This is a genomic window from Agarivorans litoreus (genome assembly GCF_019649015.1).
Classification (GTDB): domain Bacteria; phylum Pseudomonadota; class Gammaproteobacteria; order Enterobacterales; family Celerinatantimonadaceae; genus Agarivorans; species Agarivorans litoreus.
Genome location: NZ_BLPI01000001.1, coordinates 1,440,539 through 1,498,209, shown reverse-complemented (window position 1 = coordinate 1,498,209; position 57,671 = coordinate 1,440,539). Strand labels below are relative to the sequence as shown.

The window sequence follows — 57,671 nt, the reverse complement described above, 5'->3', positions numbered from 1 at the left end:
AATTCCCCATGGAGGATAAGACTATTCAAGCTCGTCGACAAAACCCTTTAGCGGCAGATGTAACACCGCTAGGTAGAAGGCCTTTACCTATTAAGGAAAAAACAGCACCTTTGGCCTTCTTTTTCCTTTGCCTATACAGCATTGCGGTGCTGATTCGGCCGCATGAATTTTCGCTATCAACTGCTAATTTCATCATCATCAAGGTGTTTGCCATTCTTTCCTTTGGGCTTACTTTGATTACCTTAAGACCAATAAAGTTGCAGCCTCAACACTATTTATTATTGGGCTTAGTGCCATTGATTATGATGTCGGCATTTTTAAATGGTTGGGGCACTGGGGGGATTTTTCAGGCGCAACGGCTATTTGTAAGCTCCATTATTCCTTTTTTCCTTTACAGTGCGTTAATCGCTACCCCGGGTAGGCAGCGCTTACTCATGTATATATGCATCGCGGCAGCCTTGGTGATGGTATACAACGGGCATATTCAACAAGCCTCATTTAACGGAAAGTATGGCATTGGTATTGGCGACAGTATTACTGTTGGCCGTGAAGAGATGCGCATCACTTACCTTGGATTTTTTAGTGATCCTAACGATTTAGGTATGTTTTTAGTAATGAATATGCCTTTTGTCGCTTACTTTTTTGGTCGAGGTGGTGCTGTTGTAAAAATAGCAATGCTGGCTATTTTAGTGGCGTTTGGTTACGGCGTATATATGACTGGGTCTCGGGGCACATTGCTAGGCTCTGTTGCAGTGATAGGTTTGTATTTTCTCATTAGTAATGCTGGTGCGCGGCTTATTTTATTTGCATGTTTAAGCGCGCCAATTGCTGCTACTTTATTGGCATCGTTTGGTGGCTTGTCTTCGACTGAGTCCTCTGCTGCTGGGCGCTTAGACGCTTGGTATGATGGCATTCAAATGCTTATCCATAACCCCGTTTTTGGGGTAGGTATGGGTAACTTTATGGATCATCACGGCAAAGTGGCACATAACTCTTATGTGCATGTGGCTGCGGAATTAGGTGTGCCCGGCTATAGCCTGTGGGGCGGAGCGCTAATTCTTAATATGCTGGTGGGCTACGCTATCTTGAAGCGATTCAATCGTTATCCCAACGAAGATGATACGAAAGACTTAGAAGTGAGTGAAGAGAAATCAGAACAGTACAAAGAAGAAGCTAACCTGAATAAAGCGTTATTTTATTCGATGATTGGTTTTATGGTGACAGCCTTTTTCTTAAGTCGTCAGTTCACTCTGCTGATGTTTATTTTTATGGGGATGCAAACCGCTAGTCATTTACGCTTGATGAAGTTGCGCCCAGATTTGGAAGAAATGTTTTCAGCCAAAATGGTTTGGCGATGTATGGGTTATAGCTGGGCGGTAATCGTTGCTGTTTACATGACCTTAAAGGTTGGTTTATAGCCACCACCAATTGAATAACTCGGCTGAACGCGGCCGAAGGCAAAGGATTAACTAGGTTAAAAATGCAATTATTTTACTACAAGGATGAAGTGGGCAATTTTGGTGATGACCTTAACCCATGGTTATGGCCCAAGTTGCTTCCTGAGTTTTTTAATGAGGATTCATCAGAGTTGCTGGTGGGCATTGGTACCTTGTTAAACCACCGGCTACCCAATGGCAAAACCTTACACATTGTTGGCTCCGGTGTGGGCTATGGTCAACTGCCAGCGGTTACCGATAAATGGAAGGTTCACGCTGTTCGTGGGCCTTACAGTGCTAAAGCCTTAAATCTTGACCCTAGTACCGTTGTGACAGACTCAGCCTTATTACTGCGTAATGTGATGGAACCGACTCATAAAGAAAACGGTGATATTGGCTTTATGCCGCATTACTTGAGTTGTCGTAGTGCCGACTGGGAGAATGTTGCCGAAGCTTGTGGCTTTAGGTTTATTTCTCCTGAGTGGTCAGTAGACAAAGTGTTTGCAGAGATGGCGCAATGCCGATTGATGCTAACAGAAGCGATGCACGGAGCTATTGTTGCTGATGCGCTACGCCTTCCTTGGAAGGCGGTTATTTTAGGTGACCATGTCAATCAGGTTAAATGGCAGGATTGGCTATCAACAGTGGATATGCAGTATCAACCTGAAAGTGTGCCTAACTACTTTTATAGCGCAGGTACAAGCCCGGTTAATGCCATTAAAGATGAAGTGAAGCGGCAACTGCAAAGCGCTGGCTTTGGCAAAAGTTGGTATAAACCCAAGCCGCGCAACTCGAGCGCTAAGGTTCGTTCAGAAGTTTGTTCTCAACTGAGTGCAATTGCTAATAGCGCCCAAGGGGAGTTAAGTGGTGAGGCTATCCAGAACCAGTTGATTCTTAGACTTAATCAAAGCTTAGACGCTTTACAGGCGTAGATAACCAAGAGGGTATAAGCGATGACAGTTGCAGTCAGCATTATCATTCCTGCCTATAACTCGGCGGCTTTTATCGACAAAGCCATCGAGTCTATCTTGGCGCAAAGCTTTGATGATTATGAGATCATTGTTGTAGATGACGGATCTAAAGATGATACCGTTGCGAGCTTGGAAAGTTATCGGTCAAAGATACAGTTAATCAGCCAGCAAAATGGTGGTGCGTCTAAGGCTAGGAATACCGGTATTCAAGCGGCAACTGGGGAGTTTGTTGCCTTTCTCGATTCTGATGACTTGTGGCGTCCGCAGAAATTGATGGATCAAGTTAACGCTATGCGTGCCCAGCCCGACTGGGTAGCCTGTTATACCGAGACATCCTACAAGGCCGATGAAGAAACCCTTAAGCCACAAAGTGAGCAGGCTCCGGTGTTAGTCTCTAAGGACTTACAGCAAGTCTTTTTACATCCTTATTTGGTGACATCTTCATTTATGGTGCGCCGAGAAGTGCTTAACAAGGTGGGGTTGTTTGATGAAAGCTTAAAAACCGCTGAGGATATAGACCTGTACCTGCGGATTGCTGAGCAAGGGCTAATTGGTTTATTGCAAAAAAGCTTAGTGTGGAAAGCCGATATAGAGGGCAGCTTAGGCAGTTTGTTATCGTCTTATCAAGACAATCTTGATGTTGTAGATGCGTTCTTAGCTCGGCAAGGTAGTAACAGCGCTAGTTGGGGAGATCTGGTTGGTAAAGTGAAGGCCAAGATTTACCTAGATTGGGGGAAAGACTTGTTATGGAATGAGCAATGCTTTGCTGCCTTTAAAGCATTATCACAGTCTTTAAGCCTGAAGTTTTCTCGTGTTACTGTTTGGCTAATGATAAAAACGCTTATTAAAGCAGCGCTGAGCCCGCTAAGAAGCTCGAAATAACATACCCTATGCTGGTCTGTTGTACTTTAACCGTAGCAGTGCAACAGACTTTAGCCGTTACGTTTGAGCATGCTAAGTACTTCTTTAATCGAAGCCCTATCTAATAGCAGCATCAAGCCCAAGTAAGTTATCCCACCCAAAGTGATTTGCAGCAGCAACGCCACTACGATATCTGCTTCAATCAATGATTTAGCACCATAAACCACCGCAAACATTGCTGCGCCCGACAACATTGGGGCTAACAGCAACTTAACAAATTGGCTGAATTGCGTATTTAAGGTTTGGCTATTTCGCCAAGCTACGATTAAGTAGGCAACCGGAAATCCACACAACCACGCTAAAGCTAAGCCGGTTGCACCATAGCGAGCTGCGATCATTATGCTTATAAACATGATCACCACCATAAAGCATAAGTTCACTAGCATGTGGTTCACTTTCTTTAAGCTTTTTAGAGCGGGGTTAAATAACTCTTCACTGAAGCGAAGTGGCATAATCATTAACATAATAGTGGTTGGAATTACTGCGCCTAACCATTTATCCCCCAGTAGCAGCGGAATCACCAAATCGGTGACTGAAGCTAAGCCCCAAAAAATGGGCAAGGTTAAGCTAACGCATAAACGTTGTGACTTCAGCACATAGTTGGCGATGAGCTTTGGTTGATCTTGTATTTGAGAAAATGCAGGAAAGGCCACTTGTCGAAGTAAGGGCATGATTTTTTTCTGCGGCATTAGCGCTACTTGCAAGCCAATGGCATACAGGCCCACTTCGGTTGGCGTCATTATCCGACCGGCAATCGCTACGTCCATATGCATGAATACATAAAACAATACCGATTGAATAGACAACATTCCGCCAAATTTAAGCATGGCGGTTATATCGTTTATCTTAAAGCTAGGTAGAAAATCAATCGGTTTGGCTGCAAAGGTCAGCGCTGCTCGCAAGCCAATAAAGATTATTTCGCCAATGACCAAAGACCAAAATCCATAGCCTAGATAAGCCATCACTAAGGTTGACACTGCCGCTACGATATTAGAGATAGCGGCAATAATCGATACTCGCTTAAACTCCATGTTCTTAGCTAGTAAGGCGGCAGGAATCACCTCTATAGCTAAGATAACAAAACACCATGCATTCACTTTTAAAATTTGGCTTACTATGTCTGATTTGTAGTAGCTGCCGGCCACATCTGCTAAGGAATACTGCAGCGCGAAAAAGCCAAGATGGCTAATAATAATAGCGCCAAATAACTGCTTTAAACTCTGCTTAGTTAAGTTCTTCTCTTGAATAATTGACGAAGCGAATAAGGAGCCTAGCAATAAGTTAAGAAAACCAAACAGTACGTCTGACATCGCAACCAGGCCATAGTCGTCTGGGCTTAATAAGCGAATGACCCAAAAAGTCATAGCCCAGCGCAATATTTGGGTAATGATTTTCCCCATGGCTACCCATTTTAAGGAAGATAGAACTTGATTTTTTAGCTTGGAATCTTTAGTCATGTTAAGGCTTTGGGCTCGCGAGGAACAAATTAGTGGTATTGCTTGGGGTGATATAAACCTACGCTAGACAATAGTTTCTTTAGCTGGTTTTTAAATAGCAAAAAGACTTTGGCCGGTGAACGTTTGAGGAACAACATAGTGGCCGAAAGGTAGTGATGAGCAGCAAAGGGATATCCCTGCTGTTTAGCCCAAACCACTATTTCTTTTAGCAGCGGGTCCCTGCTAATTAGAACTTCATTAATGAATGCTTGTTTGTGTTGCTGGTAAACCTCTAAATCAAAGCTGTCTTTATATAGCTCAAGTTTACCGGCCAAATCTAAGGTCAGCAGGGTCCGTAAACACTTATCGCAGTGTGAACAATTGCCGGCTCTATCACCTTTCACGCAAACATCTAATACTTTGTATGAATCTGGGTTGTTACTAATTCGCAGGGTTTTTTCTACGCGCGAGTGCTCGCTACCCACTGAGTGACATTGCAAGCTTTCACTAGCTAAAAGCGGCATGCTGAATGCGTCGCTATATGCCATGTCGTAGCTTTCGCCAACAAATAAGTCTTGATAGCTGTAGGCGGATGAATATAAAAAGTGACCAATGAATTGTTGGAACAACATCGGGATAGCGGCATTTCGCAGAGTGTGAGTTAACTGAAAATCCAAACTACGGCCATAAAAGTCATTCATATTTGAGTTAACGGTAATGAACGGAAGCCGCCAAGCATCAGCGGTTTCTTTTAATTGCTGGTAGCGTTCGCGAAATAGTCGTTCTTTACCCGGACCATGAGAACCTACATTGTTGTAGAGTAAATGAGAGATCTTTAATGCTACTGGAGTGCTATCTGAAAAGTAGTCAGTAATGGTGCAAAACGAATCTACACCAGCCGAGAAGCCAGTGATAACACCCGTAGCTGCCGAGCTTTTTGTATTGCAGCACTCGGCGGTAATGTTAACTCGCTGCAAATAAGGAATGGTTTGAGTCAGTATGGTTTGGTAGGGGCCATTTAAATTAAATAGTAAGCGCTCCGACACGCTGCCTTTAATATGAATGTTCTCATTGGCTAACATCGCCGGAAGCAATAAAGCAAGTAAAGCTGTGTCGTTAGTACTCGATAGTTCTTGTTGGGCAAGGTTGTCAACTTCAAACCAAAGTTGTTGATGACTTCCTTTTAGGTCGAAATCCACTTGATAAACAAGCGCACTACCTTTCGCCACAATAGTAACTGGACCGATGTCCATATCGCGTTTTCCTTAACACTACATCACCAAGCTCAATGCTGATTAGGCTAACGTATAAAACAACAAATTAGTAGTAATCTTGGCGTTTAAATTCACGCCTGTTTAGCGTTACTATAATGCCTAAGTAAAAGGAATTGCTCGATTAATGGAAGCCCTTGCCAACCCAGTAGTAGATGTTTGTTGTTTACTTAAATGTTAGGGTAAGTAGCAAAGGTGCTTCATTGAACGTAGTTAATAACAGCGCTTGAGAAAAGCGAGTAAGCAACTTGCCTGTTCAATACTTTGAGCCTTGTACACATTAGTTATCATACGGATATGGAAGTCAACGATGGCCATTTACCCATCTTTTTTACGAAGCTGCTTAATGCCCGCCTACGAGGCGATTAAAGGCAAAGACTTGTTAAAGCATTTAGGTGCTTATGAGCAACGCCTTTCATGGACTAAAGAGCAGTTGTTAGCTCATCAATGGCAAGAGCTACAAAAACTGTTGCAGCATGCTTACCACAATACTCGGTATTATCCTCGCGTTTGGGCTGAAGCAGGCATTAAAGATCCGCGTGATATTGGCAACATGCGTGACTTCGAGGTTTTGCCGATAGTCACCAAAAACGATATCAAGCAGCACTATGCTGAGTTTGTTTCGAGCAAACATCCAAACAATATCCGTAAGTCCACCGGTGGCTCTACCGGACAGCCTTTTCACTTTGAGCTGGACCTCAACAGTAATACTCGCCGAGAAGCTGTTATGTGGCGAGGTTATGGCTGGCTAGGCGCAGGGCTAGGTCAGAAAACCTTGTACCTATGGGGGGCCGACTTAGGCCAGCCTTCGCGCTTTAAAACCATTAAAAATGCGCTTTACCACGGCTTTTATAATCGAAAAATGCTCAACTCTTTTGCTATGACTCAAGATAACAAACAAGAGTATGTTGATGATATTAATGCCTATAAGCCAACAGCTATGGTGTCTTACGTAAACCCGCTTTATGAGCTGGCTCGTTATATTAACGATCAAGGAGTAAAAGTGTGGCGCCCCAGCACTATTTTAACAGGGGCTGAACCTTTACATGACTTTCAACGAGAAGAGATAGAGAAAGCTTTTAAAACGCCGGTGTACAACACTTTTGGTTGTCGAGAATTTATGTTGATGGCGGCAGATTGCCAAGAACAACGTAATTTGCACATGAACATCGACCACTTAGTGATAGAAACAATCGATAGCCAAGGACAGGTGGTAACAGAGACCAGCGGTGACCTGTTAGTTACCGATCTCTATAACTATGGAATGCCCTTGATTCGTTATGTAAATGGCGATCGCGCAACGATTAACCATCAGGCCTGCAGCTGTGGAAACCCTCTGCCAATTATGTCTAGCATTGACGGGCGTAAGCTAGACATTATAAAAACGCCGTCGGGTGGCAGTATTCCTGGCGAGTTGTTCCCACATTTATTTAAAGAGTTTGTCGGCATTTCGCGCTTTCAAGTTGTTCAACAGCAACTAGAGCAAGTCACTTTAAAAATTGTAGCTAATGAGCAATTTAGCGAAGCAGATAAAATCGCCATTAGTGATGAAATAAACAAATATAGCAATGGTGAACTGATGCTTAATTTTGAGTTAGTGGATGATATTCCGTTAACAGCCAGCGGCAAATACAGGGTAACTATTTGTGAAGTCTAAGCCAGCAATGGTGATTATCACCAATTTATACCCTCTCCCTTGGGAACCTAATCGCGCTAAGTTTAATCATCAGCAATTTGAATTGTTAAAGTCTGAGTATCAGTTAAGCCTGTTAGTTCCGGTAGCCTTTCCTGAATGGTTTAAACATCGTAAGCAGATTAAGCAATCAGAAGAGTTACGTTACGCTCCGTATTTTTACACGCCAAAAGTGGGGCGTCGTTTTTATAGCGTGATGATGTTTTTATCTTTACTGTTGCATTCTGGATTGTGGTTAAAACGCAAGCAGGTCAATATCTTAATGGCGAGTTGGGCTTTCCCCGAAGCAGTTGCAACTAGTTGGTTAGCTAAACTGTTTAAAGCGCGCTTTTTCTTTAAGGTACATGGCAGTGATATTAACCAGTTAGCAAAAGATCCCGCACGTGCAAAACAAATAAAAAATGCCAGTCAAAATGCACTGGGTATCTTATCTGTATCGAAAGCTTTAGCTAAGGAAATGCAGCGGCTAGGAATAGAGCAATCCAAGGTTTCTGTTATCTATAATGGCGTCAATCATCAAAAGTTTGGTGGTGAAAGTGACAAACCAATAGCACAAGACTACATCTTATATGTAGGGAACTTAAAGCCAGACAAAGGCGTTGTCGAGCTCTATGAGGGCTTTGCTAAGATTGCCGCTAAACAGCCTGCATTAAACCTGGTTTATGCTGGTACTGGTGCCAAACGAGCGACCATTGAGCAACAAGCGCAAGCCGATGGCTTAACAGAGCGAGTGACATTTTTGGGCTCTGTTGCGCACGCCGATCTACCAGCTTGGATAGGCAATGCTGAACTTCTCGCCTTGCCTAGCTACGCAGAGGGGGTGCCTAATGTTGTATTGGAAGCGATGGCGGCTGGCACACCGGTATTAGCTACTAAGGTCGGGGGCATTCCCGAGGTGATGGATACTCGCTGTTGTGGCGTGCTTATTGCGCCGAAGAGTTCGTCGGCGGTGGCTGAGGGGCTAGAGCTGATACTGGATAAACAGTGGGATAAACAGGCGATTAAGCAGCATGCTAGTCAGTTTTCTTGGTCGCTTAATCAACAACAATTTCTAGCAATGTTGAAAAATGGTGAAGTTTAAAAGATAAGTTAATAATTTGCTGGGGCTAAGCAGGTATTTTGTTACACTAACAAGCTTGCTTAAGCTCTTAGTATTGGTACAAATGGATTTGTAGTTAATGTTGAATAAGATCAAATATCTTATACGTAGTAAAGTTCTGCCTGATAGTTGGTTTCTAATTAAAAGAAGCTCGCGCGAGGCTGCGCTTTATTTAACCTTTGATGATGGACCTTATCCAGAGTACACCACAGCTTTATTGGCGCTGCTTGCTAAGCATCAAGCTAAAGCAACTTTCTTTGTATTAGGGGCGCGAGCAGAAAAATTTCCTGAGCTAACCCGTCAAATTGCTGAGCAAGGTCATAGCCTTGCCAACCATTCTTACAATCATCCCCGCTTTGATCATATCAGTGCCGCTGAGCGCAAGTTGCAGATAGAACAGACCAACAACGCTATTCAAAACCTTACTCAGCAACCGTGTCGCTTATTCCGCTCCCCGCAAGGACGTTGGAGCAGTTCTTTACTGGTTTATTTGATTCGGCGTGGGATTACTGCAGTGCATTGGAGTCGCGACTCCTTAGATTACAAAAAAGAGCCTAGTGCAACACTAATAAAACGCTTTAACGAGCAGCCAGTAAGTGCAGGCGATATAATTCTATTTCATGATGACAACAACCTTTGCATTGACGCTCTAGCGGAATTAATTCCTAAATGGCAAGCGCAAGGTTTTGAACTTAAAGCATTGGAGAGCTGAGTTAAATGAACATTTTGTTCCACCACCGAACACGTGGCCGAGGGGCCGAAGGTGTACATATTCGTGGGGTGGTTAAAGGCCTGCGTGAACTAGGCCACAAGGTAAGCATTTTGTCACTGCCTGGTGCTGATCCGGAAGAAGAGCTAGTGACACCGAAACAGCAGCAAGCGGCTAAACCACCGGCTAAAAAAAGCTTATTTTCTCGCCTAGCTGAGTTAACCAAACATACCCCAGAATTTGTGTTTGAGCTGTTTGAGCTGGTTTTTAATGTGTTGGCTTGGTGGCGCTTGCGTAAAGCGGTTAAAGAGCAGCAGATAGAGTTTGTTTATGAGCGCTATTCATTGTTCATGTTTGCCAGTGTGTGGTGGGCAAAGCGTCATAACATCCCGATTGTGTTGGAAATTAATGATTCTTGTTTAGTGCATCGTGTTCGAGAACTATTTTTTCAACGTTTTGCTCGCTCAATTGAGAAGTGGATCTTTAGTAACGCTACTGGTTTAGTGTTCATTTCTAGTCGTTTTCAGCAAGTTGCTCAAGATGCTTACCCAAATATTGCTCCCTCAGTGATTTCGCCAAATGCTGCAGATTTAGATCAGTTTATTATCGATGATGCTGCTGCTTTAGCCTTACGTCAAAAGCTAGAGGTAGAAGATAAAGTTGTTGTTGGCTACGTGGGGGCTTTTGTACATTGGCACGGTATCGACTGGTTTGTTGATTTGATCGCTGAGCGCTTAAAGGATTACCCCAATATTGTTTTATTGTTGGTAGGCGATGGCGTTTGTTACCAAAGTATTAAACAACGCATTGCTGATGCAGGGGCAGAGAAGCAAATTATTATGCCTGGCAGAGTCGCCCATGACCAAGTGCCGACTTATTTGTCAGCCATGGACTTTGGCATTTTGCCAGACTCAAATGATTATGGCTCACCGATGAAACTGTTTGAGTTTATGGCTATGGGCAAAGGTATGGTTGCTCCTGACTTTACACCTATTGCTGAAGTTGTTACTGACGGCGAAACCAGTTGGTTGTTTAAAGCAAACGACCGTGAATCTTGCGTAGAAAAGGTGCTCAGCCTTTCTTCTCAAGTGGAACAGCAGCAGCAAGTTGGTCAGCAAGCTAGAGCTTATATCGAGCGAGAAAGGCAGTGGCGTCATAATGCTGAGCAACTACTAACTTTGGTGAAGTGATGGAAAATATCAAAGCTGATTTTCGTCGTAAGCAAGAAATCTTCAGATTAGATGGTGCATCTGTAAGCATGCTGAGGATAGTGATGGCAGATGGTTCTAGTGCCAATCTCATCTATCGCTGGATGCGTTGGTGCGCCAATCATAACTTAGGTTTACTTGCCTATTTCTTCCAATGGCTGAATAAGTTTATGAATGGTTGCGTGATTGGTTCTGGCGCAGAGTTTGGCCCAGGCTTTGTGATTATGCACCCAGTAGGCATTGTGATTAATTCTAAGGTAAAGGGCGGTAGTAACATTACTTTAGAAAGTGGTGTCGTGATTGGTGATGAAAAAGGCAAGTCACCGCGTTTAGGCTCTGAGCTATTTGTCGGTGCCGGCGCCAAAATTATTGGTGACTTAGAGGTTGCCGACCAGGTAAAAGTTGGCGCTAATGCTGTATTAACAAAATCTGCCGAAGAAGGCGCAACCATGTTAGGTATTCCCGCTAAAGCATATCGCCGAAAGTCAGCCGAGATGGAGCAGTAAATGGACTTGTTATTTTGGCTGGCTGTGGGCTTAATTGGCTATAGTTATGCTGCTTATCCCGTTGTACTGCTAATGATTAGCGGTATTAAACAAGCGGTTCGTGATACCCGCTACCTCTGGCGTCGCCGAGAACGCCGTTCACTAGAAGCTAAACAGTGGCCATCTGTTTCAATTATTATTGCCGCTTATAATGAAGAGAGTTGTTTGCAGCAACGTGTAGACAATTTACTGCAACTTAGTTACCCCAAAGATAAACTTACCATTCACATTGGCTCTGATGGTAGCACCGATAGTTCTGCAGAGATTTTACAGGCCGTGGAGGCGAGTAATTTTAAAGCCCATATCTTTGAGCAGAATCGCGGCAAAATAAATGTACTTAATGACTTGGTGGAATTGGCCGAAGACCCGATTTTAGTAATGTCTGATGCCAACACCCATTTTGAAGTGGACGCTATCGAAAACCTAGTTAGGCACTTTGATAGTGACGACATCGGGGCGGTTTGTGGGGAGCTGCATTTAGTTGATTCGGAGTCAGCAGATAACAAAGACGGCATCTATTGGCGTTATGAACAAATGCTTAAGTTTCATGAGTCGCGTTTGGGTGCACTGCTGGGGGCTAATGGTGCTATTTACGCTATTGCTAAACCTTTATATCAGGCGCTACCTGCTAATACGATTGTTGATGATTTCATGATTGTGATGAACGTGTCTAAGGCGGGAAAAAAGGTTTTGTATGAACCAAACGCGGTAGCGTTTGAAGAAGTAGCGCCTTCACTACAGGATGAAGAAAAACGTCGAATTCGTATTGGTACCGGTAATTACCAGGCTTTTACTCGTTGTTTGTGGGCACTAAATCCACTGCAAGGAGCACGCTTTTTTGCTTACCTTAGCCATAAAGTGTTGCGCTGGTTTACCCCGCATTTAATGCTGATTGCCTTGGCATGTAACCTAATGCTGGTGGCTAAGCCTTTGTATGCCAGCTTGTTGGCCGTTCAATTGGCCGGCTATTTAGTCGCAGCTTGGGGGAACAGTCGCAGTAAGCGGGGTAAAAGCGTGCCTGGCAGCATTGCGTTTCTAACTTTTTTTGTATCTATGAATATGGCTTTATTAAAAGGCTTCTACTCATTCTTGTTTAAAAATGTGCAAGGCACATGGCAAAGGACATCACGGTGATAATCTTTTTAGCTTTAGTTGTATTGCTGCTAGTTGGCGCAGCAGCGGTAACCTTAATTATTCGAAAGAAGCAGATGCACCTATGGTTACCTCATTACCTAAAACAGAAGTTTAGAGCCAAGGCAAAATTTGAAGGGCCCACCCACGTTTTGTTTTGTTTTGTCGATCACTACGAGCCGCAGTGGGGCAAAAACATTAGCCTTGAGCAAGAACGAGCGCGCGTGGACCGCTGGTTTAATGAATACCCGGTAGTGGCAGGCAAACACCAAGATGCGGATGGTTGTCACCCTAAACATTCGTTCTTCTACCCAGAAGAAGAGTATCGCTATGAGCACTTAGCCAAGGTAGCCGATATATGTGCGCGTGGTTTTGGTGAAATTGAAATTCACCTACACCATGACGACGATACCAGCGATAATTTGCGCAAAACCTTGGAAGGCTTTACCGAGTTATTACATGAGAAGCATGGTGCGTTTGTACGTAGTGAAGAGACCGGCAAACTACAATATGCATTTATTCATGGAAACTGGACCTTAGATAACTCGCACCCAGATGGAAAATTGTGTGGTGTGAATGACGAACTTATTGTGCTTAAAGAGACCGGCTGTTTTGTTGATTATACGTTCCCGTCTGCTCCGAGTGTTACCCAACCCGCAACGGTGAACGCGATTTATTATGCCAAAGACGATCCTCATGCGCCGAAGTCGCATGACACTGGCAAAATGGTCAAAGTAGGCGGTCAAGTATGGGGTGATTTAATGCTAATTAATGGCCCGCTAGACCTTAACTGGAAAGCGCGTAAAAAAGGCATTTTCCCGCAAATTGAGAACGCCGATATTCGCACCAGTATGATGCCTACCAAAGATCGTGTTGAATTGTGGGTTAAGGCGAATATTCATGTTGAAGGTCGACCGGAGTGGCGCTTCATTAAGATCCATACCCATGGCACCCAAGAAGCCGACATGCCCACTTTGCTAGGTAAGCCATTTGACGACATGTGTAGTTATTTGGAAAGCAAGTATAACGATGGTGAAAACTACGTATTGCACTATGTGTCTGCCCGCGAAATGTACAATATGGCTAAAGCTGCCGAAGCGGGTGAGTCGGGCAATCCAAATCAGTATCGAGACTATCTAGTTAAAGCGCCTAGTTATAAAACTTTGGATGAGCATACGGATGCTGAATAAAGCCAAGGTGCGGCAGTTTTTTTTCGGTAGGCGTAGCGTATCTAAAAATCGCTGGCAGCAACGTATGCCCGGTATTTATGTATTTAATTATCATCGAATTGGCGACGCACGCTTTAGTGAGTTTGACCCTAACGTTTTTAGCTGTACCGCAGAGCAATTTGAACAACATTTGCTGTTTTACAAACAAGAGTTTGAAGTATTAGATGAAGCCGCGTTAATCGCTTTACTTGACTCAGGTGAAGCCATTACCAAACCTTATGCCTTAATCACATTTGATGATGGCTATATTGATAGCTACCAGCACGCCTTCCCTTTGTTAACAAAACATCAGCTTAGCGCAGTGTTTTTTGTGGTAACTGAATACACCAATGGTGGCATTTTTGCATGGTGGGATGAGGTAGCTTGGCTAGTTAAGCATTGTCAATCTAATACATTAAAACTAAAACACTGGTCTCACGCGGTGGATTTAAGTGGCAAAAACCAAACCCAAAATATCCGCAAACTGCTTTATGCCTTCAAGGAAGACCATAGTTTCTCTATGGAAGAGAAATTGCAGATGTTAAAAGCAGAGTGTAAAGCACCTCCAATGCCTAGCGCACATAGTTTGTTTGCAAACTGGCAGCAGCTAAAGGAAATGGCAGAGGGTGGAATGACAATTGGCTCACATACCCGCAGCCATCCGATCTTAGCGCACTTATCATTAGAGCAGCAGCGCGAAGAGTTAACCCAATCGCGAGATTTCATCGAAAGCAAACTGGGTACTGCGGTTTCTATGCTTGCCTATCCTGTAGGGCGAACTGACAGTTTTACTGAGCAAACCCAAGCACTTGCGCAAGAGTGTGGTTACCGTTTGGCATTCTCCTTTATGAATGGCATTAATACTCAACTAGATGCGCAGAGTGCTTACCAATTAAAACGGATCTCTGTAGACGGCAATAAAGAAGTTGATTCGCTGAAAGTACAAGTTATGGAGTTAAATACCAAGCATCGTGCTTAACTAGGCTTGCTCAACCCGTACATTTGCACTTAACTGGATAAGCAATTTTAAACGCCTTTTCACATAGAGGATATGGAATATGCAAGGACTTGCTATTAATGTTTCAGCTATAGCCTGGCGGTTGCTAGTTGTTTGTTTACTGGTTTTGGTGGCTGTTGTTAGCAATGTGGCAAAAGCAAGTGTTGCGCTAAATGTTAAAACTCTCCCTAGCACGAATAATTTCCACTACATCGTTATTCCATTTCCTAACTTTACCGTCTCAGAACAACAGGGCTTTGCTCTTAAGCAGCAGGGTGTAAGCCTTAAGTTTACCGCTCACGCTCACCTACTTTGGCCAAAACTTAAAAGCACTGCATTCTATCGAGGTGTATTGTTTAAAGTTGAAGGTTTAGAGCAAGGTCGCTTGACACTTACTTGGGATAAGAACTTGCCTAAGGCTGGCAAAGATTTAGATTTTGATGAAGCTTTCTTAGCGGAAGTGCGTTATCCAGCATCTTGGCTTAATCAAGCACTGTATTCGCCATTAGTTTTTAATGCCAATCATATTGACTGGGGCTGGTTGGATAACGCCTACTGGCGCTATGCCGCTTATAGCGCCGATGAGACAGTTATTAGTGAAGTGAGCAAACCTAAAGACCCGGCCAAGAAAACAACATTACCTAGCAATAGTGCTGCGCCATGGTTATATGATCGACCATTTACTTTTTATCAATTGTTTTTCAAAACGGCTGACCCACGGTGGCAAAAAACCGCGCACCAACAAGCGCAGTTTTTTATCAGTCAACTTGACGATAATGGCGACTTTAAGCTTAAAGGCTCAGCAGATCTTAAATACATGTTAAGTAGTGGCCTGCTAATTGACTACCTTTTCTATCCATATCGTTCGACCAAGCTAGCCATTGAAAAAATGACTCAAAAAGGACTGGCTTGGCCAGCCCGCTATTCAACTCAATTAGGTTTTTGGACAGAACGTCATTTGTCAGTTGCTTTAAGTTTAGCGTTAAACCGATGGGAGTTACATAGCGATGAGCAGTCCTCTAAGCGGGTAGAGCAACTGCTTGAAGGTATTCGTGAGGACTTGTGGGTGAGCGCTCCGGGGCAAGGTGGCTGTATAAAGCACAGTTTAAAAGCCCACTCTAATAAAAATAGTAAAGACATGGTTTGCTCTCCGTGGATGTCGGCGTTGGTGGTAGAGCAACTGTGGCGTTACTTTTGGATGACTGATGATCAAAGAGCAGCGGATTTAATTATCGACTTTTCTGACATGTTACTACATCACGGTTTATATACGGTGGAGTACAAAGGTAAAACTTTGTACATACCGGATTACTTGGTATTTTTTAAGCAGTCTATTTTTCAAGATAGAAACTCATGGACCGAGCGGCAACATGCTTGTGATGTAGCCGGTATGGTATACAAAGGGGTGTATTTAAAGCGACAGCGTCAACAAGATGAGTTCCTGCTAGAGTTGCTTGCTCAAGAATTGCTGAACACCTGTGAGGGAACAATGGATAAGAAAGGGAAAATAGCCATGAGTAACCCCAACTGGTCGCTAAAACCACTTAGAAAGTTTAACTGGTGGTTTGCAAGCAATGGCTCGTTAACCTGGTTGTTGAAACAATAGTTGGGTGTTTTGGTATTTAAGTAACTGCAACGAGAGCGCCTGTTTGGCTTCACTACAGTCATTGTCGGCGCACAAGGCAGAAGCGGCAACAATTGCGCTTTGGCGTTGCCCTGTGAGTATCTCGCTAAAACGTTGAGTTCGCAGAGCTGAACGATTTGAGACTATGCCTTTAGCGCCTGCATAGCTATAAGCTAACACTCCAGGGCGGTTGGCAGTAGAGCGGAAGTAAACAAAGTTTATTTCTTGCTCAATTTCCGAGCTATCGATGTGAAGGTTTTCTGGTACCACTTCGTTTAGGTAAAATGAGGCTTTGTTGTCTAAGCCTAATCCACTAAACAAAAATACCCATTGTTTTAGCTCTATTTGATTAACACGAAGGCTTTGTTGCTCTACAGACTGGTACTGAGCCACTTGAAGGGCTGGGTGATAACTGGTTGCTGCTTTGGTATTTTCGGCGTTTAGTTTATTAGCATCCCATACTGGCCAATCAATTAGGCTTGGTGAAAAAATCAATAGAGCCAAAATAACAAAGACTAAACCCCGAACTGAAGGGCCTTCTGCTTGCGCTACTTTGGCTTGAGCTACTAACTCGCTGGACAACTTACCACCAACGTAAAAAGCTAATAACAAGTATGGGATATATAAATACCAGCCAAGGTTGTTATGATCATAAATTATTTCGCTTTGCATCTGCGTTTCATGGCCAATCAAAATGATGGTGATGATCCGAACCCAGTTAACGACTAACGCACCAAACATGCAAATAGCAAAAAATATTAAGGCATTTTTAATACTGCGAATATTGAAATAGATATATAACAAACACAGAAACAAAGAGGTAATAAAGTAGCGTAAGCCACTGCAGCCGTTAGCTATTTCGAATTGCCCTGAAGGAATTGAAACGACATTTCCTTCAAAGTAACTGGGTACATGGGTAAAGGCCATAACCATCTCTACAACTGTGGTCGATAAGCTTTGTAAAGGTGGCGACAAAATGCCCCAAATCGGAGTGGCGAACAGGAGCACTAAGGCGTACACATAAAGACTTTTATGGTGTTTGAAGATACTCAATAAGCTAAACAGCAAAACAAAGGGTAATAGCGCTCTAACGGGCAAGCTAATTTGGCTTAGATAAAGCAGCAACTCTACCGCTAAACTGGTAATCAACAATACCAACCACAAGCTAGCACCTTGACGAAACTGCAGTTGTTGTCGGCAATCGTAAAGTACATACAGAGCAACAATTGGAATTAAGAACGCATGTGAGTAGGTACCATCATCAAAACTATAGCGCCAAATGTCTAAAACTATCGGCCAAAATAGCAAAGCAATTAAGGCGGTAGTACCAAGAACAACAGCGGCTTGTAGTAAGCCGCTGTTGTTTAGTTTATTGCTTGGCTCTGTTGCTACCAAAAATTACCGTCCTTTTCCGAACAAAATAATCTCTGCGGTACGCACTAGTATCAAAAGGTCGAGTAGGAAGCTGCGGTGCTTGATGTAGTAAAGGTCAAATTTTAGCTTCTCAAGAGCATCAGCTTCAGTGCTACCATAAGGGTATTTAAGCTGTGCCCAGCCAGTTAAACCTGGTTTAACGTTGTGGCGCTGATTGTAATAAGGAATTGATAACACCAACTCTTTTACAAATGCAGGGCGCTCAGGACGAGGCCCAACAAAGCCCATATCACCCACCAATACGTTATAAATTTGCGGCAGCTCATCAACACGGTATTTACGAATAAAGTTACCCACTTTAGTTACTCGTGGGTCTTCTTTCTGGGCCCATTTTGCGCCATCTTTCTCGGCATCGGTACGCATACTGCGAAATTTATAGATATTAAACGGTTGACCGTTTAAGCCGATGCGTTCTTGGGAGTAGAGCACGGGCGCTCGAATACCTTCTTCTAACTTAATCATGATGACGGTAATTAACATCAATGGCCAAGTAAGGAATAAAACAATCAGCCCCAAGAAAGTATTACACACCCAATCCAAGGAGCTACGCAAATAGTTAGTTGAATGGAAACCGTTGCTGTAAATAACCCATGAAGGGTAGATCAGGTTTACAGCTATTTGACCTGATTCGCGTTCGATAAAGTCAATTATATCGGTGATTTCAACGCCACGCAGTTTACATAAAAATAAACTATCAACCGGCAAGTTAGCGCGTCGCTCATCGGCTGCAATCACTATTTCTTCAACACCATTTGCCAGTACAAATGACTCTAAGGGTTGGTCAAGCTCAACAATGGTTTCGCGTTTAATACCATCTTCTGAGTCCCCTGGCATACGAATAAACCCAGCCATTTCAAAACTTACGCGGTCAGACTTTCGACGCATACGTTTTTCAATAATACTGGCGCGCTCACCTGCGCCTAACACCAAGATTCTTTTACGGCCCATATGCTCATATTGCATTTTAAGGGCGAAGTAGCGAATGGTGGTTAAGCCCATCATTACTGCTGCGTAGAGCAGTTCACGAAAATTACCTGGAAGAACGTCTAAGGGCGTGAGAACGTAAATAACCGAAGAGATGAAATAACCTAAAGCAATGCTCACCAATAATCGGCGGATTACGCCTCTAAAAGTTTCGCGGATCTTTTGGTTATATAAACCAACTGACAATATTGACAGTTGTATTGGGAAGGTAAATGCTAAACAGTGTAATAGTAGTATGCCTTCGCCGTACGAAGGGATGTCTTCGAAACCACTAAGGCGAAGAAGTTCAACGCCAATGACAAAAATCCCGATTAGTAGCAAAAATTCGGCAAGAATTATCGCTCTACTACCGGGATCAAGATTATGAAATTTCGAACCAGCCACGCTTCTTCCTTGAAACAAGATATTAAATATAGTTTTAAGACTAATCAGTATACCGAGATTTATGCGCAGAGCTACAAAAAATCGGTGTAACTTGTGTTCAGCTAGTTAAACCCAAGTTTGTTACCTGCACTTTACATTTCCAACAGTCAGAAGATAAATGTCGATATATTAAAACTATTTAGCTCAAGAGATTTACAACATGCGCGCTCGCACACTATCATGGAGAAAAGGACTACCTCAATCAATGTTATTTTGATGGACTCTCAGCGAAATGGACAGTGCTATGAAAAAACTCAATCAAGTAGTAATTAAATTGCTCTCGTTTATGGCGATAGGGCTTTTCCTAACCGCTTGCTCGAACAACCTACCTACTTTACCTGGTGCGTCGGTTCATCCGTCGTTGACTGCTAACCCTGCCGATTACAAATATCTGATTGGCCCAGGAGATGAACTCAACATTTTTGTATGGCGCAATCCAGAAATATCTGGCACGTTCATTGTGCGCCCAGATGGCATGGTGTCAACGTCACTGGTTGAAGATTTAGAAGTATCGGGTAAAACGCCCACTGAGTTGGCTCGCCTTATTGAGTCTGAGTTATCAGAGTTTATTCGTGACCCTATCGTGACGGTTACAGTTGAAGGGTTCATCGGACCATTTAGCGAGCAAGTTCGAGTCATTGGCGAAGCCTTTGAGCCACAAGCGATAAACTATCGTGAAGACATGACACTGCTAGATGTGATGATTCAAGTTGGTGGTTTAACTGAATATGCCGATGGTGATAACGCTCGCTTAGTTAGAGTTGTTAGTGGTGAACAGCGCTCATATAAAGTGCTTGTCGGTAAATTGATTCAAGACGGTGAGATTGAAGCCAATGTAGATGTTCTTCCTGGTGATATTATCATTATCCCAGAAGCATGGTTTTAGTCGGAGTAGTCGTATAAATGCAAGATTTAATTGAGGACTTTTTGCAATATTTGCGAGGGGTATGGTTAAAGCGCCGTTATATTCTAATTGCTCTGTGGATTATTTGCCCTATTGGTTGGATAGCTGTGACATTGATGCCAAATCAATATACAGCCGAAGCTAGGGTTTACGCAGATACTCGTTCATTATTGCAGCCTCTACTTAAAGGTTTAGCCATTCAAACTGATCCTAGTCAGGAATTGGCTATGATGGTAAAAACCTTACTTAGCCGCAGTAATTTGGAAAAAATTGCCCGTGCCAGTGATGCTGATGTAAGGGTGAACAACAGCACTGAATATGATGAGTTGTTAGATAATCTTAAAGAGACTATTCAGATTGATAAAACTCGTCGAGAGAATCTTTATACCATTAGTTTTGAAGCAGATTCACCACAATATGTGCGAGATGTTGTGCAAGCGGCTTTGGATGTCTTTGTTGAAAATACTCTAGGAGAAAAACGCCAAGACACCGACACCGCAAACTCATTTATAAATCAGCAAATAGAAGAATACGAAACCCGCTTGATTGAGGCGGAAAAGCGTCTAGCGTCTTTTAAGCAAGAGTACACGGCCTTTTTGCCCGGTAAAGAGTCTACTTATTATAGCAATCTAGAGAGTGTTAAAAAGCAGTTAGAGGAGACTCGTTTACAGCTAAGCGAAGCTGAAACCAAACTGGTTTCAGCCAGAGCGCAATTGGCCAGTGAAGAAGTATTAGCCTCTCAACAAACCGCTCGAGTACGCACCGAGTTTGATGATCGGATTTTGGCAATGCAAACGCGTTTAGACGATTTGTTGTTACGTTATACTGAGCGCCACCCAGATGTGGTAGAGGTGCAGCGACAGCTTGCTTCTTTACAAAAACAAAAAGATAGTGCACTGGTTACAGCAAAAACACCTGCTGCTATCGCTTCCGAGTCGGTGATCTATCAGGATCTCAAAATTACCGTTAGCCAGATTGAAAACGATGTAGCTTCGCTTAAAGTGCGCGAGCAAAGACATAAAGAGAAAGTTGAAAACTTAGAAGAGCAACTACGCCAAGTGCCTGACGTAGAAGCAAAATTGACTGGCCTTAATCGAAACTATGAAATTACCAAGTCAAAATATGAAGACTTGTTGTCGCGCAGAGAAAGTGCGCTTATTTCGCAAAGTGCTGGTAAAACTACTGACGATATTAAGTTTAGGGTTATTGATGCACCTAGAGTCCCGCTTGAACCCTCTGGTCCTAAGCGACCACTGTTGATAGCTGGGGTCTTAATTTTTGCTCTGGCTGTTGGGGTGGGTTTGTCGTTAGCCTTTAGCCAAATAAATCCTGTAGTTTCAAGTATTCAACAGTTATACCAGCAAACGGGATATCCTGTGTTAGGTGTAGTTTCTGCTACCGAAAGCTCCGGCTTGTTGAAAGTCGAAAAACGTAAGATGCGGGTATTTGTGCTGTCTAATGCAGTTCTGTTTTGTGGTTTTGTTGGCTTTATGGTGATCAATTTATTACCCAATTTACACAGTAAAATTATTACCGGTTTAGGTGGATTGCTATGAGTACCATAGAAAAAGCAATGGGTAAGCTGGCTAAGCAAGCCCAAGCTAAGCAAGTAAATAGTGAACAGCCAGAAGTAGCAGAGGATAAAAAGTCCGATGTTAGCAGCGAAGCCTCTCCAAATAAGCGTGAAAAAACGGTACTGCAAATTGATTCCGCAGTATTAAATCGTTTAGGTATGTTGTCAGATATTCGTTCTCGCGAAACAAGAATGCTCAGTGATGAATACCGAAGCATTAAACGCAAGCTAATCAAAAATGCGTTTGAACCGGGCTTAATAGCGCAAAACAAAAGTAACTTAATTATGGTGACTAGTGCCAATCCAGGTGAAGGTAAAACGTTCACTTCGATTAACCTGGCATTAAGTTTAGCGCTAGAGAAAGATAAGACCGTATTGCTAATCGACTCCGATGTGTTAAAGCCAACCGTTAGCAAAACCTTGGGTATTGGCCAACATATGGGCTTAATGGAGTACTTACTGGGTGAAACCGATGATGTTGCTGATGTTATCTATCACACCAATATTCCAAACCTACGAATTATGCCAGCAGGCATGCCACATCACTTGAGTAATGAGCTGTTGGCCAGTGATAAAATGCGCGCTCTCACTGAAGAGCTAAATAGCCGTTACTCCGATCGAGTGGTGTTGTTTGATAGCCCTCCAATATTGGGAGTGAATGAGACCGTGGTATTGTCTAATTTTATCGGGCAAGCGGTGGTGGTGGTTGAACAGGATGGTACCAAACTCGCTGCGGTTAGATCAGCGGTGTCGCAATTTAGTGATGAGCTGGCGATCGGGTATGTATTAAATAAAGCAGTGCACGGCAAAACAGGGACTTACGGATATGGCTACGGATATGGCTATGGATATGAGGAAGAACGCAGCGCCTAGTCGAGTTGTTGCGCTTGCTATTGCTGTTGGGTTATCTAACTCGGTAAATGCCGCTGAGATAGAGTTTCGTCCAGAAATCGGCGCAGAGTTTGTTTATACCGATAATGCTGGTCTGACTGAAGAGTCTCCAGAGTCTGGTGAAATTGGTATTTTGTCTGCTGGACTTGTCTCTGAAGTTATTGGTAAAGATGGTCAACTATCTCTCGATTATCAAGCAAGGCAAACCTATCACTCTTACGATTCCGAAAAAAATAAGCTTTACCACGAGCTAGATTTTACTGGAGACAAAAACCTTGGAAAATCTGGCTTTAGTGTCGATGCTGTAGCATCTGTTGATATTCTGCCGGCAGAGGTGAGCAGCAATGCTATTACCGATGTAATTTCTGGAGACTTGATTCAAGGCAGCGAGTTAGGCCTTGGTTTAAACTATCAATCAAACCCCCGTAAATGGGTAGACTTAAACGCTCGAGTTGCCAGTAGTTTGTATCGTTATGAAGATGACCGCGGTAATAACAACGATTATGACGCTTCATTGCTGTTTAAAAATGGCCAAAAAGTAAATTCAGTATTTTGGTTAATTGACTCTAGTTATATTCGCCGCGAAGCACGCGGTAACTCTTCTGAAACTGAAAACATCAAATACAAAGGTGAGTTTGGTTTACAACAGCGTGCCGGGTTTAGCCCTTTTATTCACTACTATGCAGAGAGCTATTTTCAAGGTGTCAGTTCTTCAGATAAGGTGGGGGAGTCGGAGAGTTGGGGGCCTGCAGTTCGTTACTTTCGATCCCGTTTAAGCTATTTCGAACTCAGCTATAATTTCTCTTTGGATAAAGATAAGAACGATGACTATGTCGGTGCTGCGGTAAACCTTGAACCGAATCGCCGCACTAAGCTATTTTTTGAATATAGTAAGCGCTTTTATGGTGATGCCTATGAGTTTACCTTTTTCCATAAGAAGCGACGCATTAGCACGGATATAAGTTACGTTGAAGAACCTAGCAGTTTTGACCGACGTTTCTTTGTGGAAGGTGATACTGTAGAAGAACAAAAGCTGGATAAAACCTTTAGATGGAACACTGGTTTAGATTTGCGTCGTTCAGGATTTGATTTTGAAGTACGCCATCAAACCCGAGAGGGGCTGCGTGAAGTGACGGATTTTGTGAAAGACGTCACTTATGGTGGTGGAGTTAGTTTGGACCATAAGTTAAGCCGTAAGTTGGTTATTGCCTTTAGCTTTGATTACGACCACTACACATTTGATCGCCTCAATGGCGTCGACCAAGTGGATAAGTACAGTCGCTATGATCTGTCACTAAATCAAGACCTCATCGAAGGGTTCTTCCTCACTTATCGCTACCAATATACTCACCGTAGCTCAAATATAGTGGGCAGAACCTATGACGAAAACCGAGTATCGATTAACGCGACTAAGCAGTTTTAAGTATGTATGAATCATTTTTTGGCTTAAGTGATAAACCATTTAAGCTTAGCCCCGACCCTAAGTTTTTTTTTGCTAGCCCTCATCATGATCGCGCGGTGTCTTATCTGCGTTATGGCTTATCTCAAGGTGAAGGCTTCATCGTTGTAACGGGGCCAATTGGTACCGGAAAAACTACCATCGCCAGAAGCTTATTAGCCTCGGTGGACGATTCAATTGTGGCAGCTCAAATTGCTACAACTAAACTTAACCCCGATGAACTAGTTCGCTTAGTTGCAGCCCAGTTTAGTATCGATGTCGAAGGCTTGAACAAGGCCGATATTCTAAAGCGATTTGAACAATATTTACTTACTTTGAATAAGCAAGGCAAACGCGCCTTATTAGTAGTAGATGAAGCACAGAATTTGCCTGCAGAAACCGTTGAAGAACTGCGAATGCTGTCTAACTTTCAACTCAACGACAAACCGCTTTTTCAAAGTTTCTTACTCGGGCAGGAAGAGCTAAAGCCGATTATTGAACTGCCAGAAATGGAGCAGTTTAGGCAACGAATTATCGCTTCTTGTCATTTAAAACCACTGGATGCAGAGCAAACTCAAGGTTATATATTGCATCGCCTCAAGCAGGTTGGTTGGAATGAAAATCCTAAGTTAGATGATGACATTTTCCAGCAAATTGCTGACTTTACTAAAGGCATTCCGCGAAAGATTAATATCTTTGCTGACCGACTGTTTTTATATGCGTTTTTGGAAGACTTACACGCGATTAGCCAAGCTGACGTAGCTGCAGTTATTGAAGAGATGGGCGGTGAGCTTTCTGGTTCTTTACAAGGTACGCCAGAGCAGCAAGGTGTATCGGATATTGATGCGGTGTTGGGGCGTCAATATGAGTATGGCACTGACAATGTAGCCTCTGGCCACTCTGTAATAAGTGATAGTCAGTTAAAAGCAAAACTACTTGATGTGTCTAGCTATTTAGAAGAAGTCGTGTTGCGAAAAATTAAGATCATTCGCTATCTAGATAAAATGATTGAGAAGAAGCGCAAAGAAATCGTCGAGTTAAGCGAAAATAGCTAAGTATTTCTCATTACCCGCTGTCACAAAGCCTAGCTTGGAAATGGAAGGTCACGTTTGAGTATTATTGTTGGTTTATTAGGCTACAGCATTGCAGCGGTGGTGTACCTGCTATTCAGTTTACTGTTGCTCACCACTAAACAAAGCGGCTTCCAACGGCAAGCATTGAGCTTGGTGGTGTTTTTTACGCTGCTTTGGGCTAGCGCTGGGGTTGCTCAAATGTGGATAGCCCTGCCTCTTGGCTATTTGTTTGGTATCGAAAGCCTTCGTAATGCACTGTGGTTCTTATTGCTTTATGCCACCATCGCGCCACGTTTCGAGCTTAGTAATTTTGTTCGCGGCCCTTGGCGTAAAAAAGGCTTGCTACTGGGCCTGATATTTATCGCATGTCTCCAAGTATGCACTGCTTTGGTAGGTCTTCAGTTGAACCAGTTTTGGTTGGTAACGCAGCTATCACAAACCGTTATTGGCCTGTGGTTAATTGAGCAGCTATATCGACGCATTGATGTTAGTGCTCGCCCCACTATTAAACCTATGTGCCTTGGTTTGGGCGGCATGTTCGCCTTCGACTTTGCGCTATATGCCAATGCCTTAATTACTTCAGGGATCTCTTTTGATTTTTGGAGCCTACGTGGTTTTGTGGCGATTTTAGCTGCGCCGCTGGTGTTATTAAGTGCGCGCAGGATCAAGCGTTGGTCGACCAAAATCTATGTGTCGCGTGATGTCATTTACCACAGTACTCTGTTGCTAGTGGCCGGTGGCTATTTACTGGTAATGGCTTTAGTTGGTTATTACATAAAGTATGCTGGTGGTGACTGGGGCAGCATGGCGCAAAATGGCTTCTTTGCCTTAAGTGCATTAATTTTAGTCAGCTTGTTTTTATCTGAACGCTTACGCAAGCGTTTAAAAGTGCAAATCACCAAACACTTCTTTGCCAATAAATATGAATACCGTGAAGAGTGGATGAAGTTTGCTGCTGTGCTTGAGGAAGACGGAGCCTCTCCCTATAGTATTGCTCTTAAGGCAATTAACCAGCCCTTCGATTGTCAGTATGCTGGCTTGGCCATCGTAGAAAACGGCCGGTATGTGGTTAAAGCTACCTATAACATTCGAGACGATGACTCTCAGGCTCTGTTATGTTTAGACCATGTGGCTGGGCAAGCCATTGAGCACCAATGGATTGTCGATATTGAAGAGTTGAAAGAAGATATCAGTGTGGTGCCGTTTAAAGTTTCAACTAACATGCTGCAGCAAATTAGCAAATTCTGCTACATCATCCCAATGAGTACCAGTGCTGGCTTTAAAGGAGTGATTTTGCTATCAGCGCCTACTGCTATACATAGTGTAAATTGGGAAGACCGTGATTTAATGCGAGCGATTAGCCGTCAACTGGCAGTATTTCTTAATTTGCACCGCTCTAACCTTGCGTTGGCTGAAAGCCAACAGTTTGATACCTTTAATCGCATGTCTGCTTATCTGGTGCATGACCTTAAAAATGTTTTGGCACAGCTGCAGCTGATGTCGAAAAATGCGGTTAAGCATAAACATAACCCAGAGTTTATTGATGACGCTTTTGAAACGGTAGATTCTGCAGCAAATCGTTTGGCTAAGGTGGTTGCGCACTTAAGCAAAAAGCAACGCGTTGATACAGTAGTGGCACCTTTCAGCTTAAAGGCAGCGCTTGAACAGGTTCAACAATCCCGTGCCATTAATAAACCCGTTCCTTTGTTGATATTTACATTGCCAGATAATTTTGAATTAGTGGGCGATCAAGAGCGATTTATAAACGTACTTTCTCATCTCGTACAAAACGCTCAAGATGCTACTCCTGAAGAGGGTTTGGTAAGTATAAAAGTAAGCAAACAAGCCGCTGAGTGTTTAATAGAAATACAAGACAACGGCGAAGGAATGAGCGTAGAATTTATTGATACACGCTTATTTAAGCCGTTTGATACGACCAAGGGCAATGCAGGCATGGGTGTAGGCGCCTATGACGCGAAGCGATTTGTTGAAGAACTTGGTGGGCATATACAAGTTACGAGTAATGTTGGCGAGGGGAGCTTATTTAAGCTGTACTTGCCCATTCACAAAATTTAGCTGGCTTTATGCGCCAGCAAAGCTGATGGAAGAAATAACATGGAAACGTTACTGGTTGTTGAAGACGACCCTGGTATTCAAAAACAGTTAAAGTGGAGCTTTAGTGACTACGAAGTCATTATTGCTGGTGATAGAAAGGAAGCCATCACTGCTCTGCGTCGTTATGAGCCTAAAGTGGTGACTTTAGATTTGGGTTTACCGCCAGATGAGGCTAATGCCAGTGAGGGCTTGGCAACGCTAAAAGAAATGCTGGAGTTAAACCCAAAGCTGAAAGTTATTGTTATTACCGGTAATGAAGATAAAGAAAACGCCCTAAGCGCTATCGCCATGGGGGCACATGACTTTTATCAAAAACCGATTGATGATGACACTATGTCGGTGATTATCGCTAGAGCCTTCTGGGTTGCTAATATAGAGCTCGAAAATGAAACTCTGAAGGGCGCCTCATTAGATAACAACGGCTTTTTAGGCAACTCACCACAAGTGCAGAAAGTCTGCCGCATGGTGGAGCGTATTGCCCCTACTGAGGTAACCACTTTATTGTTAGGTGAAAGTGGCACCGGTAAAGAAGTATTAGCTCGTGCTATTCACCAACAAAGCCCGCGTAAAGATAAACCCTTTATTGCCATTAACTGTGCCTCCATCCCAGAAAACTTGCTTGAAAGCGAGCTATTTGGCTTTGAAAAAGGCGCATTTACTGGGGCGCATAAAACCACCGAAGGTAAGATTGAGTGCGCTAATGGCGGTACCTTATTCTTAGATGAAATCGGCGATATGCCGTATCCGTTACAAGCTAAGATTCTTCGCTTCCTGCAAGAAAAAGTGGTTGAGCGAGTTGGTGGGCGTAAAGAAATCCCCGTTGACGTGAAAATTGTTTGTGCAACCCACCAAAACTTGCAAAACATGGTTGAGCAAAAAGAGTTTCGTGAAGATTTATTTTACCGAATCAGTGAGATCACCATTAATATCCCGCCGCTTCGTGATCGCGGTGAAGATGTGATTTTATTAGCTCGTGCTTTCTTACAAAACTATAATAAGCAAATGCAGCGTAATATTAATAACTTTAGTGATGACGCTATTACTGCGCTAAGCAATCACCGCTGGCCTGGCAATATTCGCGAGCTGCAAAATAAGGTGAAGTCGGCAGTTATTATGGCCGACAATAAACAGATTACCGCAGATGATTTGGCCTTGCCGATTGGCGATGAGGAGCAAGTTAAACTGGCGCTAAACCTTCGCCATGTGCGTGAAGCGGCAGAAAAGCAGGCAATTAACAAAGCACTGGCGCTAAGTAATGGCAATATCTCTAATACCGCTGGTCTGCTTGGCGTTACTCGACCAACCTTGTACTCTTTGCTTGATAAATATGGTTTGAAAACTGATTAAGCCAGTTTATTTGTAAAGCGGCGAAGGCCGCAAAAGTCGCTTGTTGTAGTTACTAAATTAGGCCCCACATGGATAAGTCACAAACAGAAATGAATATATTGGTCACCCCAGAGATGGCCAACTTCTCGGGTAAGATGCATGGTGGAGCCATGCTAAAAAAATTGGATGAAGTGGCCTACACCACAGCTATTCAATATTGTGGGAACTACGCAGTAACGCTATCGGTAGACCAAGTGTTGTTCAAAAACCCGGTAGAGATTGGTGAGTTTGTTACGTTTTTAGCTTCGGTTAATTACACCGGCCGAACTTCCATGGAAATTGGCATTAAAGTGGTTGCCAAAAACCTTAAAGAGCAAACTGTACGCCATACCCATTCTTGTTTTTTCACGATGGTAGCGGTTGATGAGCAAGGTAACTCAGCAGAAGTTCCCCCGCTAGAACCAAGCACAGAAGTTGCCAAAAGGCGATTTAATGATGCTTTGCGCCGTCGTCAGCGGCGCATGGAAAAAGCATAAACAACTAAAAAGGCCTGCTAGATTTTGCAGGCCTTTTTGTTATTTTGAGGGAAGATTAATAGCCATTTAGTCGGTCGAAGTACTCCGGCAAAAATAACGAGATTTGCGGTATGTAAGTAATTAAGATCAGGAAGAATAGCAATAAGCTTAACCAAGGTAAGCATGCCTTAATCACCCATCCCATGCTCCTTCCTGTTATCCCCGCTGTCACAAAGAGGTTTAAACCAACCGGTGGTGTAAGCATGCCGATTTCCATGTTCACTACCATAATGATCCCAAGATGAATGGGATCGATACCCAGTTGTGTCGCAATAGGGAACAAGATGGGCGCCATGATTAGCAAAATGGCTGAAGGCTCCATAAAGTTACCGGCAATCAACAACAAGATATTCACTACTATCAAAAATGCCCAAGGCTGAAGGCCATAGGCCACAATGGATTCGGCAATCATGTGAGGGATGCGTTCGGTGGTTAATACATGCGCAAACAACATTGCGTTAGCAATAATGAATAACAGCATAATGCTCACCTTTGCCGCATCTTTAAGCACTTGGCGCACTTCCGGATCACTAACAGACTTAAAGATGCTAACCGGGAATAGCATTAAATTACGGGCAACGGCGGCACCTATGCTTTCGCCTTCGTTCTGCCAAGCTTGGTGTTTAATAGGGCCAATATCTCGATAGCCATAAACCGAAACTAAAAAGGCATAAATTGCTGCTACTGATGCGGCCTCGGTTGGGCTAGCTACGCCGCCATAAATTGAACCAAGAACAATCACAATCAGCATCAAGCCACCAGTCGCTTTAAGTGCCGAAATCGCCCATTTTTTGCAACCCGGATAGGCTTGAGCAGGTAAATTTTTTATTCGCGCAACGATATAAATGGCAATCATCAAAATGGTGCCCATCATGATCCCAGGAATAAACCCTGCCATAAACATCCGCGAAGCCGATACTTCGGTAGCGGCGGCATAAACTAGCATCACAATCGAAGGTGGGATCAAAATGCCAAGCGTACCAGCATTGGCGATAACCCCTGCCGCCAGCGATTCTGGGTAACCAGAGCGTACCATGCCAGCAATGACAATAGAGCCAATGGCTGCAACGGTAGCTGGGCTAGAGCCTGATACTGCCGCAAATAACATACAAGCCAATACCGAGGCCATAGCTAGGCCACCGCGAATATGCCCCACACTATCCATGGCAAAATTAATTAGCCTGCGCGCCACACCGCCTGTGGACAAAAAGGCTGATGATAAAATGAAGAAAGGAATGGCTAACAATGTGTAGTGTTCAGAGGTGGCTTCAAATAGCTTTAATGCTACCGAGGCTAAAGAGTCGTTAGAAAATAATAGAATGGTTGTCATGCTAGCAAAGCCAAGCGCGATGGCGATAGGCATGCCAATAATCATGCATACAAACAGTAGAATAAACAGAGTAAAAGTTGTCATGGTCAGTTCCTTTGCCGCAAGTGCTTATTGTTTTTTTAGTTCGTCGGCGAGTTGCATGCTTTCTTTGGCTTCATCGGCCAGGTGAAAACCGTCTTGCTGGTTGGTTAATACTTTCCAGCCCACTTCTAGGAAGCGAATGACCAACAGTACGAAGCCAATGAACAACACACTCATGGTTTTCCACTTTTCTATGGGGAGGTCTTCCATCTCAATACCAATACGCGCTAGCTTGCTTAGGTAAACCCAAGAGCCATACATAAATAGGCTGCAATAAAACAAACATAGGCTTAGCGCTATTAAGGTAAGCCACTTACGTTGGTTACGTGGTAACAGCTTTACAAAGGCATCTACGCCAATATGAGCGCCTTCTCTTACACCCCAGCTCGCGCCTAGTAGCACTAACCATGCTGAGCAATACAAGGTGACTTCTTGTACCCAATGAATGCCGGCGTTGAATACAAAACGCATGATCACTTCTACAAATACCAGTAGCGTCATGGTAACTAACAATAATGCGATGAAGTTTTCTTCAAAGCGGCGGAACCCAGCAACAAACTTCATGTGATGTCCTTATCCAAGAGCGTAAGTCAATGAATTAGCGCAGAGCGAGGGGACTCTGCGCTTGTTCACTTATTGGTTAGCAGCTACTGCAGCATCAATAATGTTTTTGCCTATTTCACTTTCGAATTGTTGCCAAACCGGTTTCATTGCTTCTACCCATTGCTGACGTTGCTCTGGGCTTAGAGAAATGATTTCTGAACGGTTTGAAGCCATGATGTTGGCCTTGTCTTTCTCGGCTTTTTGCGCCGCTATTTGATTACCGTGTGCAACTGCTTCGTCTAGAGCCGCCTTTAACTCACTGCGTATGTCGTCGGGTAGCTCATGCCAAAATTCGGCTGAAGTAACAATTAAGTAGTCCAATACACCGTGGTTTGACTCGGTAATACTGGCTTGTACTTCAAAGAATTTTTTGGAATAAATGTTGGACCAGGTATTTTCTTGGCCATCAATGGCTCGGGTTTGTAGTAGGGTAAAAACCTCTGAAAAGGGCTTTTTAAGCGGCACAGCATCAACGGCTTCAAACTGAGCGGCTAATACATCGGAAGACATAATGCGAAACTTTTTGCCTTTTGCATCGGCAGGGGTGTAAAGCGGCTCGTTAGCCGATAGCTGTTTCATGCCGTTGTGTAAGTACCCTAGCCCTACTAAGCCTTTACTTTCCAGTGAAGACAGCAACTCTTGTCCGGCACTACTGGCTTGGAAGCGCTCAACAGCCGCCATATCTTGGAAAAGGAAAGGAAGGTCGAATACTTGTAGTTTTTTAGTGTATTTTTTGAATTTAGATAGCGAAGGTGAGATCAGCTCAACATCGCCCAGTAGCAGGGCCTCTAGCTCTTTGCCGTCTCCGTATAGCTGAGAATTTGGATAAACCTTAACTTCTACTTTTCCGGGTAAGCGTTGGTCGACGAGTTCTTTAAATTTTAAAGCCATTTGGCCTTTAGGAGTATTTTCTGCAACAACATGTGAGAATTTCAGCTCGATGGGGGCGGCATTTACAGCGCTGGCAAATGCAATGCTTAAAGCGGTGAGCGTACTTGCTAATAGCTTCATTTTATTCTTCCTTGTGTAGGGTTGGTTGTTTACAACGCTACACCTTAGAGCAAGCAGTAAGCCAAGTTTTCAGGATAACTCTAAGTGATTGAATTAATGGGGTTAGTTGATTTTTTCTTAATCGCTAAATCTATCTTCAGCTAAAGTTATGGGGGGATTCGCCCCCATCTAATAATAGATAATGGGTCGGTTTCACCCCATTACTCGGGTTCGACTTCTTTGTAGTCTCCCTTGTCCAATTGATACTTTTTCATCTTTTCGTAAAGGGTTTTACGGCCGATTTGTAACTCTTCCTGCACGGTCTTTAAATGGCCTTTATGGCGCTGCAGTGCATCTTGCAGCAAGGTGCGTTCAAAACGATAAAGCTGTTCCATCAAACTCAGTGACTGCTGGTGGTTTTGACTCTCGCTAAATGCCGCATCTTCGCCCATCAATACCCAACGCTCAGCTAGATTACGCAGCTCGCGAACATTGCCGGGCCAGTCATGATTAACTAATTCGGCTAAACGTGACGGCGAGACTTCGGGACTATTTAACTGATAGCGAGCCGCAGCTACCCGCAGAAAGTTTTCTAATAGTAATGGAATGTCTTCAGCGCGTTCTCGCAAAGCCGGTATGTGCACCTCAACAACGTTTAAGCGATAGTACAAATCGCTACGAAACTCACCTTGCTCGCCCAGACCTTTTAAATCACTTTTGGTGGCGGCAATAACGCGAATATTAAGTGTGGTGGCTTGGTTGCTGCCTAATGGCTCTACGCTGCGCTCTTCCAGCACCCTTAGCAGCTTAATCTGTAGCGCCATTGGCATGCTCTCTATCTCGTCGAGAAATAGGGTGCCGTGATTGGCAAAGGCAATTTTGCCAATGCGTTTTTTTTGTGCTCCAGTAAATGCACCCGCTTCGTGGCCAAATAACTCGCTCTCAATCATTGTTTCTGGCACTGCGCCACAGTTGATTGCCACAAAAGGCTGTTTGGCGCGCACGCTATGGTCATGTAAAAAGCGTGCAACCAGTTCTTTACCGGTGCCAGTTTCACCATGAATTAATACATCTGCGGGGGTATCTTTAATATGGCTAAGAATTTTGCGCATGCGGGTGATTGCGGGCGTAGAGCCTAGTATCCGCGGCCCTGGCCCACTTTGAGCATCCAACTCAGCTTTTAACTCGCGGTTCTCTAAGGTGAGTCGGCGTTTTTCTAGCGCTCGCTGAAGCACATCGAGCAAATGGCTGGTGGAGAAGGGCTTTTCTAGAAAATCATAAGCACCATCGCGAATTGCCTTAATTGCCATAGATATATCACCGTGGCCGGTGAGTAGAATAATCGGTAAATCGGCATCAATTTGATGGGCTTGTTGCATCATCTCTAAGCCGCTTAAACCTGGCATATTAATGTCTGAAATGATTACGCCTGGCCAGGTAGGTTTAATTTGCCGTAAAGCCTGTTCGGCATTTTCAAAGCGCAGGCATTGGTAGTCTTCTAACTCTAACGTTTGCCCCAGAGAGCGCAAAATATCGGGGTCGTCATCAATGATTATTACCGGTGTATACACAGTTACCTCTGGTGTTAACTATTGGCGGGTGGGGTGTGAGTGCGTAAACGAATAACAAACTCAGGGCCAATATTCGCTAAGTTACTCACGCTCAGTTCGCCTTCGAAAGACTCGATTAAACGTTTAGATATTGCCATGCCTAAACCCAAGCCTTGTTTTTTGGTTGTGAAAAAGGGCTCAAATATGCGTTGCTGTTGTTCCTCACTCAACATTGGTCCGTTATCCCAAATAGCAATGCACTGCCAGTTGTCTTGCTGATATTGTCTAATGCCTAGTAGGGGAGATTGAATACCTTCTAAGGCGTCAATGGCATTGTTAATAAGGTTTATCAGTACTTGCTCTAGTTGAATGGCGTCGGCTTTTACCCATTGCTCATCTTGGCCGCTAAATTCAATTTTAATGTTATTGGCGACAATTCGGTTGGCGAGAATGGATAGGGCAGCATTAATAGAAACTGCGCTAGATACCGCACTGGTTTGTCCGCTGGACTTCCTCGAGAAAATTTTAAACTTAGCAATCATTTTACTCATCATTGAGGTGAGTTTAATAATGTCTTGTAGATTGTGAGTCACTTGTTCATGCTGTTGCTTTTGTTGAAAGCGCAGGGCGTTTTCGGCATAGCTTTGCATGGCCGTTAACGGTTGGTTTAGCTCGTGATTAATCCCCGCAGAGAGCTCGCCTAGGGTGGCAAGTTTAGCGGCTTGCACTAGCTCGTCTTCAGTTTTTTTAAGGGTGTTAGCGGTGCGGCGATAGTCATCAATAGCTTGCTGTAGTTGTTGATTGCTTTGAGTAAGCTCGGCGGTGCGTTGGGTAACTCTTTCTTCTAATTGATGATTAGCCTGGGCTTGCATTACACGGCTTAGCTGTAGCTGCCGCCAATATAAATAAAGCAAAACCAAGCCAAGGTAGAATAGCGAACTTAAAAATAGCGCCTCAGCGATATCGTCTATATACCCATTGTCTTTCGATAAGGCATATAAACGCCAACCTGCAGTGGGTAATACTCGGTTGGTGCTAATGTAGTCTACTCGCTGGCCGCCATAATTGGGTAAATTAATACTGTTGGGGCGTAAGTCTTGCGCCATATTTTTTAGCTGGTGTTCGCCATATTGGCGGGAGTTAATTAGCTGCTGACGTAACGATTCTGGCAAGGCTTTAATGCTGCGGTAAAGCCAGTGAGCTTGTGAGGCGTAAAAAACCACACCATGTTTGTCGGTGAGTAGGTATTCAAAGTTAGGGTCTCGCCAGCTCTTATCAATAATGTTAAGCGCGACTTTTACCACTATTACTCCAACTACCCGCTGTTGTATTTTTATTGGCGCAGAAAAGTAATAGCCGCGAATGCCTGAGCGAGAGCCCAAGGCAAAGTATTGGCCGTATTTACCTAAGATAGCGGTTTGAAAATAGGGGCGATAGCTATAGTTACTACCAACAAACGAACGTGCACTTTGCCAATTACTAGATGCTATGGTTGTGCCGCTAGGGTCGAGTAAGTAGGTAACATCACTGCCTTGTAGTTCGTTTACATGTTGCAGATAGCGGTTAAGTGCTTGGCGACGCTGGCTGGTCACATTAAGACTAAGTGGTTCGGACAGTTGCTGCTGAATCGCCAGCACTTTGGGGAAGTTGCGAAATCTATCCAGCTCGTGCTGGATACTCCGTTGCAAACGTTGGCTTTCTTCGAGTAGTTGGCTTTGCTGTTGCTGCTTAGCTTGGTATTGTGCCGTGACACCCGCCAGCAATGACAGCAGCAACCAAGCTAACACTAGCAGCAGCTTTTGCCTTAAGGGAATGTTGTTTTTTGAACGCTGTTCCATCGCGAACCAATTAACCAAGGGAATAAAATAAGCTTATATAACAATTGTCGATATTGCTGGTTGTTCAGTCACATAGTGCAAATTGTAAACGGATTGCTCGCTGCTAAGTGACCATATATTACCTACGGTTATAAAAAATCCCGTTTTATTCTTTATTGTCTTAGGTCGTGCTTGGGTAGACTAGTTGCAATTGTGAATCTAGGGTGCGATAAAATGCTGTTAAAGGAACTTTCGTCATTGGCTAGTCCACTGTCTGAGCAACAGGTTAGCCTGCTGCAACAGGCTACGGCTGAGCTGTCGGTAACTCAACTCGCCTGGGTAAGTGGTTACCTGGCGGGCGTAGGACAAAACGCGGGTCAACTGGCACCGCTTGCGCAAGCACAACCTGCAGGCAAACTAACTATTCTTTATGCTTCTCAAACAGGAAATGCCAAAGGTGTTGCCGAAGAGTTGCATGCTGCTGCTCAAGCTCAAGACATTAATGCCGAAGTTATTAATGTGGCTGATTACAAAGCGAAAAGCTTGAAGAATGAAACCCATCTGTTGATTGTTGCCAGTACTAATGGTGAAGGCGAGCCGCCCGATGATGCTATCGAGTTTCACGAGTTTTTAGCCTCTAAAAAAGCCCCTAAGCTTGATAACTTGAAATACAGCGTATTGGCTTTAGGCGATTCAAGTTACGAATTTTTCTGCCAAACTGGTAAAGATTTTGATGAGCGCTTAGCGGCTTTAGGCGCAGAGCGTGTATGTGAGCGTGTTGATTGTGATGTTGATTACGACAAAGACGCTGCAAGCTGGACTGAGCAAGCATTAGCCGAAGTTAAGCAAACCTTAAGCGCAGAAGCGACTGGCTCAGTGGTTAATTTGCCGGTAAACGCTCCAGCAGCTAGCCAGTACAACAAAAAGAACCCTTATGCTGCTGAGCTGAGCTTAAGCCAGAAGATTACTGGTCGTGATTCAGCGAAAGATGTTCGCCATGTTGAAATCGATTTAGCTGATTCAGGCATTCAATACCAAGCTGGCGATGCCCTAGGTGTATGGTTTGAAAATGACCGCGAATTAGTGGCTAAAATTATCGCGCGCTTAGGTCTAGAAGAAGACCAAACAGTTAGTATTGACGAGCAAGAATTCAGCTTGGCCGATGCACTAACTGAAAAGCTAGAAATTACTCAAACCAGCGGCGCGTTTGTTGAAGCTTGGGCTAATTGGTCTGGCAGTAAAAAGCTACAAACTGTGGTTGCCGATAAAGACAAGCTTCGAGAGTACGCCGCTAATCACCAAGTGATTGATGTATTGCTAGAGAAAAAAGCCAAAGTGGCTGCCCAAGATTTTGTTGATGCTTTGCGTAAAATTACTCCGCGACTTTACTCTATTGCCTCTGCGCAAGCAGAGGTGGAAGAAGAGGTTCACTTAACGGTTGGTGTAGTTAGCTACCAACAAGGTGATGAACAGCGCTTGGGTGGTGCTTCTGGTTTCTTAGGTGCTCGTGCCAAAGAAGGCGCACAAGTTAAAGTATTTGTTGAGCATAACGACAACTTCCGCTTGCCAAGCAACCCTGATACGCCAGTGATTATGGTTGGCCCAGGTACGGGCATAGCGCCGTTCCGCGCATTTATGCAACAGCGTGATGCTAGCGATGCGAGTGGCAAAAACTGGTTATTCTTTGGTGATCAAACCTTTACTCAAGACTTCTTATATCAAACCGAATGGCAAGGCTACTTGAAGTCGGGTTTACTTACTAAGTTAGATGTTGCATTCTCGCGTGACCAAGCTGAAAAAATCTATGTGCAAGATCGCCTAAGAGAAAATGCTGAAGAAGTTTTCCAATGGCTAGAAGAAGGCGCTCACCTATACATTTGTGGTGACGCGAACCGCATGGCGAAAGATGTTCACCAAGCCCTTATCGATATTATTGCTGAGCAAGGCAAACAAAGCCCTGAGCAAGCAGAAGAGTATTTAAAACAGTTACGCAGCGCTAAGCGTTACCAGAAGGATGTTTACTAATGAGTTCGGATCTAATTGTTGAAGGCAAGTTGTCAGATAATGAGCGCCTAAAGCGAGAAAGTAACTTCCTGCGTGGCACTATTGAAGCTGACCTAAGTGACCGTATCACTGGTGGATTTACAGCAGATAACTTTCAGTTAATTCGTTTCCACGGTATGTACCAGCAAGATGACCGTGATATTCGTGCCGAGCGAACCAAGCAAAAGCTAGAGCCGCTGCACAATGTAATGTTACGTGCGCGTATGCCAGGCGGGATTATTCAGCCTAAGCAGTGGTTGGCCATTGATAAGTTTGCTACCGACCACACTATGTATGGCAGTATTCGTTTAACCACGCGTCAAACATTTCAGTTTCACGGCGTGTTAAAGCCAAACATTAAATTAATGCACCAAACACTTAACAGTATTGGCATTGACTCTATTGCAACTGCCGGTGATGTTAACCGAAACGTATTGTGTACCAGTAACCCGGTTGAATCTGAACTGCACCAAGAAGCCTATGAGTGGGCCACTAAAATCAGTGAACATCTATTACCTAAAACTCGCGCCTACGCCGAGATTTGGCTAGATGGTGAGAAGGTTGAAGGTGGCGAAGAAGAGCCAATTTTAGGCTCTAATTACTTACCGCGTAAGTTTAAAACCACGGTAGTAATTCCTCCGCATAATGACATTGACGTGCACGCTAACGATCTTAACTTTGTTGCGATTGCTGATAACGGCAAGTTAGTAGGTTTTAACGTTTTGGTGGGCGGCGGCCTAGCGATGACTCACGGTGATAAGTCTACTTATCCACGTCGCGCCGATGACTTTGGTTTTATTCCTCTTGATAAAACCTTAGATGTGGCTGCGGCAGTGGTAACTACGCAGCGCGACTGGGGTAACCGAGTTAATCGTAAAAATGCTAAAACCAAATACACGCTCGACCGTGTGGGTAGCGATACCTTTAAGCAAGAAGTTGAAAAGCGCGCTGGCATTAACTTCGAAGCAAGTCGTCCTTATGAGTTTACCTCTCGCGGAGACCGTATTGGTTGGGTTGAAGGGATTGATGGTAAGTACCACTTAACCGTATTTATTGAAAACGGTCGTTTGTTAGATTACCCAGAAAAGGCCTTGAAAACTGGCGTTGCCAAAATTGCTGAAATTCACAAAGGTGATTTCCGCATGACCGCTAACCAAAACTTAGTTATTGCGGGTGTAGCGGCTAAAGACAAAACTAAAATAGAAAAGCTTGCACGTGAACATGGCTTAATTGATGACAGCCATAGTTCGCAGCGTCTAAATTCTATGGCTTGTGTTGCGTTCCCAACGTGCCCATTAGCCATGGCTGAAGCCGAGCGTTACTTGCCTGGTTTGGTTGACGATGTAGAGCAATTACTAACCAAGCACGCAATGAATGATGAGCACATCATTTTGCGAGTAACTGGCTGTCCTAACGGTTGTGGCCGCGCAATGCTTGCCGAAGCAGGCTTGGTGGGCAAAGGACCAGGTAAGTACAACTTATATCTAGGTGGTAACCAAAGCGGAACACGTATTCCAAAACTCTATTTAGAGGGCATTGGTGAGCAAGAAATCTTGTCTGAATTAGACGGCTTAATTGCTCGCTGGGCTAAAGAACGTGAGCAAGATGAAGCTTTTGGTGACTTTGTAATTCGTGCTGGAATTGTCGCTGAAGTAAAAGTAAGCGTTAGGGATTTTCATGACTAACTTAGATTTGGAGCAACTGGCTGCACTCCCTGTTGAGGCTCGTGTTGCTGAGTTATCTGAAGTAAATAAAGAACTTGAAGGCATGAGTGCACAACAGCGTGCGGCTTGGGCCCTAGAGAACTTGCCCCAGCAGGTGGTATTAACCTCTAGCTTTGGCATTCAAGCAGCAGTGAGTTTGCACCTGTTGACGCAAATTAAGCCCGATATTCCGGTGATACTTACCGATACAGGCTACTTGTTTCCTGAAACATACCGCTTTATTGATGAGCTAACTGAACGCTTAAGTCTAAACTTGCAGGTATATCAGTCGAAGCAGTCTAACGCATGGCAAGAAGCGCGTTTTGGTAAGCTTTGGGAGCAAGGCGTTGAAGGCTTAAAGCAATACAACACCTTGAATAAAGTTGAGCCTATGCAGCGCGCTTTTAAAGAGCTGGAAGTTAAGAGCTGGTTCTCTGGTTTGCGTCGCAGTCAATCCTCTTCTCGTTCAGACTTACCTGTGCTGCAAATTCAAAATGGCGCTTTCAAAATATTACCCATTATCGATTGGAGTAATAAAGATGTGCACTATTACTTAAAAGATCACAACTTGCCTTATCACCCTTTGTGGGAACAAGGCTATGTGTCGGTTGGGGATGTGCAAACCTCACAACCCTTGCAAGCTGGGATGAGTGAAGAAGATACTCGCTTCTTCGGCTTGAAGCGAGAATGTGGTTTACACGAAGAAGTTGCTGGCAGCGGTATTTAAATTTGTCAGAGTTAAAACAAGAAACGCGGCTTTAGCCGCGTTTCTTGTTCTAATGCTTAGTGAAGCTCAAAATAGTTATGTAACAGTTGTTCTAAATGCTCTTGATAAGAAGCGATAGGCTGAGTGGTAATCAGCTTAGCTAGCTCATCACCAATGGGAGTGAAGCGATGGTACAACAGCCTAGCGCCTTTATAGCGAGGCTTTAAGGCATAATGTGCTTGTCCATGTATCAACGGCGTGTCGTGATGTGATGAAGGGCGGATCTCGAGTTCTTTATCGAAAATTAGCCCTAAATCAGTTAACTGCAAAACATGGTGATAAGGCATGCGATGTTGCCCTAAGCTAATTTTGTCTAATTTCGCTCTTACCAACCCCAAGTTACTGGCTGGCCTTGCCACGCCCGTTAAGATCTTATTGTTAGTTTCTCCACCAACACTAGAGCTTAATTCACAGGCGGTTTGAAACCACATCGCCTCGCGCTGAGTCATTAGTTTGAGGGTGCGTAGAGCCTTTACTGAAAAGCTACCTGGAGTCGCAAGCTCTTGGCTAAGAATGTCGGCCCATAGCATTTGCATCGACTTAACTTGAGTATTGCTCGCTAGTTGTAAAAACTCGGTCATCCAATCGGCGTCGGGCTCACTCCCAACGTCTTGTTCGCTAGTTTTTTGCGCAGCAAAGTAAAAGATACTTTCTAAGTTTTTTTGCTGACTGGCTAGCTCAACGATAACCCTAGCTTGGGCTCGTTGCGACCAAGTAGACGCTGCTTTCTCTTTGTGTAACAAAGCATCTAAACCGCGTTGCTTAGCTATTTTGGCTAATTGCAGTTTACTATTCTCAACTTGGCTGTTTTTGTTTTCGATGATCGACTTATCTGACATGAATTACTCCTCGCTGCCTCATTTTTACTGAGGATTCATCGATAAAGCAAGTTTGCAATCATTGTTAAAAGTGTTAAATTTAAGTTAACTGGTGATGAGAGAGGTAGTTGTGTTAAAAAACCTTACCGTATGGACTAAACGACATAAAGTTCTAACTGTTTTAATGAGTGCCTACGTGGTTAGTTTGTTGGTGTTAATGACGATGTTTGAATAGGCGTAATTAAGTTTACGCCTATCAACTCTTGACTGTTGCTTAGGTTAGATATTTGCCTCAATTAAACCAATCACCTGATCGATTTCTTGTTGATTTAGCTCGCCATCCTTAGCAAACAAAACGGTGCCGCTGGCATCAAGTAGAATAATGGCCGAAGATTTTTCTTTTAGCTGCCACAGCTCAAACAGCTCTCCTTTTTTATCTAGTACGAAGCTCGCTTTTGGAAAGGATTTTTTGTTTTTCTTTAACTTCCCTTTTACAAAACCTGAAGTACCAAAGATGGCGTCATCTAGGTTTACTATGGTTATAGTTTGGTAAACATCATCGCCAAATTTGGCTTGCTTTACCGCTTCAATCATTGGTGCGTTGAGTTCTTTAGCGCTAGTTCGTCCGGCCATTGCTTGAATAAGCATAACTTTGCCGCTGAGTTGTTGGGTGCTCCAAGCGCTATAACTGATATCGTCACCAGCAAGCTGCAGTTCCCCTGCATCATCAATAACAATACTAGGTAGGTTGCTGCCAGTACTTACGTTAAGTGCCATCGCCCATGCTGGCAGTAGGCTTAAAAGTAGTAATAGATGCTTCACGTTGTAATCCTTTATGCTTGGCTGAATTGCTCAGGTCAGACCTGTGTGAAACATTTATAACAAAAAAACAACAAATCTCAATAGAGGGCATCACTAATCAATTGTACTTCTGCGAGCAACATCTCTTTTATTAGTTCCGGCGAACCTGAAACTAGGGTATGAGCATTATCTCCAATAATGATTGTTGGCCCTTCAATGCCGCTGCTGGCATCAATGGTTAACCAAGCGGGTGAGGCACTTCCAACGCTGTTTGCTGGATATACCATATACAAAGGGTAGTTGGGTGCCAGTTCACTTAATACTAGCGCGAGCAATAAGGCGCGCTCATCGCTATCGGCTCGGTTATCTTTTAGTACATCTACCGGAGAAGTAAAACTATAATTGTTCTCTTGTTTGCTGGGAATTGTAAGTAACCAAGCTTGAGCCTCAGCGAGTGATCTATTCAAATCTCCCTGTTGAGTGAAGTGTTCAACAATTGGATTCACGCGGTCACGGTTTTGGTAAAATAACTGCGAGTAGTTTGGCCGAACACATGGGTACTGTGCCCCTTGCGGATGTAAGCAAGGCAGCAACCCTAGGTGACGAAATGCATCGTGAGTATATTGTTCATAGGCATCCCACAGCATTTTTGAAGAGGGGCTGTCGCTGTCACTCCGCAGTGCTTGAAGAATGTCATCTAAACGGGTTTCGGGGTTGTTGACATACTGGTTAATCATTGCAACAGCATGTTCTAAGCGTGGGCTTAAATAAGCGCTAATTGCCTGCGATGGGTAAGTTAGGCTGTAGCTTAACCGAAAGGTTTCTACTTCAGACTGATGAATTAAATCTTCAGAAAATTGCAGTTTTAGCTGCTGATATTGACCTTGGGTATCAGACCATTTCCATTCGCCATAAAATGTCTTGTCACCAAATTGTTCATTGGCAGCCATGCTAAGAGACTGATTACTAAAGAGTAAGCTACTTAAACAAAGTAAGCCTAGTGCAGCAGTTCGACTCATAATCGCCTCTCAGTGCTAATTAGTTATACCTTAAGTAAATAGCACTGATTGGCGAGTTTGCTAAATTTTGTTACTTATTTGTTATTTTGGGCAAGCGCCTTTTTGATAAGTATTTATCTCCGGATCGCCACAGGCAGAACAAGCATTACCGTATTCTTTTAATTCACCATTTACTTCGCCGCAAACAGGATCATATTCCATAGTACAAATTTCTGGGCGAGGCTCTTCACAGCTACCATCTATTTTGAGCAAAGGCTCTTGAGTTTGGCTACAAGCCATCAAAAAAATTGTAAAAAATGCGATAACAGCGTATTTAATCATGAGTAATCACCTAAACTTTAAAGACTTTAGATTGTAGATGATAAACTCATGATGCGTCGACTGAATTACGCTTTTATTACTATGTTTCTGCTGGCTTTTTCTGCTACTGCTGGTCCTATCATTGTGCAAAAAAGCTCAGACCCAGATAAGGTCGATGCCTTTGAGCTACAAAAAGAGTTGCTAGAGCAACATTTATGGCAGGAGCAGCTACGCAATCAAGCTCAGCTGCAGTGGTTAAAAGAGCTTCCCATTGGTTGTGTTTTTAACGCAACCGGCGACTATCAATGTGGTTTAAATTGGTATCGACCATATCGTTACCAGCAACAGCAGTTATATATCCAAATTCCTGATCCAGAAACAACCCGCAGAAATACACATTAGCTTCAATAATTTGTGGCGTTAAGTGCTATTCTAGGCGCTGGTTTTTTGCTTTCAAACATATTGTATTTATGCATATTCATATTTTAGGTATTTGTGGCACCTTTATGGGTGGTTTGGCGATGCTTGCACGTGAGTCTGGAATGCGTGTAACGGGCAGTGATTTAAACGTATATCCACCCATGAGCACGCAATTGGAGTCCTTAGGTATAGAGCTTATTCAGGGCTATGATCCTGCCCAATTAGAGCCTGCTCCTGACCTAGTGGTAGTAGGTAATGCCATGAGTCGGGGCAACCCTTGTGTTGAATATGTTTTAGACAAAGGCCTCAAATATTGCTCCGGTCCAGAGTGGCTTAAACAGTATATTTTACCCGAAAAGTGGGTCTTGGCGGTGGCAGGCACGCACGGTAAAACGACTACAGCAAGTATGCTAGCGTGGATTTTGGAAGATAACGATATGGCTCCCGGTTACCTTATCGGCGGTGTTCCTCGTAACTTTTCAGGGTCTGCTCGATTAGGTGATACGCCATTTTTTGTGGTGGAAGCAGACGAGTATGACAGCGCATTTTTTGATAAACGCTCCAAATTTGTTCATTACCAACCGCGTACTTTGGTGTTAAACAATTTAGAGTTTGACCATGCAGACATATTTGACGACCTGGCAGCAATTCAAAAACAGTTTCATCACTTAATGAGAATAGTTCCAGCTTCTGGCAGAGTTGTTGCACCAAAAAATAATGAAGCAATTCAGCAGGTTATTAAGCAAGGATGTTGGTCTGATCTAGAGCAAACTGGAGATGGTGAAGCGTGGCAGTGGCACGCTAACAAAAGTGATTATAGCGAGCTGGATATAGTATTAAATGGTCAATCCCAAGGTATTTTAAGTTGGGATTTAATTGGTCAGCACAATGCTGAGAATGCCTTAATGGCAATTGCCGCAGCCCGTCATGTTGGGGTTTTGCCTAGCCTTGCTATTGATAGCTTACAAAAATTCTTACCACCTAAACGACGCCTCGAATTGTTAGCTGAGCGAAATGGTATTCGTTTGTTTGATGACTTTGCCCATCATCCAAGTGCAATTAGTAGCACGTTAGCAGGTTTACGCGCCCAAGTAGGAAAGCAGCGAATTATTGCGATTTTGGAGGCACGCTCTAACACCATGAAAATGGGCGTGCATCAAGAGCGTTTAGCCGAGAGTTTACAAGTGGCCGACGTGGTATTTTTATATCAGCCAGATCAAAGCAATCAATACATTGCAAATACAGCAGCCAAGCTTAAGCAGGCCAAGGTCGCTAGCAGTATTGCCGAGATAGTTGAGCAGGTAGCTGCAATGATGGCCGAAGGTGATCAGATTTTGGTAATGAGCAATGGCGGGTTTGAAGGTATACACACTAAGCTTAGTGCGTTAATCAAGCATTAAAAAAGGGCCCTTAGGGCCCTTGCTACTTACTTACCCGGTGGGCGCAGTAGTGACAATACAAAGTCATTCAAGAAATCTACAACTTCTTGGCGCTCTGGGCTGTCTGGTCGATTAATCATTTGTACTGCTAGGTACAATCCTGCATTAATCGCTTGAGCAGCTTGTAAAGCATTTAGCGCGCTACTGATTTCTTTGCTATCGAAGCCCGATTGAATGCTCTCGCCAATTTGTTGGTTGATTTTAGCCATTACAGCGCTAAAACGTGGCCATACGTCTTCACGCACTGAAGAGCTCCACTCCAGCCAAATGTGAGTCACATCTGAGTTGCTGTAAGCCAGTTCTACCAAAGCTGACAAATGATGCTGGATAGCAGTAATCGCATTTTCATCAGTTGGGTAAGTTTGCTCAACCAAACCTAACATAGTTTGTTCTACCTCAGATAGAACAGCATCCACTAGGTCTTCACGGGTATTAAAGTAGTTGAAAACAGTTGCTACCGATACGTTTGCTAGTTCAGCGATTTCGGCGTGACCTGCACGACCAATACCACGACGGGCAAAAATTTCAACAGCGCATTGCATGAGCTGTTTACGGCGAACTTCTGGTGACAGCCGGGTACGGCGTCTTAAGGTGCTAGATTGCATAGTTTGTTCTCGCGTTTGTTATTTCAATTATTATTTTTTATGAGGCATTTCTTGTTTACCATTTCAGATAAAAATCATCTAAAATGTGTCGTTCAGTGAAAAAGAACCGACGACATGCGAATGCCTTTCAATTAAATCATAGTGTATTTACAAGCTAATTAATAGCTATTGATATAAACAACTAATAATTTGTTTGTTAATTTATTGATAATTCGTATATTTGTTTTTCTTTTTTCATTCATGCTAGATAAGTTTTTGCTGAGATACTCAGCCAATTGATAGGTCGACATTATGAAACATCGCGTAGAAGAAATGATCAGCGAGCAGGAAATTGCTCAACGAGTAGCAGAAATTGGTAAGGAGATTGAACAAAAGTTCTCATCTGACCGTAAATTGGTACTGGTTGGCTTATTACGTGGATCTTGTATTTTTCTGTCTGATTTAGCGCGTAAAATTGATCGTAACTTAACGCTCGATTTCATGACAGTATCAAGCTACGGCAGTAGCATGGTAAGTACCAGAGATGTTCGTGTATTAAAAGATTTGGATGACGATATTAAAGGCTGTGATGTGATCATCGTTGAAGATATCATCGATACCGGTAATACCTTAAGTAAAGTGAGAGAAATGCTGTCCTTGCGTGAGCCAAACAGTGTATCTATTTGTACTTTGCTAGATAAGCCTTCACGCCGAGAAGTTGAAGTACCTGTTGATTGGGCTGGGTTTACTATTCCTGATGAATTTGTGATTGGCTATGGCCTTGATTTTGACCAGTACTACCGCAATCTACCCTATGTGGGCAAAGTGATACCGCTAGATTAAGTGGTTAATCATTGGGCCCTAAGGGCCCATTTTTTTATTGTTAATTTAAGTTGTGATTATGCAGGCGTTAGCGATTCAAGGTTTGAAGAAAACCTACCCCGGTGGGGTGCAAGCGGTAAAAGGCTTCGATTTAGTGGTTGAGCAAGGAGATTTCTTTGCGTTGTTAGGCCCAAATGGAGCAGGAAAGTCCACATCCATCGGGGTGATTACCTCTTTGGTAAATAAGTCTGCTGGCTCGGTTAAGATTTTTGGTCATGACATTGATACCGATTTGGAAGTGGCCAAGTCGTATGTAGGTCTTGTTCCCCAAGAGTTTAACTTCAACCAATTTGAAACAGTGTTGCAAATTGTGGTGAATCAAGCTGGTTACTATGGTGTGCCGCGGCCTCTTGCTATGCAGCGCGCAGAAAAGTACCTCGCCCAATTGGATTTGTGGGAAAAGCGCAATGCCCGAGCGCGCGAATTATCCGGTGGTATGAAGCGCCGATTGATGATTGCGCGAGCCTTAATGCATGAGCCAAAGTTGCTTATCTTGGATGAGCCTACCGCTGGGGTAGACATAGAGCTACGTCGTTCAATGTGGGATTTCTTAAAGCAGCTTAATAGCCAAGGCATAACCATTATTTTAACCACTCACTACTTAGAAGAAGCCGAGATGCTGTGCCGCAATATCGGTATTATTGATAAGGGTGAGCTGGTAGAAAACACTTCAATGAAGCAGCTTCTCTCAAAGTTAAATTTAGAAACTTTTATTTTTGATATTGAGAGTCGTCAGCAAGCGGTGGATCTAGCGGGTTTTGTATCACGCTTAGTTGACGATCACACCTTGGAAGTTGATGTAGAAAAGAGCCAAGGCTTAAATGCAGTGTTTCGCTTGCTTGATGAAACCGGGGTGGTAGTTCATAGCATGCGCAATAAAGCCAACCGTTTAGAAGAGTTGTTTGTAACCCTAGTGGCTCAAGGGAGGCAAGCATGAAGCTCGCATTGTATGGCACCGCTTTAAAAAGCATTTTAACTAAAGAAATCATTCGGTTTGGGCGTATTTGGGTGCAAACCTTGGTACCGCCTGCCATTACCATGAGCCTGTATTTTGTTATTTTTGGTAACCTGATTGGTTCGCGAATTGGCCAAATGGGTGGTTATAGCTACATGGAATTCATTGTTCCTGGTTTGATTATGATGTCGGTGATTACCAACTCATACTCTAATGTAGCGTCTTCGTTTTTTAGCTGTAAGTTTCAGCGAAACATTGAAGAGCTGCTCGTCGCGCCGGTACCAAACTATATCATCATTTTTGGTTTTGTTGGTGGTGGTGTTGCTCGTGGCTTATGTGTTGGCTTTATTGTCACAATGGTATCGCTATTCTTTGTTCCTCTACAGTTACACAGTGTTGCCGCGATTATGCTCACGGTGTTGTTAACCTCAATACTGTTTGCATTAGGTGGGCTTATTAATGCGATTTACGCCAATACCTTTGATGACATTAGCATCATCCCTACCTTTATCTTAACGCCGCTTACTTACTTGGGAGGAGTGTTCTATTCAATTAGTTTATTGCCTGAGTTTTGGCAGGGAGTGTCACAAATCAACCCGATTGTTTACATGGTTAATGCCTTTCGTTTTGGCTTCTTAGGCATAACCGATGTATCGCTGTATTTATCATTTAGCATGATCTTGGGCTTTATCGCCATTTTGTATATCTGGGCGTATACCTTGATCAAACGCGGTTATGGGTTGAGAGCATAATGGAAGGTAACTCTCGTAGCGTTAGCTCTAACCAGCAAGGTATCCACGAAAACTTAAACAAGGTGGTACAGCGCCACCTTGATGAAGAGTTCAAAAAGCCTTATCGCCAGCATACTCTAGAAGCATTTTTGCAGTTAGAAAAGCAGGTAGAGGCGGCGGCGCGACCTCTGGTGTTTGATTCTTGCTGTGGTACCGGTGTGAGCACTGCTGCCTTGGCTGAATTGCACCCTGATGCTTTGGTGATTGGCATGGATAAATCTGCCCATCGGCTAACTAAACATCAGGCGCATTTTGACCAAGCAGGGCAAAATTATTTGCTACTGCAAGTGGATTTAAACGACTTTTGGCGTTTGGCCGTGGAAGCTGGGTGGCAGCCTAGTCATCATTACATCTTGTACCCGAATCCTTGGCCAAAGTCGCGACACTTGCAGCGTCGTTGGCACGGCAGTGCAGTGTTCCCTTATTTGCTTAAGCTTGGTGGGCAACTCGAACTGCGCAGTAACTGGCAAACTTACTTGGAAGAGTTTCAAGTAGCGCTAGAATTAGCTGGCTATTCAAGCCAGCTAAATAGCTTTAAAACCGATACCCCAATTACTGCTTTTGAACGTAAATATCAAAACAGTGGCCAGCAACTTTGGCAGCTGCGTAGCCACTTAGCCTAGCTAATGCTTAGCGTGTCGCTGCGCTTCTAAATGAGCTATTCCAGCATCAAATAGTTGGTATAGCCCTTCCAGTACTTTACTCGCTTGCTGAAAATACTCATTCACCGAAATGGTCGGCTGAGGTTTGTTGATCAGCTCAACTTCTATGGTATCAAGCAGCTGTTCCAACAAGGGCTGATAAGCTGGGTCATTGGGAATAAAGCTGTGAGCAAAATGGTTGAGTGATTGCGAATCAATTTGGGCAATTTTGTTGTGCAAGAAGGCCAAACGGATCCGCTCAACGCTGCTGCTTTGTTTGGCAGCTGCCAAACCGCTGCCTAGCGCCCTTACTTGACCAATTGATTCTGCTGTTTCCAACAGTTCAAACCACAAAAAGTCGATGTTTTTATGTTGCTTGCTTAGGCTAGATAAGCAGTAAAAACTGGCTAGGTCTTGAGACAAAAACAGCAAGTTTTTGATCATCAAACTGTGTTGAGCAATATTGTTTTCTAAGTTATTGCTTGGCCAGTTTTGCTGTAGCCTTGGCCAGTGTTGATTAAAGCTATCCCAGCGAGCTTGGCGCGATACAAAGCTGTCTTCGCTTAAACTAAGGTGGGCGCTTACAATTTGCTTTTGTTGCGCATTTAATGCGGTAGATTGCTGTTGGTCGCCGTTTAGAATCGCACAACTTAGGCCGCGATGTTTTTGCAGTGATACCACTAAATTCTTTAGCTGCTTTAATGCTGCCAGGCCAGCGTACTGCTGTTGAGTGCGGCGCTTGGCTAATAACCAAGAGATAGCAACTGATATTAGCAGTAGGCTAATTACGCTAGTGGCAATAATAACGCTAGTATTCATATTACGCTCCTTGCTGACTTAACACGCTAAGGTGTTTGGCAATGTCGGCGCTTTGCTCGGCACTGGCGGTGTTTTCTCGGGCAGAGTCTGCTACTTGGTTGATGTGAGCAGAAAGCTCGATAGTTGCCGCGTGTTGTTGTTCACTGTTGCTCGCTATCATTTCTGTTTGGGCTTGAAGCTCTTGGTTTTTGGTGTAAATCAGCTTAAGTTGCTGGCGTGAATTATCCACAGTGTCTTGAATCTCTTGAGCTTGGGTGGTTAGTTGAGTGATGTGCTCGAGCACTTCATTAATGTTGCGTTGTACTTCACGCATACTGTCGCTGATTTCGTTGGCAGATTGATGACTGCGGTTAGCAAGATTTCTTACTTCGTTGGCCACAATGGCAAAGCCGCGACCATGCTCACCTGCACGAGCGGCTTCGATGGAGGCGTTAAGTGCCAATAAGTTAGTTTGTTCGGCTATTTCTTCAATGGTTTTTGAAATGCTGCTTACGGTGTTCGATTTTTGGTGTAATTGGGTCACTTTCTCAAGGCTAACTTCTCCTTTAGCCACCATTTTTTCGGTACCTTGTTGAGCAGCTAAGGCGGCCTCCTGGCCCAATTCCGAGAAGCGCTTGGCTTCAAAGCTGGCTTCTGCTACCAGCTTAACTTGCTCGGCAACATCTTTAATGCTTTCACTCATTTCTACTACCGCGCTGGCGGATGCTTGGCTAGCATCTGCTTGTTGCACTGCCCCTGAAGCTACCGACTGAGCCTGCAATGACAATTCTTTTGAGCAGTGACTGATTTCGTCTAAGGCATCTTGCTGTTCTAGTACTCGGCGTTGCTGTTCTCTTAGCAGTTCGAGTTGCTGGTGACGAGTATCTTGGAATAGGTAGCTGGCTAAGCCTTTACTGTGTACCTTGTCTGGTTGCTCAATTTGTTGCATTAACAGTTTGAGCACACTTAAGGTGAGGCCACTTAAACACAAGCTTAAACAGACTAAAGCGAGGTTAGCGAGGCTTTGCTGCTGTTGTAGGTCAATAATGCTCACTCCTGTAAGCACTAAAAAACCAAACAGAAAACTATAAAAAATAGTGGCTGCACTACGCATTTAAACTCCTTTATACGTATCCGCATATTTACTTATTAGGAGTCAAAGCAAAGACTGTTCCCTTTTGAGTGTTTTGTTTAAAAGAGTCGCTGGTGGCCAGTTGGGTGAGTTGCAATATTTGCTGATGATAGTGGCGAAGTTGGCTTAGGTTTTGGCAGTGGGCAAGTGCTTGCCAATGTAAAACAATCTGTTCTACCTTGGCACAGTAGCGGTAGTTGTTTTGGGCTTGTAGCAACACCATTATTTCTTCAATTTGCTCTTTGGTGCCATCTAGCTCAGCAGGCGAAAACAGTGGGTCAGAGAGCTTTTGAGCCTGCATGCGCCAATGTCTTCTTGTCATATGATTGAGCGATTGCAGCAATTGTGTATGTTCAATCTGTTGTTGATTATCAGCTCGACGATGGCTTGATACTATTGATGGAATAGGTATTAATGCTAAGACAAATAACACCAGCAATACTAGATAAATACTTAGCACGACAGCTCCCTGCGCTACAAACTTTAATCTTTAGTTCTTTACAGCAAAAAACAAACCAAAGCTTTGGTAAGTCCTTAATAAGGCAAACTTATCGCTAGTTTTGATTTTATTGTTGGAGAGATATTTTGGTGATGTTGCGATGAGGTTAAATGTAAGGGTTTATTTGCTGTTTTATGACAAAAGGTACAAAAATGGCGCACGTAGATGGTGCGCCATTTTAAAGCCTGCACAGCTTTGGTGCTAGGCTAATTGAACTGGAATATCTTTGCTGGTTCTAACGATATCGTTGTTCTCGTTTAAGTAAACCAAAGAAGGTTTGTGAGACTTAGCTTCTTCATTGCTCATACCAACATAAGCACAAATAATGACTCGGTCGCCCACGGCTGCGCGACGTGCTGCTGCGCCATTTACTGAGATGATTTTTGAGCCGCGTTCACCAGAGATTGCGTAAGTAGAAAAACGCTCGCCATTCTCAATATTATAGATATCAATTTTCTCGTATTCGAGAATACCTGCTTGATCCAAAACATCCTGGTCGATAGCACAAGAGCCTTCATAGTTGAGCTCTGCATGGGTTACGCGTGCTTGGTGAAGTTTGCCTTTTAGCATAGTGGTTTGCATTGACGTTCTCTCTTTTAATCGACGAAATTAGTGTAGTTCAATCACGCAGTTATCTATTAGCCTTACTTCTCCGAGGAAGGCGGCCATTAGAATAACAGCAGAGCGAGATTGGGGGGTTAGGGGGCTTAGGCTTTCGGCGTCTACGATATCGATACCGTCGCACTTAAATCCGTTGTTTTCCAGCGTTTGTTGGGCTGCTTTGCTAAGTTCAGCTTGATTGCTGTGGCTTAGCTGTGATGCGATGTTCCGCATCTCTTTTGCTAATAGTGGCGCGGTTTGCAGCTGCTTGCCGCTTAAGCGGTTGTTGCGTGAGCTCATGGCTAAACCACTCGTTTCTCTTACCGTAGCAAGGCCAATAATCTCAATTGGCAGTAACAGATCTGCGGTCATCTTGCGAATAAGCGCGAGCTGTTGATAATCTTTTTCGCCAAATACTGCCAAATGTGGCTGCACCAGATTAAACAGCTTACAAACCACCGTCGAGACGCCGTCAAAATGACCAGGGCGTAATTCGCCTTCCAGAATGTCTGAAAGAACAGGCACTGTTACTTTAGTCTCTGCTTCCAAACCATTTGGGTAGAGTGTTTCTGCGCTAGGGGTAAATACAAAATCAGCACCAGCTTGGTTTAGCGCGGTAATATCTTGTTCTAGGGTGCGAGGGTAGTTGGCTAAATCACTACTGTTGTTAAACTGCAGCGGATTAACAAAAATAGACACCACCACTACTTCGCAGTTTTTTTGGGCTTCTTTAACCAGTGCAATATGGCCAGCATGCAGATTGCCCATGGTGGGAACAAAGCCAATTTTTCGACCTTTTAGGCGGGCGGCATCTAGGGCCGAGCGTAATTCACTCGGCTGTTCTACAACTTTAAGCATTAACTAAAACTCTGTGCTTCACCTGGGAACTCACCTGAAGCAACTTGCTCTAAATAGAGACTAATTGCACCGCGAATATCGCCGGTTTCAGCTAAGAAGTTTTTAGAAAACTTAGGAATATGGCCTTTGCTAATGCCAAAGGCATCATGCATGACCAGGATTTGGCCATCGGTTACGTTACCTGCGCCAATGCCAATTACCGGAATAGTTAAGGCTTCCGTGATGAGTTTAGCGAGTTCAGTGGGAATGCACTCTAATACCAACAATTGAACACCGGCTGCTTCTAGTTGCTTGGCATGCTGCAACATCTCTTGAGCTTGTTGCTCGCCGCGGCCTTGAACTTTATAACCACCAAACAAATGCACTGATTGAGGCGTTAAACCAAGGTGACCACATACAGGAACGCCACGTTCAACCAAACCTTTAATGGTAGAGCTTAACCATTCTCCACCTTCTACTTTCACCATTTGCGCCCCAGCTTGCATTAGCTTGGCGGCATTTTGGTAAGTTTGCTCTGGAGTGGCGTAAGACATAAAAGGCATGTCGGCTACGATCATGGTTTTTTCGGTGCCACGAGCAACACAGCGAGTATGGTAGGCAATATCATCAATGCTTACTGCCAAGGTATCTTTGTGACCTTGCAGTACCATGCCTAGTGAATCACCAATTAACAGCATGTGCATGCCTAACTCATCAAACAACGCAGCAAAGCTCGCATCGTAAGCGGTGATACAGGAGAATTTCTCGTTGTTTTGTTTAAACTTTTGTAAGTGAGAAACTGTAAATCTGCTCATAGTTCGTTACCGTTTGCCTCAAACTACGAGGCAAATTTGTTAGTGAATATTAGCTTTAAGCCCACTCTTGGGGGCATTTAAAAACTTGTAAGCCGTTGCTGTCGATAGATTCTGCTAACTGTTGCACCAAACTTCCGTCTGGTAAGCATAAATCATTGGCAATTTCAGCGAGCGGTAATAATACAAACTCTCGCTGCTTCATTCCATAGTGCGGCACGGTTAGTCGTGCTGTATCGATGATTTGTTTGCCGTAAAGCAATATATCGAGGTCTAGGGTCCTAGGGCCCCAGCGTTGTTCTTTACGTTCGCGACCTTGTTCTAATTCGATCTTTTGGCAAAGGTCGAGTAAGTCGAGTGGTGCCAAATCAGTTTCTAGCTGGAGTACTGCATTCAGATAGTCCGGCTGATCTTGTGGCCCCATTGGGCGGCTTTGATACAGTGAAGAGCTAGCAACAACATCGAGTTCAGCCGAGGCAGTTAGAGCACGCCTAGCTGCGATGGCTTGATGGAGCGGGTTGACTAAATTACTGCCTAAGGCCAGGAAGCAAGTGGTCATTATTAACTGTCAGTCTTTTTTGGCTTACGCGGACGACGGCGGCTTTTGCTGCGGCCTGAGTTTTTATTTAACTCGCGAACCATGGTATTGCGGCCCTGCTCGTTACTACGTTGCCATTGTTGCCACCATTGGGCCAACTCGCCAAGGTGTTTGTCTTGAGTGGCTTTAGCACGCAACTCTAAAAAGTCGAAAGCAGCTCTAAAGCGCGGGTGACCAAAGGTTTGGAAGGCGCGTTTACCAAAACGACGATCTAGGCGAGCCTGTAGCTGCCATATTTCGCGAATGCCAGTGGTGAAGCGTTTTGGTATCGCTACGCTCTTACACTGTTGGTCGAGCAACCAGTTCATCGCCATTGCCGATGCGTCATGCTCGCCTAAAGAAAGCTCTATCAGTAATTCGTCTTTCTTTATTTCTAATAGTGGCCACAGCAGTGCTGCAAATACAAAGGCAGGTGTTACTTTTTGGTCGCCACGTACCCGCTTATCGGTGCTGGCCAAGGCCATGAGCATAAAACGTAGCTCTGGTGCGTCTTCATCCCATTGTTGTAACAAGGGTTTTAATAGCGGGAATAGCGGATAAAGCAATTGAGTATCGGCCAGCATTTTGAAGGTAGATTTACCATCGCCGCCTAAGAATAGTTTTAAACATTCTTCAAATAGGCGCGCTGCGGGAATATCTTTCAGCAGGTGACCATATTGAGCAATTGGGTCACAGCTTTCAGGCGCAATGCTAAAGTCCAGTTTTACCGCAAAACGCACCGCTCGAAGCATCCTTACCGGATCTTCACGGTAGCGCGTTTCTGGGTCACCAATTAATTGTAAGCGGCGCTCAGCAATATCATTTATACCACCCGCAAAGTCGACAACGGAAAAATCGGCAATGTTGTAATACAGCGCATTTACGGTAAAGTCGCGACGCTCTGCATCTTCATCGATGCTGCCGTACACGTTGTCGCGCAGTAACATGCCTTCTTCACTGCGTTTTGATTCGGTATTGGCATTGGCGCTGTCATGATGACCACGAAAGGTGGCTACTTCAATAATTTCTCGGCCAAATAAAATGTGTGCCAAACGAAAGCGGCGGCCAACTAAACGACAATTGCGGAATAAGGCTTTAATCTGCTCAGGGGTAGCATTGGTTGCAATGTCAAAGTCTTTAGGTTGCTTGCCTAGCAATAAGTCACGCACGCCACCGCCCACTAAATAAGCGTTGTAGCCCGACTTATGTAAGCGATAAAGCACCTTAAGGGCGTTTTCGCTGATGTCTTGGCGAGAAATATTGTGCTCAGCACGAGGTATCACCTGCTGCTGCAAGCCTACTGGCTCAGCGCTATTTGACTTGATGATCCGCTTATATACTTTGGCGAGTTTGCGTAAAATGGGTGCCCCCTTGAGCGCGCATTATCTACATGGTGAAAAATAAGGCGCTAATATAGCTTTTTTACAAAGAAATACAACTAATTCACTGGCTGTCTAGTGAGATTTTTGGTAACGCAGAAAGCCGCCAATTTGCTAGAGCCTTGATTAGTATTTGCTCACAGCTTAGTTCAAGCCAGTCGGCTTCGCTCGTTTGCCCTAAATATCTTAAGGCTTGCAGCAGCAATTGCTGATTTTGCTTGCCCGAAATGGAAGGCGCATGGTTTTGCTTACTGAGTTTATTGCCACTTTCATCAAGCACTAATGGTAGATGCAAATAATTTGGGGCAGGTTTAGCTAAGAGCTCAAAAATGGCCAACTGCCTACCAGTGGTAAGAATTAAATCTGCACCTCTTACAACTTCGGTAATACCTTGTTCGGCGTCATCTAAACTCACTGCTAGATTATAGGCGTATAGGCCGTCACGGCGTTTTATGATGAAGTCTTCTTTGGCTAAGGCGGCTGGAATATTTACTGTGCCGTAAGCCACATCTTCAAATTGTTCAATGGCCCGCGCGCTTTGTAATCGCACAGCGTGACCCTGGCGACTTAACTGTAGATTGCGACAAGTGCCAAGATAATAGCCCCCAGACGCTTTTATTTGCTTGCGGGTACATTGGCAAAAGTAAGCACGGTCTTGGTTTAGCCACCGGTTAATTTGATCTTGATAGGCTTCTAGGCGCTGGCTTTGATGTAAGACTTCTCCATCCCAATGCAGACCAAACTGTTCTAGCTGGTGCAGGATAAGTTTACTCGCACCGACTTGCTCTCTCGGTGGATCGATGTCTTCAATGCGAACTAACCATTGACCTTGGTGATGACGAGCTTGCAGGTAGCTGCCAACGGCGGCAACTAAAGAGCCTAAGTGTAATGGGCCTGAAGGGGAAGGGGCAAAACGGCCTACGTAGGGCTTAGCGCTCATAGTAAAATTCTTACAATATAAAGCGAGGCAGATAGAGTGATTAGCTTATCTGCCTTGGCTTTAAACAAAAACTAGCCGACCAGTTGTTTCTCTTTGATCTCAGCTAAGGTTTTGCAATCGATACACAGATCAGCTGTTGGTCTAGCTTCTAAACGGCGAATGCCGATTTCCACACCACAGGCATCACAAAAACCGAAGTCATCTTCAATTTTAAGTAAGGTCTTCTCGATTTTCTTGATCAGCTTGCGTTCGCGGTCGCGAGTACGAAGTTCAAGGCTGAATTCTTCCTCTTGCGCCGCGCGGTCAACTGGATCAGGGAAGTTAGCCGCTTCGTCTTTCATATGCGTTACAGTGCGATCAACTTCTTCACGAAGTTGGTTGCGCCACGCTTCAAGAATAGTTCGGAAGTGGTCTAACTGAGCATCGTTCATGTACTCTTCGCCAGGCTGAGCTTGATATGGTTCAACCCCTGCGATAGAGAGCACACCTAGTGTTTTCTTTTTGCCGTCTGGCATACTTCTCTCCCAAATTCCGTACGACTTTTTTCGTTAAACAGTCGAGGATGTAAATTAGGCGGGTATCTATAGCAGAAAGGCTAACGTACCGCAAATGAATTGCCATGAATTTGCCAATTCTGCCTAAGCTCGGTAAAAGAATGTAGACTGTTTGCTGTTTTTTTGACCACCCCTATAAAGTAGTAAATGTTTTGCTGATGTTGTCATAAAAATGTCACCGTCATCCCTATCATCTAGCCGTTATTTGCAAAATGTTCCAGTTTGCTATGAGTCAAACTTAGCTCAATTTCATGTAAATATTAATGTACAAGTCAGTATAGCACTGGCCGAACTAGTACACCGGCACGGCATGATCTAGCTTGCATTGCTGAGGGCTTAGTTTGGCTTTGTAAGCCAGCACTTCTACTCCTTGCCGCTTAGCTAATGCTAGTAATTCTGCGTAACTTGGGTCGATGTGAGCAGCAGCTTGAACAGTATTTATTCCGCTGTGTAATACGGCAAACAACAATATCGCGCGATGACCTTGTTGCTTCATTTCAATTAGTTCTCGTAAATGCTTTTGACCGCGGGTGCTTACTGCATCTGGGAAGTAGCCTTTACCGTTTTGCAGCAAGGTACAAGACTTCACCTCTATGTAGCACTTTTCACGCTTTGGGTCTTCCAGCAAAAAATCGATGCGGCTGTTTTCGCTGCCATATTTTACTTCGCGGCGAAGCTGAGCATAGCCGCTTAGCTCGGTAATAATGTCTTGTTTAATAGCTTGTTCAACCCACTCGTTAGCTTTGGCGGTGTTCACACAAATAGTATCGCCATCTTTGGTTTGGCTGAGCTCCCAGCTAAGTGAGTACTTACGTTTAGAGTTGTTTGATTGACTATACCAAACAGTATTACCAGGCTCGGCACAACCGGTCATAGCGCCTGTGTTGGCACAGTAAATGGTGGTTTCACTGCCGTCTTCAAGAACAACATCGGCGAGAAAACGTTTATAGCGTTTGATTAAGGTGGCAGCTTTTAATGGTGATTCAAATGACATAAAGCGTTGTTAAGCGAGTAAATAGTGAATG

55 protein-coding genes (1 of these 55 cut by a window edge) are annotated in these 57,671 nt (G+C 43.9%); 30 read left to right on the top strand and 25 right to left on the bottom strand.

Features of this window, described 5'->3' with window-relative positions; all coding sequences use genetic code 11:
• The 4 genes from K5L93_RS06910 to K5L93_RS06895 all read left to right on the top strand — a co-directional run.
• Positions 1-51, top strand: the end of a protein-coding gene (locus tag K5L93_RS06910; RefSeq protein ID WP_220719056.1) for a GNAT family N-acetyltransferase. Its footprint begins 1,005 nt before the window's first position; the window shows 51 of its 1,056 coding nt (coding positions 1,006-1,056); its start codon lies beyond the left edge, outside the window; its stop codon occupies positions 49-51.
• The gene (locus K5L93_RS06905) at positions 9-1,418 is read left to right on the top strand and encodes an O-antigen ligase family protein (RefSeq protein ID WP_246615012.1); all 1,410 of its coding nucleotides are present in this window, start codon (positions 9-11) and stop codon (positions 1,416-1,418) included. The genes K5L93_RS06910 and K5L93_RS06905 overlap by 43 nt, the downstream gene beginning before the upstream one ends.
• 62 nt (positions 1,419-1,480) lie before the next feature.
• Complete coding sequence (locus K5L93_RS06900) at positions 1,481-2,368, top strand: polysaccharide pyruvyl transferase family protein (RefSeq protein WP_220719055.1); 888 nt, start codon at positions 1,481-1,483, stop codon at positions 2,366-2,368.
• 21 nt (positions 2,369-2,389) lie between these two features.
• A complete protein-coding gene (locus K5L93_RS06895; protein WP_220719054.1) occupies positions 2,390-3,289 on the top strand; it encodes a glycosyltransferase family 2 protein in 900 nt (299 codons plus the stop codon).
• A gap of 50 nt (positions 3,290-3,339) precedes the next feature.
• On the opposite strand, the gene K5L93_RS06890 is transcribed toward K5L93_RS06895, so the two are convergent.
• Both K5L93_RS06890 and K5L93_RS06885 read right to left on the bottom strand, forming a co-directional pair.
• Positions 3,340-4,785 carry a lipopolysaccharide biosynthesis protein gene (locus K5L93_RS06890; RefSeq protein ID WP_220719053.1) on the bottom strand — a complete coding sequence of 482 codons (1,446 nt, stop codon included), beginning with the start codon at positions 4,783-4,785 and terminating at the stop codon, positions 3,340-3,342.
• A gap of 29 nt (positions 4,786-4,814) precedes the next feature.
• Positions 4,815-6,017, bottom strand: coding sequence for a hypothetical protein (locus tag K5L93_RS06885; protein ID WP_220719052.1), 1,203 nt, complete (start codon positions 6,015-6,017; stop codon positions 4,815-4,817).
• A gap of 328 nt (positions 6,018-6,345) precedes the next feature.
• Here K5L93_RS06885 and K5L93_RS06880 point away from each other — a divergent pair, with 328 nt between their 5' ends.
• The 9 genes from K5L93_RS06880 (at position 6,346) to K5L93_RS06840 (ending at position 16,231) form a co-directional block, all read left to right on the top strand.
• Positions 6,346-7,692: a phenylacetate--CoA ligase family protein gene (locus tag K5L93_RS06880; RefSeq protein ID WP_220719051.1), complete on the top strand. Its 1,347-nt coding sequence runs from the start codon at positions 6,346-6,348 to the stop codon at positions 7,690-7,692.
• Positions 7,682-8,809 carry a glycosyltransferase gene (locus tag K5L93_RS06875; RefSeq protein ID WP_220719050.1) on the top strand — a complete coding sequence of 376 codons (1,128 nt, stop codon included), beginning with the start codon at positions 7,682-7,684 and terminating at the stop codon, positions 8,807-8,809. Before K5L93_RS06880 ends, K5L93_RS06875 begins: the two co-directional genes overlap by 11 nt.
• 97 nt (positions 8,810-8,906) lie before the next feature.
• Entirely contained in the window at positions 8,907-9,539 is a 633-nt protein-coding gene (locus tag K5L93_RS06870; protein ID WP_220719049.1) for a polysaccharide deacetylase family protein, read from the top strand.
• A 5-nt stretch (positions 9,540-9,544) separates the two neighbouring features.
• Positions 9,545-10,726, top strand: a complete 1,182-nt coding sequence (locus tag K5L93_RS06865) for a glycosyltransferase family 4 protein (RefSeq protein ID WP_220719048.1) — start codon at positions 9,545-9,547, stop codon at positions 10,724-10,726.
• Positions 10,726-11,250 (top strand): serine O-acetyltransferase, encoded by a 525-nt coding sequence (locus tag K5L93_RS06860; RefSeq protein WP_246615011.1) that lies wholly within the window; start codon positions 10,726-10,728, stop codon positions 11,248-11,250. The genes K5L93_RS06865 and K5L93_RS06860 overlap by 1 nt, the downstream gene beginning before the upstream one ends.
• A complete protein-coding gene (locus K5L93_RS06855) occupies positions 11,251-12,423 on the top strand; it encodes a glycosyltransferase family 2 protein (RefSeq protein ID WP_220719047.1) in 1,173 nt (390 codons plus the stop codon).
• Positions 12,420-13,610 carry a hypothetical protein gene (locus K5L93_RS06850; protein ID WP_246615010.1) on the top strand — a complete coding sequence of 397 codons (1,191 nt, stop codon included), beginning with the start codon at positions 12,420-12,422 and terminating at the stop codon, positions 13,608-13,610. The genes K5L93_RS06855 and K5L93_RS06850 overlap by 4 nt, the downstream gene beginning before the upstream one ends.
• Positions 13,600-14,607, top strand: a complete 1,008-nt coding sequence (locus tag K5L93_RS06845; RefSeq protein WP_220719046.1) for a polysaccharide deacetylase family protein — start codon at positions 13,600-13,602, stop codon at positions 14,605-14,607. Before K5L93_RS06850 ends, K5L93_RS06845 begins: the two co-directional genes overlap by 11 nt.
• A 79-nt stretch (positions 14,608-14,686) precedes the next feature.
• A complete protein-coding gene (locus K5L93_RS06840) occupies positions 14,687-16,231 on the top strand; it encodes a hypothetical protein (protein WP_220719045.1) in 1,545 nt (514 codons plus the stop codon).
• On the opposite strand, the gene xrt is transcribed toward K5L93_RS06840, so the two are convergent.
• Positions 16,208-17,644: an exosortase gene (gene xrt / locus K5L93_RS06835; RefSeq protein WP_220719044.1), complete on the bottom strand. Its 1,437-nt coding sequence runs from the start codon at positions 17,642-17,644 to the stop codon at positions 16,208-16,210. The genes K5L93_RS06840 and xrt overlap by 24 nt on opposite strands.
• A 3-nt stretch (positions 17,645-17,647) precedes the next feature.
• Positions 17,648-19,051 (bottom strand): TIGR03013 family XrtA/PEP-CTERM system glycosyltransferase, encoded by a 1,404-nt coding sequence (locus tag K5L93_RS06830; RefSeq protein WP_220719043.1) that lies wholly within the window; start codon positions 19,049-19,051, stop codon positions 17,648-17,650.
• 283 nt (positions 19,052-19,334) lie between these two features.
• Here K5L93_RS06830 and K5L93_RS06825 point away from each other — a divergent pair, with 283 nt between their 5' ends.
• The 8 genes from K5L93_RS06825 (at position 19,335) to K5L93_RS06790 (ending at position 28,946) form a co-directional block, all read left to right on the top strand.
• Complete coding sequence (locus K5L93_RS06825; RefSeq protein ID WP_246615009.1) at positions 19,335-19,976, top strand: XrtA/PEP-CTERM system exopolysaccharide export protein; 642 nt, start codon at positions 19,335-19,337, stop codon at positions 19,974-19,976.
• A 17-nt stretch (positions 19,977-19,993) separates the two neighbouring features.
• Positions 19,994-21,550, top strand: coding sequence for an XrtA system polysaccharide chain length determinant (locus K5L93_RS06820; protein WP_220719041.1), 1,557 nt, complete (start codon positions 19,994-19,996; stop codon positions 21,548-21,550).
• Positions 21,547-22,440, top strand: coding sequence for an XrtA-associated tyrosine autokinase (locus K5L93_RS06815; RefSeq protein ID WP_220719040.1), 894 nt, complete (start codon positions 21,547-21,549; stop codon positions 22,438-22,440). Before K5L93_RS06820 ends, K5L93_RS06815 begins: the two co-directional genes overlap by 4 nt.
• A complete protein-coding gene (locus K5L93_RS06810; protein ID WP_220719039.1) occupies positions 22,394-23,881 on the top strand; it encodes a TIGR03016 family PEP-CTERM system-associated outer membrane protein in 1,488 nt (495 codons plus the stop codon). Before K5L93_RS06815 ends, K5L93_RS06810 begins: the two co-directional genes overlap by 47 nt.
• A 2-nt stretch (positions 23,882-23,883) precedes the next feature.
• Positions 23,884-24,951, top strand: a complete 1,068-nt coding sequence (locus K5L93_RS06805; RefSeq protein ID WP_220719038.1) for an XrtA/PEP-CTERM system-associated ATPase — start codon at positions 23,884-23,886, stop codon at positions 24,949-24,951.
• Between the two features lie 54 nt (positions 24,952-25,005).
• Positions 25,006-27,045, top strand: coding sequence for an XrtA/PEP-CTERM system histidine kinase PrsK (gene prsK, locus K5L93_RS06800; RefSeq protein WP_220719037.1), 2,040 nt, complete (start codon positions 25,006-25,008; stop codon positions 27,043-27,045).
• Between the two features lie 39 nt (positions 27,046-27,084).
• Complete coding sequence (gene prsR, locus K5L93_RS06795; protein WP_220719036.1) at positions 27,085-28,431, top strand: PEP-CTERM-box response regulator transcription factor; 1,347 nt, start codon at positions 27,085-27,087, stop codon at positions 28,429-28,431.
• Between the two features lie 68 nt (positions 28,432-28,499).
• A complete protein-coding gene (locus K5L93_RS06790) occupies positions 28,500-28,946 on the top strand; it encodes an acyl-CoA thioesterase (protein ID WP_152785912.1) in 447 nt (148 codons plus the stop codon).
• A gap of 55 nt (positions 28,947-29,001) precedes the next feature.
• Here K5L93_RS06790 and K5L93_RS06785 read toward each other — a convergent pair whose 3' ends face one another.
• From K5L93_RS06785 to K5L93_RS06765, 5 genes are all read right to left on the bottom strand, one after another.
• Positions 29,002-30,399 carry a TRAP transporter large permease gene (locus tag K5L93_RS06785; RefSeq protein WP_220719035.1) on the bottom strand — a complete coding sequence of 466 codons (1,398 nt, stop codon included), beginning with the start codon at positions 30,397-30,399 and terminating at the stop codon, positions 29,002-29,004.
• 24 nt (positions 30,400-30,423) lie between these two features.
• Positions 30,424-30,960, bottom strand: coding sequence for a TRAP transporter small permease (locus K5L93_RS06780; protein WP_220719034.1), 537 nt, complete (start codon positions 30,958-30,960; stop codon positions 30,424-30,426).
• 69 nt (positions 30,961-31,029) lie between these two features.
• A complete protein-coding gene (locus tag K5L93_RS06775) occupies positions 31,030-32,010 on the bottom strand; it encodes a TRAP transporter substrate-binding protein (RefSeq protein ID WP_016403561.1) in 981 nt (326 codons plus the stop codon).
• Positions 32,011-32,210: 200 nt separating this feature from the next.
• A complete protein-coding gene (locus tag K5L93_RS06770) occupies positions 32,211-33,560 on the bottom strand; it encodes a sigma-54-dependent transcriptional regulator (protein WP_220719033.1) in 1,350 nt (449 codons plus the stop codon).
• A 14-nt stretch (positions 33,561-33,574) separates the two neighbouring features.
• Complete coding sequence (locus K5L93_RS06765) at positions 33,575-35,377, bottom strand: sensor histidine kinase (RefSeq protein ID WP_220719032.1); 1,803 nt, start codon at positions 35,375-35,377, stop codon at positions 33,575-33,577.
• Positions 35,378-35,590: 213 nt separating this feature from the next.
• On the opposite strand from K5L93_RS06765, the gene K5L93_RS06760 reads away from it, so the two are divergent.
• Genes K5L93_RS06760 through K5L93_RS06750 form a run of 3 tightly spaced genes read left to right on the top strand, consistent with a single transcriptional unit; the run spans position 35,591 to position 39,829 of the window.
• The gene (locus K5L93_RS06760; protein WP_220719031.1) at positions 35,591-37,381 is read left to right on the top strand and encodes an assimilatory sulfite reductase (NADPH) flavoprotein subunit; all 1,791 of its coding nucleotides are present in this window, start codon (positions 35,591-35,593) and stop codon (positions 37,379-37,381) included.
• The gene (gene cysI / locus K5L93_RS06755) at positions 37,381-39,084 is read left to right on the top strand and encodes an assimilatory sulfite reductase (NADPH) hemoprotein subunit (RefSeq protein WP_220719030.1); all 1,704 of its coding nucleotides are present in this window, start codon (positions 37,381-37,383) and stop codon (positions 39,082-39,084) included. Before K5L93_RS06760 ends, cysI begins: the two co-directional genes overlap by 1 nt.
• Positions 39,077-39,829 carry a phosphoadenylyl-sulfate reductase gene (locus tag K5L93_RS06750; protein ID WP_220719029.1) on the top strand — a complete coding sequence of 251 codons (753 nt, stop codon included), beginning with the start codon at positions 39,077-39,079 and terminating at the stop codon, positions 39,827-39,829. The genes cysI and K5L93_RS06750 overlap by 8 nt, the downstream gene beginning before the upstream one ends.
• Before the next feature lie 56 nt (positions 39,830-39,885).
• Here the strand turns inward: K5L93_RS06750 and K5L93_RS06745 are convergent, their stop codons facing one another.
• The 4 genes from K5L93_RS06745 to K5L93_RS06730 all read right to left on the bottom strand — a co-directional run bounded on the left by K5L93_RS06745 (position 39,886) and on the right by K5L93_RS06730 (position 42,827).
• Positions 39,886-40,707: a TIGR03899 family protein gene (locus K5L93_RS06745; RefSeq protein WP_220719028.1), complete on the bottom strand. Its 822-nt coding sequence runs from the start codon at positions 40,705-40,707 to the stop codon at positions 39,886-39,888.
• A gap of 258 nt (positions 40,708-40,965) precedes the next feature.
• Complete coding sequence (locus tag K5L93_RS06740; RefSeq protein WP_220719027.1) at positions 40,966-41,508, bottom strand: YtfJ family protein; 543 nt, start codon at positions 41,506-41,508, stop codon at positions 40,966-40,968.
• Positions 41,509-41,585: 77 nt separating this feature from the next.
• Entirely contained in the window at positions 41,586-42,506 is a 921-nt protein-coding gene (locus tag K5L93_RS06735; RefSeq protein WP_220719026.1) for a hypothetical protein, read from the bottom strand.
• Positions 42,507-42,587: 81 nt separating this feature from the next.
• A complete protein-coding gene (locus tag K5L93_RS06730) occupies positions 42,588-42,827 on the bottom strand; it encodes a Kazal-type serine protease inhibitor family protein (protein WP_220719025.1) in 240 nt (79 codons plus the stop codon).
• Positions 42,828-42,875: 48 nt separating this feature from the next.
• Here K5L93_RS06730 and K5L93_RS06725 point away from each other — a divergent pair, with 48 nt between their 5' ends.
• Positions 42,876-43,208, top strand: a complete 333-nt coding sequence (locus K5L93_RS06725) for a hypothetical protein (RefSeq protein ID WP_220719024.1) — start codon at positions 42,876-42,878, stop codon at positions 43,206-43,208.
• Between the two features lie 68 nt (positions 43,209-43,276).
• Entirely contained in the window at positions 43,277-44,626 is a 1,350-nt protein-coding gene (mpl, locus tag K5L93_RS06720; protein ID WP_220719023.1) for a UDP-N-acetylmuramate:L-alanyl-gamma-D-glutamyl-meso-diaminopimelate ligase, read from the top strand.
• A gap of 26 nt (positions 44,627-44,652) precedes the next feature.
• Here the strand turns inward: mpl and K5L93_RS06715 are convergent, their stop codons facing one another.
• Entirely contained in the window at positions 44,653-45,270 is a 618-nt protein-coding gene (locus K5L93_RS06715) for a TetR/AcrR family transcriptional regulator (RefSeq protein WP_220719022.1), read from the bottom strand.
• A 291-nt stretch (positions 45,271-45,561) separates the two neighbouring features.
• Between K5L93_RS06715 and hpt the strand changes: the two genes are divergently transcribed.
• The 4 genes from hpt to trmB are packed head-to-tail and all read left to right on the top strand — an operon-like array spanning position 45,562 to position 48,500.
• Positions 45,562-46,092: a hypoxanthine phosphoribosyltransferase gene (gene hpt, locus K5L93_RS06710; RefSeq protein WP_220719021.1), complete on the top strand. Its 531-nt coding sequence runs from the start codon at positions 45,562-45,564 to the stop codon at positions 46,090-46,092.
• Positions 46,093-46,150: 58 nt separating this feature from the next.
• On the top strand, positions 46,151-47,068 hold the full coding sequence (locus K5L93_RS06705) for an ABC transporter ATP-binding protein (RefSeq protein WP_220719020.1): 918 nt from the start codon (positions 46,151-46,153) through the stop codon (positions 47,066-47,068).
• Positions 47,065-47,838, top strand: coding sequence for an ABC transporter permease (locus K5L93_RS06700; RefSeq protein ID WP_220719019.1), 774 nt, complete (start codon positions 47,065-47,067; stop codon positions 47,836-47,838). Before K5L93_RS06705 ends, K5L93_RS06700 begins: the two co-directional genes overlap by 4 nt.
• A complete protein-coding gene (gene trmB / locus K5L93_RS06695) occupies positions 47,838-48,500 on the top strand; it encodes a tRNA (guanine(46)-N(7))-methyltransferase TrmB (RefSeq protein ID WP_220719018.1) in 663 nt (220 codons plus the stop codon). Before K5L93_RS06700 ends, trmB begins: the two co-directional genes overlap by 1 nt.
• On the opposite strand, the gene K5L93_RS06690 is transcribed toward trmB, so the two are convergent.
• The 11 genes from K5L93_RS06690 to sfsA form a co-directional block, all read right to left on the bottom strand.
• Positions 48,501-49,337, bottom strand: a complete 837-nt coding sequence (locus K5L93_RS06690; protein WP_220719017.1) for a nitrate- and nitrite sensing domain-containing protein — start codon at positions 49,335-49,337, stop codon at positions 48,501-48,503. It abuts the gene before it with no gap.
• 1 nt (position 49,338) lies between these two features.
• Positions 49,339-50,430: a methyl-accepting chemotaxis protein gene (locus K5L93_RS06685; protein ID WP_220719016.1), complete on the bottom strand. Its 1,092-nt coding sequence runs from the start codon at positions 50,428-50,430 to the stop codon at positions 49,339-49,341.
• A 28-nt stretch (positions 50,431-50,458) separates the two neighbouring features.
• Positions 50,459-50,908 carry a hypothetical protein gene (locus tag K5L93_RS06680; protein ID WP_152785940.1) on the bottom strand — a complete coding sequence of 150 codons (450 nt, stop codon included), beginning with the start codon at positions 50,906-50,908 and terminating at the stop codon, positions 50,459-50,461.
• A gap of 240 nt (positions 50,909-51,148) precedes the next feature.
• On the bottom strand, positions 51,149-51,529 hold the full coding sequence (panD, locus tag K5L93_RS06675) for an aspartate 1-decarboxylase (protein ID WP_016403581.1): 381 nt from the start codon (positions 51,527-51,529) through the stop codon (positions 51,149-51,151).
• A 27-nt stretch (positions 51,530-51,556) separates the two neighbouring features.
• A complete protein-coding gene (panC, locus tag K5L93_RS06670) occupies positions 51,557-52,405 on the bottom strand; it encodes a pantoate--beta-alanine ligase (RefSeq protein ID WP_220719015.1) in 849 nt (282 codons plus the stop codon).
• Positions 52,405-53,199 carry a 3-methyl-2-oxobutanoate hydroxymethyltransferase gene (gene panB, locus K5L93_RS06665; protein WP_220719014.1) on the bottom strand — a complete coding sequence of 265 codons (795 nt, stop codon included), beginning with the start codon at positions 53,197-53,199 and terminating at the stop codon, positions 52,405-52,407. The genes panC and panB overlap by 1 nt, the downstream gene beginning before the upstream one ends.
• A gap of 55 nt (positions 53,200-53,254) precedes the next feature.
• Positions 53,255-53,755 (bottom strand): 2-amino-4-hydroxy-6-hydroxymethyldihydropteridine diphosphokinase, encoded by a 501-nt coding sequence (folK, locus tag K5L93_RS06660; protein WP_220719013.1) that lies wholly within the window; start codon positions 53,753-53,755, stop codon positions 53,255-53,257.
• Between the two features lie 2 nt (positions 53,756-53,757).
• Positions 53,758-55,053: a polynucleotide adenylyltransferase PcnB gene (pcnB, locus tag K5L93_RS06655; RefSeq protein WP_246615110.1), complete on the bottom strand. Its 1,296-nt coding sequence runs from the start codon at positions 55,051-55,053 to the stop codon at positions 53,758-53,760.
• 163 nt (positions 55,054-55,216) lie between these two features.
• A complete protein-coding gene (gene gluQRS / locus K5L93_RS06650) occupies positions 55,217-56,092 on the bottom strand; it encodes a tRNA glutamyl-Q(34) synthetase GluQRS (protein WP_220719011.1) in 876 nt (291 codons plus the stop codon).
• Positions 56,093-56,163: 71 nt separating this feature from the next.
• Entirely contained in the window at positions 56,164-56,607 is a 444-nt protein-coding gene (gene dksA / locus K5L93_RS06645) for an RNA polymerase-binding protein DksA (RefSeq protein ID WP_016403587.1), read from the bottom strand.
• A 331-nt stretch (positions 56,608-56,938) separates the two neighbouring features.
• Entirely contained in the window at positions 56,939-57,640 is a 702-nt protein-coding gene (gene sfsA, locus K5L93_RS06640; RefSeq protein ID WP_220719010.1) for a DNA/RNA nuclease SfsA, read from the bottom strand.
• Positions 57,641-57,671: the final 31 nt, after the last annotated feature.

What these genes read in the sequence shown, in the direction of transcription:
- K5L93_RS06890 (WP_220719053.1), bottom strand. Translation starts at nt 4,785, where the DNA reads ATGACTAAAGATTCCAAGCTAAAAAATCAAGTTCTATCTTCCTTAAAA.
- K5L93_RS06845 (WP_220719046.1), top strand. Translation starts at nt 13,600, where the DNA reads ATGCTGAATAAAGCCAAGGTGCGGCAGTTTTTTTTCGGTAGGCGTAGC.
- K5L93_RS06805 (WP_220719038.1), top strand. Translation starts at nt 23,884, where the DNA reads ATGTATGAATCATTTTTTGGCTTAAGTGATAAACCATTTAAGCTTAGC.
- K5L93_RS06725 (WP_220719024.1), top strand. Translation starts at nt 42,876, where the DNA reads ATGATGCGTCGACTGAATTACGCTTTTATTACTATGTTTCTGCTGGCT.
- K5L93_RS06735 (WP_220719026.1), bottom strand. Translation starts at nt 42,506, where the DNA reads ATGAGTCGAACTGCTGCACTAGGCTTACTTTGTTTAAGTAGCTTACTC.
- K5L93_RS06860 (WP_246615011.1), top strand. Translation starts at nt 10,726, where the DNA reads ATGGAAAATATCAAAGCTGATTTTCGTCGTAAGCAAGAAATCTTCAGA.
- panB (WP_220719014.1), bottom strand. Translation starts at nt 53,199, where the DNA reads ATGAGCAGATTTACAGTTTCTCACTTACAAAAGTTTAAACAAAACAAC.
- K5L93_RS06690 (WP_220719017.1), bottom strand. Translation starts at nt 49,337, where the DNA reads ATGAATACTAGCGTTATTATTGCCACTAGCGTAATTAGCCTACTGCTA.
- K5L93_RS06900 (WP_220719055.1), top strand. Translation starts at nt 1,481, where the DNA reads ATGCAATTATTTTACTACAAGGATGAAGTGGGCAATTTTGGTGATGAC.
- K5L93_RS06745 (WP_220719028.1), bottom strand. Translation starts at nt 40,707, where the DNA reads ATGTCAGATAAGTCGATCATCGAAAACAAAAACAGCCAAGTTGAGAAT.
- panD (WP_016403581.1), bottom strand. Translation starts at nt 51,529, where the DNA reads ATGCAAACCACTATGCTAAAAGGCAAACTTCACCAAGCACGCGTAACC.
- K5L93_RS06775 (WP_016403561.1), bottom strand. Translation starts at nt 32,010, where the DNA reads ATGAAGCTATTAGCAAGTACGCTCACCGCTTTAAGCATTGCATTTGCC.
- dksA (WP_016403587.1), bottom strand. Translation starts at nt 56,607, where the DNA reads ATGCCAGACGGCAAAAAGAAAACACTAGGTGTGCTCTCTATCGCAGGG.
- K5L93_RS06750 (WP_220719029.1), top strand. Translation starts at nt 39,077, where the DNA reads ATGACTAACTTAGATTTGGAGCAACTGGCTGCACTCCCTGTTGAGGCT.
- K5L93_RS06870 (WP_220719049.1), top strand. Translation starts at nt 8,907, where the DNA reads ATGTTGAATAAGATCAAATATCTTATACGTAGTAAAGTTCTGCCTGAT.
- K5L93_RS06730 (WP_220719025.1), bottom strand. Translation starts at nt 42,827, where the DNA reads ATGATTAAATACGCTGTTATCGCATTTTTTACAATTTTTTTGATGGCT.
- K5L93_RS06840 (WP_220719045.1), top strand. Translation starts at nt 14,687, where the DNA reads ATGCAAGGACTTGCTATTAATGTTTCAGCTATAGCCTGGCGGTTGCTA.
- K5L93_RS06760 (WP_220719031.1), top strand. Translation starts at nt 35,591, where the DNA reads ATGCTGTTAAAGGAACTTTCGTCATTGGCTAGTCCACTGTCTGAGCAA.
- K5L93_RS06790 (WP_152785912.1), top strand. Translation starts at nt 28,500, where the DNA reads ATGGATAAGTCACAAACAGAAATGAATATATTGGTCACCCCAGAGATG.
- K5L93_RS06905 (WP_246615012.1), top strand. Translation starts at nt 9, where the DNA reads ATGGAGGATAAGACTATTCAAGCTCGTCGACAAAACCCTTTAGCGGCA.
- K5L93_RS06895 (WP_220719054.1), top strand. Translation starts at nt 2,390, where the DNA reads ATGACAGTTGCAGTCAGCATTATCATTCCTGCCTATAACTCGGCGGCT.
- K5L93_RS06825 (WP_246615009.1), top strand. Translation starts at nt 19,335, where the DNA reads ATGAAAAAACTCAATCAAGTAGTAATTAAATTGCTCTCGTTTATGGCG.
- K5L93_RS06785 (WP_220719035.1), bottom strand. Translation starts at nt 30,399, where the DNA reads ATGACAACTTTTACTCTGTTTATTCTACTGTTTGTATGCATGATTATT.
- K5L93_RS06810 (WP_220719039.1), top strand. Translation starts at nt 22,394, where the DNA reads ATGGCTACGGATATGGCTATGGATATGAGGAAGAACGCAGCGCCTAGT.
- sfsA (WP_220719010.1), bottom strand. Translation starts at nt 57,640, where the DNA reads ATGTCATTTGAATCACCATTAAAAGCTGCCACCTTAATCAAACGCTAT.
- K5L93_RS06820 (WP_220719041.1), top strand. Translation starts at nt 19,994, where the DNA reads ATGCAAGATTTAATTGAGGACTTTTTGCAATATTTGCGAGGGGTATGG.
- mpl (WP_220719023.1), top strand. Translation starts at nt 43,277, where the DNA reads ATGCATATTCATATTTTAGGTATTTGTGGCACCTTTATGGGTGGTTTG.
- folK (WP_220719013.1), bottom strand. Translation starts at nt 53,755, where the DNA reads ATGACCACTTGCTTCCTGGCCTTAGGCAGTAATTTAGTCAACCCGCTC.
- K5L93_RS06885 (WP_220719052.1), bottom strand. Translation starts at nt 6,017, where the DNA reads ATGGACATCGGTCCAGTTACTATTGTGGCGAAAGGTAGTGCGCTTGTT.
- K5L93_RS06780 (WP_220719034.1), bottom strand. Translation starts at nt 30,960, where the DNA reads ATGAAGTTTGTTGCTGGGTTCCGCCGCTTTGAAGAAAACTTCATCGCA.
- hpt (WP_220719021.1), top strand. Translation starts at nt 45,562, where the DNA reads ATGAAACATCGCGTAGAAGAAATGATCAGCGAGCAGGAAATTGCTCAA.
- K5L93_RS06715 (WP_220719022.1), bottom strand. Translation starts at nt 45,270, where the DNA reads ATGCAATCTAGCACCTTAAGACGCCGTACCCGGCTGTCACCAGAAGTT.
- gluQRS (WP_220719011.1), bottom strand. Translation starts at nt 56,092, where the DNA reads ATGAGCGCTAAGCCCTACGTAGGCCGTTTTGCCCCTTCCCCTTCAGGC.
- K5L93_RS06865 (WP_220719048.1), top strand. Translation starts at nt 9,545, where the DNA reads ATGAACATTTTGTTCCACCACCGAACACGTGGCCGAGGGGCCGAAGGT.
- K5L93_RS06685 (WP_220719016.1), bottom strand. Translation starts at nt 50,430, where the DNA reads ATGCGTAGTGCAGCCACTATTTTTTATAGTTTTCTGTTTGGTTTTTTA.
- K5L93_RS06765 (WP_220719032.1), bottom strand. Translation starts at nt 35,377, where the DNA reads ATGGAACAGCGTTCAAAAAACAACATTCCCTTAAGGCAAAAGCTGCTG.
- prsR (WP_220719036.1), top strand. Translation starts at nt 27,085, where the DNA reads ATGGAAACGTTACTGGTTGTTGAAGACGACCCTGGTATTCAAAAACAG.
- K5L93_RS06855 (WP_220719047.1), top strand. Translation starts at nt 11,251, where the DNA reads ATGGACTTGTTATTTTGGCTGGCTGTGGGCTTAATTGGCTATAGTTAT.
- cysI (WP_220719030.1), top strand. Translation starts at nt 37,381, where the DNA reads ATGAGTTCGGATCTAATTGTTGAAGGCAAGTTGTCAGATAATGAGCGC.
- K5L93_RS06705 (WP_220719020.1), top strand. Translation starts at nt 46,151, where the DNA reads ATGCAGGCGTTAGCGATTCAAGGTTTGAAGAAAACCTACCCCGGTGGG.
- K5L93_RS06880 (WP_220719051.1), top strand. Translation starts at nt 6,346, where the DNA reads ATGGCCATTTACCCATCTTTTTTACGAAGCTGCTTAATGCCCGCCTAC.
- trmB (WP_220719018.1), top strand. Translation starts at nt 47,838, where the DNA reads ATGGAAGGTAACTCTCGTAGCGTTAGCTCTAACCAGCAAGGTATCCAC.
- K5L93_RS06700 (WP_220719019.1), top strand. Translation starts at nt 47,065, where the DNA reads ATGAAGCTCGCATTGTATGGCACCGCTTTAAAAAGCATTTTAACTAAA.
- panC (WP_220719015.1), bottom strand. Translation starts at nt 52,405, where the DNA reads ATGCTTAAAGTTGTAGAACAGCCGAGTGAATTACGCTCGGCCCTAGAT.
- K5L93_RS06815 (WP_220719040.1), top strand. Translation starts at nt 21,547, where the DNA reads ATGAGTACCATAGAAAAAGCAATGGGTAAGCTGGCTAAGCAAGCCCAA.